We start from the raw sequence: 57671 nt of genomic DNA on the forward strand, positions 1-57671 counted from the left end.
GTCTTGATGGTCTCATACTCCACTCTGACCAAGGCTGGCAGTACCAGCACGCTGGCTATCGTAAACGATTGGAAGAGAGTCATATAATCCAAAGTATGTCACGAAAAGGAAATTGCCTTGACAACTCTATGATGGAGAACTTCTTTGGAATAATGAAATCTGAACTTCTGTATGCTGAGGAATTTGAGTCGCCGGAAGCCTTTATAAAGGCTTTAGATGAATATATTGATTATTACAACAATAAAAGAATTAAAGCCCGGTTAAAAGGAAAGAGCCCGGTACAATACCGAACTCTTTCTATTACTGGTTAATGTTTAACCCGTCCAACTTTTGGGGGGCACTTCAGCGGAGATAAAATCCTCTTTACTTTGACTATAAGTCGCCTCAACGTATGTCAACAAGCTGCAACCAAGTACGGACACAAAGACCTCCACCTGGCGGGGAGGTTCATTATACGGATAAATCCATAGTTTATCACCGCAATAATCGACGAACATCTTGTCGCCCGCCTTGTGTTCCATTCGCATTGAGGGATGGTTAATCTTGCGGTAACGCCGAATAGCTAAACGAAACTGGGTTAGACTGTAGCCGTCAGGATGGCTTGCCCGGTACTGCTCCCATTGACGGAAAGCTGTCATGCCCCTCTTGCTTAAAGCCTTGCAGATTTCAGGCATCAGACTATCCAACTCTTCCAAACGGGGATTGGACGTATCGAAACCTTCCCGCACACAGAACAGCTCATGAAGTTCCGAATCGCTCTTCTGTTGGAATATTTCATAGGACATTCCCAGGCTGTTCCAATTCTGGATATACTTTCTGACGGTGTTGCGGGAGGTGCGGGATAACGAAGCTATGGTCTTTAAACCGTGCTGTTCCTCGTACAAACGGATTATCGTTCTCAATTTGTTCATTTTAATGGGGTTATTGGACATGGTCTCCTGATTTAATTAGAAATTTGACACTAACTAAATCTTTTTATTCAAAACCCAGCGAACAAACAACTTTTTATGCTTCCACGAGGGGGGGGCAATTTGAAGCGTTTTTAGGTGGTCAACTTCGACCGTTTTTCTGTGGTCTGTTTGAACCGTTTTCCAAGGGGCACTTTCTTCCGTTTTTAAGGGGGCAAGTTTTCCGTTTTTTCCAGCTTGATTCCACAATTCGGCCGGAATGCTCCGCTTAATCATGATTTCCGCTTTCTGTTTATTTACCGTGAGGCGCATGCAGATGGGTGCCTCACCGTTTTTCAGCAGTTTCTGCCTCTTGATGTAGAACAAAACGCTGAATGTCGTACGTCTTTTTTCTTCTCCCATGTTTTCACTTTTTTTAATGGTACAAACTTAGCTCTGGATGCTCCGAAACTCGATACGCAAAACGTTGTAAAACAGAGAAAAAGGACGTAAATCGTTGGACTTTTTTTCGCCGGAGAAAGTCCAACGAATAAGCCTGTGGAAATTGCCCGATTGAGGGACTTTTTGCTTGGGTGAACAGTAAAAGAAAAAGTCCCAAGGTATTAAACCTCAGGACTTTTCTTGAATTTTCGTCTTTATTAAGCGGTGCGGACGGAAGTTGTTCCTAATCGTACCTAATATTTTAGACTACAATATTTTATCTTTTCAAAATTTCAACCTGTAACGAAATTGTAACGGAGTTTTGTCTCCTCATATCTCCCATTGACATCTCTATGTCTGCCATTTCTCGTTTACGAGGGTAAAAGTAGTTAATCCGCTTCAGAAAACCAAATAAAACGATGCTCCTTTAGAGTTTTGTACTCTGAAAAGTATTTTCTTATCAGCTCTTAGATTTGAAAAGATTTCCACCCACTTCTGTCAACTTGTATGTTTGTTTAGAACTTTTTGGTTTATCTGGATTTGTCATTGTAATGTATCCCAGTTGGATCAAAGGAGTAATAACTTTGCGTTTCAACTCATAAGTCGCTCTAAATCCGATAGCATCATTTAGGTTATTTGCAGATATAGTCTTACTTGCGAGAACACATAGTGTATCGATAGTGGCAGTAACCATTCTTACAATGTCTGCCGCTCCCTTTGACTTGTTCCACACTTGAACAAATATTTGTTCAAGTATATGTTCAAGTTCGCTCTTGTCTATTATAATGCTCTGATTAATAATATCTTTAACTTGTATGTATGTTTGTCCAAGTTCCTGTTCAAGTATCTTATCTTCCCCATTCGTAAATCCATTATGACAAGGTATGGTCATAAGGAAATAGGTCCTATCAGTATCTGTATCAATGACGGCAGGAGCAGAACCGTTCTGTTTCAGATGCTTTTGAATGGTAGGTATACCGGTGGCACGACCTTCGGATAAGTTTAACTCTTTCAAAAAATCACCCAATCTGCGATTACGATATTTTCTAGTCTTAAGTCTGCGTGCCTGCTTTATTGCTTCATCGCTAATTGAGCGATCCGGTCCTGCATGGCTGAGAATTTCAACTCTATTAGGCTCTATTGTGATTTCGACAGGTTCGTGTTCTTGATAATTACGATGATAGAACGCATTCACAACAGCCTCTTCAAATGCTTGATAGGGATAATTTATTATCTTGTCTGATTCAGCTTTCCCTGTTGGTTTGATTATCTTTTGTTGAATAACATTTGATTGCAAGTAGGATAGCGTTTCCTTGATGATAGATGGTATGGGACCAGTTATTTTTGGCTGTTCTATCATTAGGTCCGGATTTTCTTCACTACCTTCTGGGAATATTACAATCTCAGCTTGAGTAACAGGGAAAAACTTCTCGGGATGCTCGCAAAACATCATTGCGGCAACATTCTTAATCATTCTATCCTCACTTGGGCCAGTCAGGAGTTCCATCGCGTCAAGCGTGTCTAATAACCTTTTAGAATCAAACGACTCAGCCAGTTTACTCCCTATTTTCTTTAGGTGGTCATAAACAAGTACAGGTGATATGTCATCAATGGTTATATTCGCATTGCCTCGTTCATCGAACGGAGTATTATTGGCCATGTCAAACAGTTCTTGTAATATCTCGCCTTTCGCTTCAATGGTGGAAGATTTACTTCGTATATAATATTTAATGTTAGATACATGTTTGGCGACAACATTCTCTGTCACACTATATGGCCTATTGTTTCTTGCAGGTGCCCATATAGCGAGGATATGCTTGTCGTCAACTTCTGCGACTTCTACACGGGTAACATATGATGGTTTTATTTTTGCATCATAGCCAACCATCTCTTTTTGAATCTTATCTATTTCGTTTACAGATATTCCTTTTACAGGTCTTTTAGCAATGCCCTTTTCATCCTGTTCAACTCCCACTAATATATATCCACCTCCAATATTTTCAAAATCATTGGCAAAGGCACAGATAGTCCGATAAATATCTGAAGCATCCCACCCCCGTTTGAATTCGATTCTGTTGGACTCAACTTTTCTTTTGTTGAGCAGATCCTCAATATTTAATTGAAATGCCATAATTCTGAATAAACTGTTGATTTGCAAATATAGCAATTAATTACAATCTTTTTGTTTTTACTGCGTGTCCCTGTCCGGGAAGTTAACTTGAGCCGACTGGTGGGCTCCGTAACTTTCCGTCCTCCCACGAAATCATTGAAAAAGTCAGAATAACCCTCACGGGTTATTTCCGGCTTTTACAACAATTTCAACCTCCGCATTTTTACATACCAACCAACAACCAATTGTTGGTTGGTTACAACGTTGGGCCGGATATTGCAAGTATTCATACGTCATACATATATTGGACGGGATAGCTATCTGTTGGTACGTACCAACTTTAGTCCATTGCAACCAACCGTTCTTTGTTGGTGTGTATGGCAATAAAGGGGGGAAGGTTAGTTGTATCAATACCTTGAACAACTGGCAGTATCTGGCACGAGGTGGTAGCGGTTGGCACAGCTAAAAGGCGGATTCCGCATAGATTAAGTCACCTAATTTTGTCTCCAAGCGACAGAGCTGTCCAAGGAGTTCTTTGTTTCCGGTTGTCAGTCTGTTTTCAATCCGTTGCAAAGCGGATTTTTATTAGCATTTGCTAATAGCAAGGTATGTTTTCAGTTACTCAAACGGTTTTGAGTTACTCTGAAAACGCCTTGCTCTTTGCAGAGGGTAGGCTTCCTCTCCGGAGTCGGGAAATCTGATGAAAAATAGGAGTTTAAATTTTAGAAAAATGGTAGAAGTGTGTGACTTCTATATATTTAGATTGTATAGCTTCGATTGAGACGTTTGTATAAGAAACGAAATTTATCTATATTTGCCAAGTTCCGTGCGAATAAATTCGCATAGACAGACATATTTTTATATAAAAGCGTTTTTTGCTTTATCCCTACACTGAAATCTGGACAATTTCATACCAAAGGGAGAAGCGATACAGACGCTCATGCTTGCCGTATAGGAACCTTTCTATATCTGGTTTGGCGTGGGGTATCGTTTTGTTTTTGGTAAGGGAGTCCAGACCCTCAGTGTAGATAAAACGGAAAAATTCCCACGCTTTTTGCATTTTAACAAACTTGCCTTTTAGGGAATTAGAGGTGAAAAAAATCACATTTATGAAAACAGTAGTATTGTTGCTTGTAACTTTCGTGTTTTCCCAAATTTCTTTTGCGGAAAAGAACGAAGACAAAGGAAGCGATTATCGGCGGAGCTCCCTTTGTTTAATTATGCTTGACGAATCCAAGATGCCACACAGGGAAGTCATCAAGGAAGCCTTCCTGAGTTTGCCGATGCCAGACAAGTACAACGACCACAATACCTCCGTTCGGATGTTTTGCAAGGATACGATGCAGTTGACGACAGAAGACAATAAAGCTTTCAAGGAAGCGGAACGTGCTGGCGTGTTGGGCGAAAACCGAGCAAAACAAAAAAATTCGGGAGAAGACTCAGATAAGAATGCTGGAAAGAAGAAAGGTGGTTTCGGCAAAATGGTAGGCGGTTTGGGAAGATCTGCCGTAAGTGGTGCGACTGGCGGTTTAGTAAATGAGACTGCCAATTCCGAATATGCTGCTTCTGCCTATAAGTTTTTGCAACAACAAAATATGGCAAAACAACTCTTCAACCGGTGGTTTAGAACCCAAGACAGTAGTTTTTCCATGAATTTGGTGCAGGAGCGCGGTATGTATGATGCCTCTGCCATTGACATTGAGAATGCAAAAAGTTCCGCTCGTGGAATGGCTTTGCTTGCGGATGCCGGAGAAGAGTTGATTAATAATACTTTCGTGGTGGTGACCCGCTTCCACTATTTGAGCAAAGACGAACTCGTTGCCCAAATAGATGCGACAGCCCAAGCGGTAGCCAACCAATTGGGAAGTTATGCTGCTTTGGGAGCAAAAGCTGGAACTTTAGCTTTGAAAGCCTCTTTGGGTGCCGGTTATTACGTACAAAGCACCTCTTACCTGTTTCAGTTGAATTGGAACGACTCCATTGCGGGGATATTTTATAATCAATTGTGGGATAATCCGGAAGCCTACGAGCAATCCGACATTTTCAGCCTCAAATACATTGGATCAGAAAAAGCCTGGGCAAATGTGAAGGCAGGCATTTTTACCGATAAATCAGAAAGTGAACTGATTCGCATAGCTACCATTAATGCAACGGATGCAGCATTGGCCAAACTGGAAAAGAAATACGAAGTATTCAAAACGAAAACCCCTATGATTGTTTCCGGAGACGAGAAAGCCCCGGTCATCACGGCTAAAATCGGTATGAAGGAAGGCCTGGAAGCGGGAGACAAATTCGAGGTATTGGAGAAAATCTTTGACCCGGAAACTCAACGTACCAGCTACAAGAGGAAAGGCGTGGTAAAGGTATCGAAAGACCAAATTTGGGACAACCGTTTTATGGCGGGCGAAGAAAGGGCGCTTGAAGGCAAGACTCAGGATTTTGAAGAAACTCGATTCGAGGGGAAAGGCAACTATTACACTGGTATGTTATTGCGTCAGATTAAATAATCAACAAATGAAAACATTTTTATCACTTATACTGATATTACTCATTCCCGCATTCTGCTTTTCGCAAAAGCAGAAAATCAAGAAAGCCAATCAGGATACGGAAACTTGGCGTTATGAACTGGAAACCTTGGAAACGGGAGCTTCCGGAACCTGCCTGGTTAAAGTGTGGAGCTACTCCAAGAAACCGGTAGTGGCAGTTTCCCAGGCTCGCAAGAATGCCGTGCACGGTGCCATATTCAAAGGGCTTCCGTCTCAGGGCAGAATTCCCGGCAAACGACCTTTAGTGGCAAATGCTTCGATAGAAAACGAACATGCCGATTTCTTTCAGAAATTTTTTGCCGACGGGGGGGATTTCATGCGCTACGTAGTGCTTTCTAATCATGGAGCAATACAGGCGGGAGATGTAGTGAAAATAGGCAAAGAATACAAAGTGGGCATGAACGTGACGATTAATTACAACGATTTACGCAAAGCCTTGGAAGAAGCGGGAATTGTAAAAAAATTAGGTGCTGGATTTTAATCTAAAACGAAAGACATGAAGAAGACATTTATTTTATTGTTATTGATCTGTGTTGTGACTTCGGTTTTTTCTCAAGCTAAAAAACCAACCTTAATGATTGTACCAAGCGATGTGTGGTGTAACCAAAACGGTTACACCACACAGTACGATAATATGGGAACACCGATGACGGTGCCCGATTATAAAAAAGCTCTCCAGACCAACCCGGACCTGTTGTTGGCAATTAGCAAAATAGGAGAAATGATGCAGGAACGGGGTTTTCCGCTGAAAGATTTGGGTAGCAGTCTGAAAAACCTGGAAACAGAAGCCGCCGAAGAAAGCGTGACGGCAATGGACCAGGGAGGTATCGCAGAATCACCAGTGGATAAACTGCGAAAAGTGGCAAAAGCTGACATCTGGTTGCAATTGACGTGGAACGTAAACTCCATAGGCCCCAAAAAGTCTCTGACCTTTAATTTGCAGGGACTGGATGCCTATACCGACAAACAGATTGCAGCCTCCTCTGGCACGGGCAATCCCTCTTTTAGTGCGGAACTGGCTGTTCTTCTAGAAGAAGCAATCTTGTCGCATATCGACCAGTTTAATAACCAGTTGCAGACCTATTTTGACGACCTATTTGCCAACGGACGCGAAGTGTCGCTGGAATGCAAGCGTACGAATGACTCAGACGTGAATTTTGAATCGGAATTCGATGACAATGAACTCAGTTATATCATTGAAGATTGGGTAAGTGCCAATACCCAGGAAGGACGTTTTAACACCTCAGACGTTTCAGAAAACCGGGTAAGATTTGAGCAGGTTCGTATCCCGCTGTTTTTGGCAAATGGTCGTGCTTTGGATACCCGCACGTGGGCGCGCGGCTTGCAAAAAGAATTGCGAAGTAAATACAATATCAAAGCTAAAGTTTCCACTAAAGGACTGGGACAGGCCTATATCATCATTGAAGGCACGGTGCTCTAATCTTGAATGACTATGAAAAAGATTCTTTTGGTAATTTGGATATTTTGCAGTTTGCCGTGGAACGGCATCGGGCAAAAAGTGTTGTCCTCCAAAGATATGGTTGCTATTACGCCGGCGGTTACATCTGAATTGGCATTGCCCGAATACGCTCGGAAAGCCTTGTATCAGAAATTAATTCAGGTTGTTACGCAGAATGGCTTCGGAAGTACTTCCGGAGAATTGTTCCTGACCGCCAATGTAATTGTCACCGACAAGCAGGTAACTGCCACGGTTCCTGCACAATTCGTGATAAACCTTGAAGTGTCGTTTTATCTATTGAATTTGCAAGAAAAAGTCATTCTTGCAGAAATGGCGTTGCCGCTCAAAGGTATCGACAAGACCGAAAACAGGGCCATATCACAGGCTATCAATAATCTGAATCCCCGCAATCCGACAGTCCGCAACTTTATGAATCAGTGTCGCACCAAGGTAATAGATTACTATACCACTCGTATTCCGGCACTTTTAGCAAAAGCCCGTTCGTTGGCTGACCGGACAGATTATGCGGAAGCCTTGGCGGTTCTTGCTGCTGTGCCTGAAAGTGTGGACGAATATTCTGCCGTTGCCGACCTGATGGTCAGCATCTATGTTCAGGAAATAGATAAGAAAGCTGCGATAGCCATTCAGGAAGCTAATGCCCAATTGGCTGCCCAGGATTGCATTGCCGCCTTGAATGCCTTATTGACCGTCGATGCATCAAGTACCCATTTCGACAAAGCGACCAAGATGATAGCATCTATAAAACAACAATTGGATGCGAAAGCCAAGGCGGAGGCAGAAGCGGAACTGGCAAAATACGAAGCGGAATTGGCAGCTCGGCAGAAAGCGCACGATGATGAAGTCATGCTTGAGAAGATGAGGATAGAAGCCGCTAAAGAGGAAGCCGTTGCCCGCAGTCAATCCTCTGCGAACAGCGAAATGGTGGATAAACTTTTGGCGGCATGGTTTTTAGAACAATTCAAATAATTCATACACGAATATGATGAAACATTGGATGAAATTCTTAATCTTGTTCTTTATTCTTTCCATGCCTTGCATGGCAAAGATTAAAGTCACACAGAAAAGCGCCAAGAAACCGCCTGTATGGGTGAATACAACCCAGCCGGACTATATCATCACTTCTGCTATTGAAGGGGATATTGAAAGGGCGAAAAACGTCTGCATTGACCAGGTGCGCAAATACATCATTGATGCTGTGGCGCAGAACGTGAAGTCGACCAGTGAGAACGATATCACTCAAGAAACTGTCAACAATGAAATCACCCGTTTTCTGGACAAATACCATTATTCGTCCCAGACCCAGTCTGCTAACCTGCCCTATCTGACAGGCATATCCGCTTCCAAGGTCGAAGATAGCTATTGGGAGAAAAGAGAAGATTCCGATACAAAGGAAGTGTCATTCCTTTACTGCATCAAATACCCTTTCCCTCGATTGGAATTAAAAAAGCTGGTACATGAATTTACGAAGAAAGATGCTGAAATGAATAACAGGCTCGCTTCTTTGGAGAAAGCCTACCAGCATATTCATTCTGTCGAACAAATTGGAGAGGCGGTATCCGCTTTGACAGGACTTGCCGACTACTTTTTTGATGATATCCGCAAAAAAAGTGCCCAGCGATTGCAACAGAACTATCGAAAACTATATAAGCAAATTGGTATCCGTGAAATAGCCAATGAACTCGGAGATTACACCTTTGCGCTTGTGTTGAGAGGCAAGCCTATCACAGCTTCACCGCTTCCAGTTCTGAAATCGGAAACGCTGACCCAGTTAAGAGCCGAACAGCAAGACAGCATCTGGCGAGTGCGATACAACTATGAAACCTGCTCTGCTTCAGAAGAAAATTCGGGGATAATAGGCTTCCGGTTTGGTGGATATCCTTTAAATCATCGGTTTTATGTGGATGTAGAGCAAAAGAGCATCCATTTAGCTCCTATGAAAGAGGTCTACTTGACCGCTACCCGGCGGGATTCGCTGCTTTCCGGAATAACAGTGCGAATGAACTTGAATGTTGGAAAGGCACAGCAGCTGAAAATATATGCAATAACCTTGGATGTGCCTGGCTTAGACAAGCCATTGTTTATCGATAACCTAGGATTGAGCGTTACAGGCAGTGGCATGCAGACTTTACAGACCACTTTTGGAGGAACTGCTCTCTTGCTCAAAGCCCAGAACTATCGGAGCAACCTTTTGAAAGGACACCTTGAGGTATTGGACGAGAAGAACAATATACACCGAGTGGACTTCTCGCTTCCGTTTAAAGCTAATTGGTAAACAATAACTTTATAAAAATAAATAATATGAAAACAATGAATCGAGTATTAATCAGCGTAGTATTAGTAGTATTGGCATTTACGGCTTCTAATGCGCAGTCAAGTGCCAAGGCTTTGAAAAAAGACCTGAAAGCCAAAGTGGAAAAAGATTGCCGTAAAACCGCCAAGCAATTGGAAAAAGAGGGCTGGAAAGTGATGCCCGGCAAATTGCCTTTGGAACGGCAAATTCAGGACAGTCGCTATGCAGAACTGGATACGGACAACAATGGCGAAAAACTTTACCTAACCGCTACCCACAAATCTGTTGGCGGAAACTACTCGGCGGCCAAGAAGATTGCCGATGACCGTGCGGCATCAGAATTGGCGGAACACATCAGCAAAACAATTTCAGAAATGATAAAAGGGAAGTTGTCCAGCACGGACTACGGAGACGGTGACATCGAAACCATCGATGAATTCATTTCAGCCAATAAGAACCTAGTTTCCGTTTCTTTGGAAAGCGTATTCCCCGTTTTGGAAATCTACCGTGAAAAAGACAACAAGGTGGAAGTGCAGGTTATGGTTAAAACCAATGCAGCCAAAGCCTTGAAAGTAGCCAAAAAAGCTTACAAGGATAAACTTTACCAGCAGTCTGCCGAACTGGCAAAGGATTTGGACGAGTTGTTGCCCTATTGAATCAAGAAACATAAACGGAGAAATCGAAAATCCGAAAAAGAGTTGAATAATTTTAATTTACTAATATGAAAAAACTAATTTATCTGTTTGTTGCTGTGGTGTTTGCTACTCAGGCATTCGCTCAAAACTTTGATGCAATCAAGAAATCAAAAGAAAGAATGGAAAAACTATTTAGTTTGGAAGTTCCAAAACCCTGTGGTTTATCAAAAGTTGATGATTTAACCAATGAGTCAGAAAAAATTGTACAATCGTTAAAAACCAATTCATTACTTTTATATAAGTATTATTATAGTGTAGCCGGGAAAACAGAATTGGGAGAAGATTATACAGAGGGTATTATTCCGACTCCAGCCGAATTAACGACTCTTTCTCAAGCAATAAAAGAAGAACCTGCAGCAATAAAAAAAGTAAGTAGCTTACTTCCAGAGGCGACTAAAGAAATGAAAACAATAAAGAATCCTATGAAATTAAAGGCTGTTAATAAATCCTTGAAATATTCACAGGAAGTGATTACTTTGGCAACGGAGGAACACACTGCACAATTTGAGTTAATTATCGAATTAGTAGGGAAAGTAACGAAATAAGTTGAAGATAAAGCATGGTTGTTTATACAAACAACCATGCTTTTTATCATTATTTGAAAGTGAATATTAATATGAAAAGATTGCTTTATCTCTTGTTCTTGTTGTTAACCATAAGTTGTAGCAGAAATGATGATGTGAGTGATAGGGATACTTCTACAAATATTTGTTTGGAACTTTCTCAAACAGAATTAACCTTTGAGGCAGAGGGTGGAGTACAAAGTTTTTGGATTTCTGCATATACTGCCGATAAACATGAAAATGTAGAATGGACAATTGTGAATGAATGCACATGGTGTGGAACGGATATAACACTTGGTTATGGGGAACGGACGGTATCTGTTACTGTAAATGCTTACTCTGAAACAGAAGATCGAAATGCCAATCTACTCATTAAGGCAGGAGGAGAGACGAAAGTCGTGACGATTAATCAAAAACATGTCAATGCGATTATTTTGAGTAAAGATAAATTTGAAGTTCCTCAAGAAGGTGGTAATATAGAAGTTGAAGTAAAAAGCAATATAGACTACGAAGTAATTATACCTGTTCAATTTCAGAAATGGATAAAAGAAACTCCAAAGTCAAAAGCAATGACAACCCGAAACTTCAATTTTGAAGTTCTGGAAAACACGACATATGAAACACGGGAAGGATATGTTGTATTCCAAGGAAATACATTAAAGGATACTGTCCATATTCATCAACTGGCAGGAACAAATACCTTGATTTTGAGCCAATCTATTTATGATATATCATCAGAAGGGGCTACTATTGAAGTTGAATTAAAATCCAATATTGATTACAATATTATTATTCCCAAAGCTGCTTTGGAGTGGATTAGCAACATCCCCACAAGAACGGAACGGACAGATAAAATATGTTTGAAAATAGAAAAAAACACCACTTATGACGACCGTGCTGCTGAAATTATTATAGAAGACCGAAATTCCACTTTAAGCGAAGTTTTGCGCATAAACCAATATGCTGAAAATACGATTCTTTTATCTTGCAAAAGTTACAGAATACCAGCCAAAGGGAATCAAATCTCCGTGGAGGTAAAAAGCAATATGGAATATGATGTTCTTGTTGGAGAGGACGCATCTGCTTGGATTCAAGAGATTCCGCCATCCAGAGGTTTGTCAACGAATGTATTGACTCTCAATATTTCAGAAAATACAACTGCAAATACCCGCTCTGCTGAAATTCTGATAAAATCAAAAAGTAACGAATTGTCTGATACGCTTCGAGTAAGTCAATTAGCACAGGGTGAAATTGCAATATACGTTGGTGATATTATTTTTAGGACAGAACAGGATTTAATAGATTTCAGCAGTGCTGGATATACAAAAGTACAAGGAAATGTTTGGGTGCAAGGATTAGCCATACATTCATTAAAGAAGCTGGATAACCTGCTGACTGAAATTGACGGTTCGTTAAATCTTGGAGGTGGAGGTTTTGTTACATTAGATGGATTACGAAATTTAGAAAAAGTTTCTGGTGATTTAATTGTTGGGGCTTCATTCCTTAAATCTTTAGAAGGATTGGAAAAACTGAATCTCGTAGGAGGAGTGTTGGATATTGCAGTTAGTAATAGTGGCTTGGAATCTTTCGAAGGGTTAGAGAGTTTGCAAAGAGTTGGAAGTCTTAACATTTATATTACAGAAGCATACATTTCATTCTTGACATCTTTTAAAGGATTTTCTAAATTGCAACGTATAGAAGAAAACTTTGAATTGACTATTCAAGGGATGCCGACGACTACTGTTGGGGCGACTTATTATTTAGCATTAAAATCTTTTGAAGGATTGGAGAATCTTCAAACGATAGGTGGTAATTTTAAAATTACTGCAAATTATGTTTCATTGTCTTCGCTAACTTCCTTTAAAGGACTTGATGGCTTGAAAACTATTGGTGGCAGCTTTGAGTTAAATGTTTATTCTATCTCTACGTTCAATGTTTCTTCTCTAACTGGATTGGAGTCTTTTAAAGGTTTGGAAAATCTTGAAAGCATAGGTGGCAATTTTAAAATTACAGCTAGTGGTTCTTCGCTCAATTCTTTGGATTCTTTTAAAGGATTAAGTGGTTTGCAAAGTATTGGTGGTAATTTTGAATTAGCTTCTTTAGCGTCGAAAGGAGAGGTTGCTTTGGCTTCTTTAAAATCTTTCAAGGGGTTAGAGAATCTCCAAACTATAAGTGGCAATCTTAAAATCTCAGGTTATTCGCTTTTTTCTGATGAATCTTCTAATTTGACATCTTTCACTTCTTTTAGTGGTTTGGAAAATCTCGAAAATATTGGTGAAAAAAAATTAGAGATTAGTTATTTGGATGCCTTAAATAATATTGATGCTCTTCATAACATTAAAGCATTGAATGATATTTCAATAACAGGGTGTAGTAATTTATACGATTTTTGCGCACTTAAAAACGCGATACAAAATATGAATAGTGAGGGTAAATGTAAGATCACTTTTAACGGTTATAATCCTACAAAAGAGCAACTTTTAAACGGAGAATGCTCTAAACCGATAGAACAAGGATATGAAGAATAAAATCATTTGGATATGAAAAGATACACTTTAAACAAAAAAGAAATATTGTCTGTCATTCAGAAATCGGATGACAGTCTGTTAGGAAAAAAGGAGTTGGAAGCAAAAGAAATAGAATTGACGATACATACAGGGAACTATAATCGTCGGGTAAAATACAATGAAAAAGATTTTGATGTTCTTGTCGTTAGTCTTGACGATAATGGTCATACAAGATACTTTGCTATTCCTGCATCGGCATTACCCGACAATGATTCCATACATTTGATATATGCCCCTGTATCGAAAGAAGTTGGCTGGTCTCCCCGATCACTTCAAAATGTAGTTGAAATAACTTCCATAAAATGACTTAGTTAAGAAAAACTTCTTGGATTATCCTAAAGAATCGGGGACTTTCTATAACGGGAGTAATGATTTACAAATCATTACTCCTGTCTTTACTCTTTTATAAAGATTATTATACCGAAAGAAATAAGAATTTATACCGCATTCTCCAACGCCGTCTCCACCAACTTCATTTCCTCCTTCACCTTGGAATTTAGGATGCGGGCATAAATCTGGGTAGTGGTGATTTTTGTATGCCCCAGCATTTTGCTCACGCTTTCCATGCTCACGCCTTTGCTCAAAGTAATGGTCGTTGCGAAGGTGTGCCGGGCAAGGTGGTAGCTCAAGTTCTTCTGAATCCCGCACAGGTCGGCTATCTCTTTGAGGTAGGCATTTACTTTCTGGTTGCTTGAAATCGGGATGAGGGCATCGTCAGGGAGAACATATCCCTTGTATTTTTCAATGATGCTTTCCGGAATTTTCAACAAGGGCACCTCCACCAGCGTATCGGTTTTCTGCCGTCGTGTCCGTATCCATTTTTCCCCGTTGATTGTGACGATGTTCGCTTTCTTTAAATGGCACACGTCCACGTATGCCAATCCGGTATAACAGGCAAAGATGAAGGCATCCCTTGCTTTCTCCAGTCGTGCAACCTTCAATTCCTTGTTCCAGATTGCATCCACTTCCGCCTGCGTCAGATAACCCCTGTCCACCTTTTGGCTTCCGATGACGAAATGCTCAAAAGGGTCGGTCTTTATCCAGTTGTTCCTCCTGGCAATCAGGATAACCGAATGAAAACGCTGCAGGAACTTGGCTCTTGTGTTCTTTCCGTAGTCGTGCGTTTGTATGAGATAATTCTCAAAGTCCACAACGAATATGTTCTTGATATCCCGAAGGGGAATGTCCGACAGGTTATATCTGCTTTTCATAAATTCCTTTAATCTCCGATAGGTAATATCGTATTTGTCGTAGGTAGCCTGTGCCATTCCTTTCCCGACGATATTCTTGAGATTGTCCAGGTGTCTTCCGAAGAGTTGCATCAACGTGTTTCCCTTGTCCGTGACACCGAGAAATGAATCCCGGACTTTCTCCGGTGTAGGTGCTTCTTCACAGGCGATTTCATGGAAATGATGCTGAAGGGTGTATTTGATGTTCTCCAACAGGGTATTGAACATCTTTACCTGCTTACCACTGCCATCCGCCCTCTGTTTCTTGGAATTCCAGCATTGTGGCTCAATGTCCAGTTTCGAGTTGAACTGCACCATTCTACCGTCGATAGTCACCCGAATCATAATGGGAGCCTTCTTGTCCCTGTTGAGATAGTTTCTTCTGATGTAGAAAAGAATCTTAAACGTACTGCTCATAATTTGTTCTTTTAATATCCTTTGGTAAACGAGGGGGCAAAGGAAGGATTAATATTCAAAATCGGGGCAGACATTTGAGAGACAAACGATGACAAATCAGAGACTTAATCAGAAAATCGTTACAATTTTCTCCTTTGATTTTTCTGTAACGAATCGGTAACGAAATTTTGTCTTTCAGTGGCTTTTTTGTGACCTTTGGGTGTCACCTCCGGAAAAGAAAAAAGCACGTAATTCTTTGAATATTACGTGCTTTGTCCGCTTTTGTCAACGTATTGTCTTGACTCTCAGCGGTGCGGACGGAACTTGAATACACTTCATAATCCTTTCGTCACCAATATTTTAATCAAACAAGATTTTTAAAGTCCAACGTTTAATCCGTGTGTAGATTTCGCTGTTTTACTCGGCTTTGGAAATAAGTCTAAGAACACACTTCAAAGATACTTATTCCCTTTATAAGAAGCAAATATTGTCGGAAAATTAAATAAGATACATAAATACCAAAATAAAGCAGTATGAATGTAAACAAATTTGTTTGCATTTCGTATATTTGCAACGTATGACTATGAAACAGAGAATAGAAATATTGAAAGGTATTCATCCGGGTAAGATTATCGCTCGTGAGTTACAAAAACGCGGCATAAGTCAGCGTACTTTTGCTACATCCATCGGTGAGCATAGTCAGACGCTTAATGCCGTAATAACGGGACGTCGCCATCTGACAACCGAAATGGCTGTAAAAATTGAGCAATCGTTGGGGTATGAGGAATGCTTTCTGTTGATATTGCAGGCTTATTATGAAACTGCCGAGTGTAAAAAGCGTCTTGCGGCACAGTTGATAATTGGCGTGCCGAATGTTCGCCGATCTCTGTTTTGGGATACGGACTTCGATACTATTGACTGGACATTGTATAAAGAAGCTGCCATACAACGTATTTGCGAATACGGAAACGATATGGAAAAAGCGGAGATTGCGCAATACTACCATATTCCGATGTCTGAACTTAACAGATACAGACCAAAGAATTCATACCGAATAAAGAAATAATATGACAACCAATAGCCTGCATTACGAGACTGTTTCACCGATGCTGAAGGATATCCTTTGCGAACTGATGGAGAATGAATTGTTTTCTCCGTTTCGATTGGTTGGAGGAACAAATTTAAGTTTGCGATATGGACATCGCAAGTCTGTCGATATAGATTTATTTACAGATGCAGAGTATGGCAGTCTTGATTTCGTGGTCTTTGAAAATTGGTTGAAGTTGCGGTTTCCCTATTACGATAGTCCAAACAAAACATCAATAGTAGGGTTTGGTCGCAGTTATTATATTGGAGCATCTGCTAATGATTGTATAAAATTGGACCTGATGTATACCGATCCGTTTTTAGAGACTATAGAGATGATTGACGGGATTCGCCTTGCGGATGTCAGGGATATTATCGCAATGAAAATGAATGTGGTGTTACGTGGTGGTCGCAAAAAGGATTTTTGGGATTTGCATTTGCTTCTTGACAAATATACATTGCCAGAGATGTTTGCCATTCATGCTGCGCGACATAAATGGGAACATGATGATGCCGAATTATTAAATCAGTGGACGAATTTCAATATGGCAGACAAAGATTTTGATCCGATATGTCTGCTCAGCAAGAATTGGGATGATATAAAACTTGATATCATAGATGCTGCAGAAGGGATCAACACCTAACAAAGTTGTTGAACAAATTTGCGCTGTTTTGCTGAATAAAATTGAGGGACTTTGCTGAATTAATTTGGGGTGTTTTGCAGAAACAATTGTACCGGCTCGAAAAAGTATATACGGAAAAAATTTTTAGTTAAACATTTTTCTAGAGTAGACAATCGCGATATTTTTGTCTGATTTCATTTTTCCAAAGTAGACTTATTTTATATTATTGTTGTGCTGCCAATGCTTCATTGTTTGACTTTATGATGGGTTTAATAATGGTTTGAATCCATGCGGGGGCAAGCAGGATGTCTTCACAGAATGTATGGCTGTCGTTTGCCTTTGTTATACATGCGGACAAAGCCGATTTCGTTTGTTCGGTGATATTTGCTTCACCCAATTCTTTCAAAGCTTGTACAATTAATGGGATTGTTTTTCCTTTATAGGCAAAATTTCTTGGTACAGCATGCTTAAACTTGGTGGCTCTTTTCCCGATTTTAATGGTTCGTGATGAACCGGTAGTGAGAAAGGAAACCACCATAGGCACCTGTGTTGATAATCCCAATATGTTAGCAGCAGTACTTCTTGTTGGCATAATTTCCACATGATTCCTTTCTGCAATTTCTTTGGCGATGGCTTCCATTGGGGGAGGCACCTCTCCGAATCGGGAATGCATGGGTTTTAAGTATACTCCATGAGAAAGATGTGGTACCAGTCCTTGCATACGAGCTTGTAGTAAAATCTTTCTTATCGTTTCCACAGAACCATATTCTGTAAAATCGCCAAGGAAGGAGATTGAGTGTTCAGAACTCTCCTGCAAATATTTAAATATGGCCTGTTTTATATTACGTCTCTGGTTTTTAATATATGTTAACACCGAATTATTTCAAAAATTCCGGTATTTAGGGTTTTCGTTGGTACAATCACCTGCAAAAACATATCAATAATTTTGCTAAATGTTGTGTATAAATAGAGTTTAATTCTCTAACATAATTTTATTTTGTGTTTCTGGGGCGTAATAATTTGTACTATCTTAAAAAAAGTAATTAGCAAACTAAGAGCAGTAATCTCTTTGCTGGAGATACATATAACTTTTTCTTTTTGTTTTCCAAGTGTAATATCGTACAATAAATACTAAATAATCTATTAATTAGCAAGTGGAATAGCATGAGTATAATCATAACTAACAGGATATGAACTATACGTTTTACTCAATTAAAGTTCCCCATTTACGATTTTGATTAAGATACCTTTCTTTTAAGTTAGATTTAAATTTACACCCATTTGTTTTTTCATCAATTAAGACAGAGTGAGGGACAAAATCATTCAAGGAAATAGTAAAATGTTCTTTGGCTGATATTATTCCATATTCAAAAGCCTTGTCAAAGAATGTTGCTATACTATTATTAATTTCCGATATACTGCTTTCTTCTTCAGAAAATGTTCTTGATATAAATGGAATATCGTTGGCAAGATCCAATAGTGTTGCATTTTCCAAGTCAGATAGAGTCGAGTTGTTGTGAAACGCAATTATAGAGCAGATTTTAATTAAACTTTTTGAGAATTTACTGTTGAAATTCAAATATTTATCTGAGAAAAATATTTTATCTTGATATGGAACAGGAAATTCTACTACTTTTGGGAAGTCATAAAATCTTTGTTTAAGAGCATTTCTCAGGCAACTTATAATGTTATCTAAGTTATAATTATAAATATCTGTGTTATTGGTCTTATTATCTGTTGCTGATTTTATGTGTAAAACTTCAGAAACCAAGGGGAAGTTTTTTAACACATTTACAGGGCAAATTTATACAAAAACATATACATTATATACAGTTTTATAGTGAATGATATTTTTCCCTTGTTTCTTCAGCCAATTTATTTTATTACTTTCGTATTGTTTGAACTTGTTGACATATTTCATTAGCTTCATAACCTTAGACGATAGAGAGAACGATAATCTGGATTTTGATAATGCCTTAATTTATTAGAATTGTATAATATTGCATGATGATTTTGACTCTCGAAAGTGTCAATTTTGGGGGTAAGTCATATTATAGGTGAGGGGTAGATTTTGTAGAAAGAAATGTAGGATATTGATGGTTATAATTATAAATCAGGAATAAGAAATGGAATATTTGAAAAATGATATGATTAATAGAATATCGTATAGTGGAGTGTATCAGTGTATAAAAATATAAGTGTAGATTATAATGCAGGTTTGTTTTTTGTATATAAATACACAAGATATTTAAGTTTTTTCCTGATGGTAAAGTTATATAGATCGGATAGAAGGACAAAAAATGATGATGATAATTATAATGAAATCTATAATTTACTTGAAGATGGTGATACAAAAATTGAGGTTCAAAATGTAGAATGAAATAAAAACTTAATTCGTTTTACAATAGGAAGGATTGACTGTATATGTGGTCCTTCAATTCTTTCAGAATTAATAAATCCTAAAAATAATTATACACAAATCATTGTGAATTATACTAATAATCAAAAAGAGGAAACTGATATATATGTACATATCATGTGATTTTGAAAGACTTTATCCAAATCAAATTAAATAAAATATATGGAAAATGATTTAGAAAAATTAAGCAAAAATCTAAAGAATAATATAATTTTATTAGTCTCACTTATTACGAATGAATTAGGTTATAATCCTTATAAAGAGCTTGATAAATTATTAACGATTATAAATCAAAAAAATTATAAACATTTTTTTTCAATACATAAAAAAATGAAAGAATTATCCATCCTTTTATATGATAGGCGTTTATATAATAATGAAATTGAGGATGTTTTAAAGAATATAGAGATTCTTTTAAAGAATTTTCCGGAAAAGATTTAATAGAAATACTCTATATTTTGCAGAAGAATAATTTTTTCAGAAGGTGAACGGTGGGTACAGCGTTATATGCTTGAATAGCCAATGGAATTTAATAGACGTATGTCGCTTTTGAGCGGCGGATTAATTAAACAATATCATGTCTAATTGAATGAGATGTATATTTTTTCTATGTCTTGGAATTCTATTCTCTTGTTGTGCTTTCCCGCAGGAAAATAGACAGAATTATAATTTTTTAATGTTGGCATGACCTTTCTTTCTGTATAATAATCCTTAAAAAAATAAAGACGGGAATAATGATTTGTGAATTATTACTCCCGTCCTGTCATTTAATTATCGGTCAGTGCGGCAAGAAAGTTTCCTATTCTTTGGGATAATCTAAGAAGGTCTTCTTGACAAATGCGAAAAGCAGAACCTTTGGGCGTGGATAAAGTGTAATCACTTTGGGGAGACAGAATATCATCCGTTATCCAAGTCCGTTTATTGATAAAAGGCGTGATTTCCTCTGAGTTGGTAAATGGTTCCCGAGGTGTGTAAGTTGTAATCCCGATTTCTTTCCGTTTCACTTTATTGGGTTTCCGGGTCGCTATTGTCCCTCTTTCCACAAATTGCTCCGACTGGAATAGAAATGACCGGAGTGTAAGATATAATCTTATAAGTTCTTCTCCTGATATTTCCGTAATTGAATCGTTACCGACAAACAGCGAGTAGTCAGTTTCAAATTTCCGGTCGAGAAAATCATAAAAGGTATCCTTATAAATGAGTATTTGTTTTTGTGAGAGCGAGTCAGATTCTCCCGATAAGGCAGCGTTGGGAATCTCTTTTTCTTTGGACAGGAACTCCTGTATAAAATGGTTTAATATTTCCAGTTCTTTCACGGAAATCCCATGGATATATTCCCGTCCGATTTGTATGGATTGTTTGTTCTCTTTCATAGTCTTTTAGTGATCTAATAGTTTTTTTCATTCAACAGTCTTATTGCTTTTTCATATACAGAGGTGTGAATATTCAAAAAATCAAGAAATATTCGTTGATAGGCGGGACTTTCTTTACTCCATTCCCTGTCGGCAATTTCTGGTAAATCTAAAATCATTTCCAGCTTTTCAATTTCTAACCATTGATTCAGTTGGGGATGGTTATAGTGTTTTATTTCTTCCATGAGAGATACCAGGTGGGCAAGTTTGCACTTATAACTACGGGAAGTTGCAACTTCTATTTCTTTGCTTTCTATATTACGGTTCTCCAGAATCGTAAATAATTCAGAACAAAATAATTGAGTCAGCCTGTGATAGATTTCTGCCTTTTCTTCTTTATCCTTAATGATAAAGCTATTTTCTGGTGAAGATTTATTTTTTTCATTGGATATAATTCGCTTCTTCTTTGGCGTCGGCTGATTAGTTTTCATTGTATTAGTTTTAAAAGTTTATACACGATAAATGAACTTATTTTATGATGTGCCATATCGCATATTTTAACATATCATGTCATATATGATATAAAACAAACCATATGCTCTCTTTTCCTTTGTTACTATCATATATGACAGTAAATCATGGATGAAAGGATATTGTTTTTAAAAATTGGGAAAAAGATTAAAGAAATCAGAGAATCCCAAAATATGACTCAAGAGGAACTCGCCGCTGATACCAATATAGAAAACATCGGCAGACTTGAAACCGGAAATACGAATCCAACCATACGAACCCTTTATAAAATCAGCAAAGCACTAAAAGTAAGATTAAAGGATTTGGTTGACGTGGACTGATATTTCATTGTTTAAAATATTAAAACATACAAAAGGCGTAAAATATTTCCTCTATTCCGTAACGTTGAGGGCATCGCCAAACGCCTTACTACCTACTAAATAGAATCCATAGTTCACGCCTATACAGGAGTGAAACTATTTTGTCTATCTCTCGGTAGTAAAATTTTGGCGATTTTTCAACGTGAGACTACAGACAAAAAGCTTTCACTTTTTATATTTTCCCCGTTCCTACTTTAGGAACGTTTTATATTATTATACGTAATAATTTCTGTTTCTTTGTTTGTGTCATTAGTTATTTGTGAGCAAATATATAAAATTTATTGATTAAAAAATAAGAGGAATCCCCTTGATTATACCCTTAAAAGAGTAGCTTCCTCAACAGAATACTCACATAATTACGGTAATAAACCCCATTTAAAATAAGTATTTACAAACTTGTTCGTACTTACAACCTCCATCCTCTTTTCTTCTTCCTCTTGCGCCTTTGTTCTTCTATCCACAGCGGTTCCGCATAGTCGGGAACGGAATTAGACGGAGGATTCAACAAACCACCTGAAATACCCATTTTATGCTCCTGCCGACTTTCAATACTTTCCGTGTTCCGGCTGCCACCATACACTTGTCTATAATTCCAATCCCTGTTTTCATAAGGTAGGCTCTGTTTCTCGGTGCTTTGATTTCCTGCAAATCTTTCCTGAAACATGTTGGCGGAAAATTCCTTTCCCAGCCTCGAACCGTTCAGCACCGTCCGTTTTTTGTGGTCAATGAACGTCACCCCGTAAATCCTTCCGTTCTCATTCTGTCGGAAAAATACTCCTATACCTTTTTCTTTCAACCGTCGTGTAAAATCCTCCCTGTCCGTAATTTGTGGCATCACCTGTTTCAATACAAGGTACAGCTTCTCCCGAATCCGTTCTTCTTTAATCGCCTGCGCCGATTCTTTGAATTTCTCCTCCAACGCCTCACATCCTACCGACTTCCCGAACAGGGAAGACTTGAAGGGCGTTCCTATCCGCTTCCCGTGGTCATCCGTAGCTACATAGAGCAAGCCGTGGTAAGGCTTGTCATAGATGCTTCCCTTTACTTCTTCCACCGTCACATTGAACAACTCCAACAAGGTGCGGAACTCCCCGAACGACTGAAACCGATAATTCTCAAACAGGTATTTCACAATGTTGCCGACCTGATGTTTCACGTCTCCCCGCGGATAGTCCAGTTTCTTCAATTCGGGCGTGTCCGTCCGTTCTTCCTTGCCTGCCACATGCAGTCCGTATTCCCGTTCCAGTTTTCTGCATATCTCCATGGAACGCCTGTTTTCAAAGTCGCTCTTTATCTTTCTTCCGCTTTCGTCTACCCGGACACTTACGATATGGAGGTGCTGGCGGTCTATATCGGCATGCTTGAAGACAATGTACGGCTGGTTGCCGTATCCCATTCCCTGCATGTATCTCTCCGCCATTTCAGACAGTTCCCTGTCCGTTACCCGGTCTTTCGGGGCGGGATTGAGGGAAATATGGATGACGGGTTTCTCCGTACGTCTGTTGGCAATGAGACAGGGGGCAAAGGAACGCATGCACAGACCCATATCGAACCGATTGTCGGGAGAAGCAAGCATGTTGTTCTGCAGGAGGACTTCCGCTTTTCCGTCATCCGTTTTCAATCCGTTGTATCTTAAAACCCCGTATATGGATTTACCGCCTGTAATCTTCGCAATCATACTTGAGAAGTTGCTGGATTTGTTGTTTCACTTCATGATTGGCTTTCACCAACTCGATGATTGCCTTTTCAAGGGGATACAGCAGCCGTCGGGCCTTTTTTTCATCCAGATGCTTGAAGAGGAATTTGATGACCTGGTCATAATTGTTGCCTATCGCCTTGACCTGTGCAGGAAAGGAACTAAGTTTGACGATAAAGTCATGGAGAGTTTTATCATATTGGATTATCTTCATAGGGGTATTCAGTACCTTGTCTGCGAGAAATTCCGAATGGGATTTCTTTTCGGAGCGTTCAAACAATGTGAGGAAATGAATGTTTTCTTCCTCAGTGAACCGGACTGCTACCCGGTGGATTTTCTTGTTTGCTTTGCGTGGGCGTCCGGCTTTTCTTTTCTCCGTGGAAGTCTTTTTTAACACGGTTGTCTGTTTTAAATCGGTCATGGTTTTGGCTCAATTTTTATTGTTATAAATAGGGGATACGACTTGGGAGTACCCCTTTCCCGAACATGAAATGTGAGGGCGAGTTTCGAGGCACTCGAAAGATTTTGAGGCACTCAAAATACAACTCGCTATTAGCTGACGCTAATAACAATCCGTCGAAAGAGGGATTGTTTTTTCCAAAGCATGGCTTAACGGATATAGAGGGTATGGTTGGATAACTGTTTATACCCTGTATATCCGTCAAACCGTATACAGTTATAGTTTACGCCATTGTTCGAGGTCGTCCCGATAGATTTCCAGATGATGTGTTGCAAGATTCTCCAGCAGTCCCGATACGCTCATCCGCCTTGTTCCGAGGGTGCGGACAATCCTGTCCAGTTTGTCACGGACGCTTCCGCTGATGAACACGGGCTTGCGGTCCTCGATTCGGGGGACTTGCAGGAAGACGGTGCGGTATTCCTCCAGGGAAAGCCGTCGTTGCCTGCTGCTGATACGTTTGGTAGGTGATTCGATGATAGGCGAAACATCCCGTTCTGTTTTCTCGGAGGATATGGGCACTTCTGCCGGACGTTCTGCCTCTTCGGAATCTTCCATTTTTCGGTAATTCTCTGTCGGGAAATAGCTTTCCGGATGAAAGTCCCGATATTCGTCTTCGCTTCCTGCCGATGTTTTTCTTTTCTCTGTCATAATGAATCGTGTTTTAATGGTTTATAGGATTTATTAAATGGTCTCGGTATATACTTTCGACCCGTTATCGGGAGCAAAAGAAAGGAAGCCTCCGTCATCAGCCAAACGATTGGAGCCAATGCGTCAATTTTGTCGGCTATTGCTACAAGGGACAAGGATGCTACCGTGCATACCTCACCGATTTGCCTGACAGTAGTCTTTACAGACAGGGAGTACATCCGGTACAGTGATTACAGGAAAAATACTTATAATGGTAAATACAATTATCCGGTCAATTACTACATTATCGGCGCTAAATGCTGCCACTTGCCTTAATCTGTGCGATGCTATGGGTAAAACTGTTTTATTTCGCAAATGATATGAAACCAGTATTCACACTAAAACCACTAAAACGTATGAAAGTAATCACGATTGAAAAGAAAACATTTGATGAAATGAGTGAGAAATTTGAGCGGTTTGTAAACCGGGTGGAGGAAATTTGCCAGCGATGCGGAGACAAGGGCATGGGAGAATGGCTGGACAATCAGGACGTCTGCCGGATGCTCAATATCAGTCCCCGGACGTTGCAGACGCTTCGGGATAACGGCACGCTGGCGTACAGCCGGATTAACTACAAAATCTATTACAAGCCCCAGGACGTGAGACGCATTCTCCCGGTTGTGGAGGAAAGACGGAAAGAAGCAGGATTCAAGAACAGGACGATTTGAAATAAAGCACCACTGAATCCGGAAATGAAGTAAAATGAACAACAAATTAAAACTGAAATTAAACCTAAAAACAAATGCCTATGAACAACGAACTGATAACGGAAAAGAACGAAAGGGTCAGCCGCTTTATGGAAAGCCTCGAGAGGATACTGAAAGGAATGGAACGTCTTGCCGCCGGTTGCCGTCCTGTCTTGAACGGGGAACGCTATCTGACGGACAAGGAACTTTCCGCCCGGTTGAAAGTGAGCCGACGGACATTGCAGGACTACCGGAACGAGGGAAGAATCCCGTATATCCTTTTGGGCGGAAAGATTCTTTACCGAGAGAGCGACATTGAAAGGATGCTGGAGGAAGGGTATCGGGAAGCGTTCCAATGGAAAGATTAGGAAGATTGTCTGATTTTCTTGAGGGAGCGCAGTTCTCCGGCTGTCCACACCAAAAAAGAAAACAGCTTGCCGGATAACACCGTATCGGTGTCCCGTGCAGGCTGTTTTTCTGTTTTCTTTCCGTCGCTTGTTCCCGTTGCCGGATGCTTCTTGGGGCGTGCCGTTGACAGATGCAAGGTTTTCGGATGGAATACGCTCCGTAGGAGGAAGATTGTATCCGAAACGGTCTTGCCGCCCCGACCTTGCACTTCTCAAAAGCTGCACGCCTATCTTTGCAACCGGATTACGGGAACAAGCGACGGAAAGAATGGACGTGTCTGTTTAATTGTATATACCTCCTTTATCCCGACCTTTTCGGTTAAAGACTTCCCCGTGTACGATAAAGTACACCGAAGGTACTATACACTCTTTATTTCCAGAATATAACCGTTTCATCACATATTGCCGGAAGATATGACATCCCTTGCCCTGTATCCTGAACGAGACGGCTATCACCATTTCAAGGCTGTAAACATCGTAACTGATGCCATTGGGCAACCTGACATACTTCGCCGTATCGAACTCGTCCAGTTCCTTGTTCTTGTAAATGGACTTGACAGCCTTGCATACATCGCACTCGAACACGCCGAGCAGGTCGGCTATTTCCGGCAGGGTCATCCATACGGGGACGTCCGGCATCGTGACAGCCCCCGTTTCGCTGATTGTAATGATTCCTCGGTTCATCATACACATTCCTTTAAAAAGCTTTTTTCCACCTTTCCCATATCCCGCATAATGGACTGGTCCAGCACCTTGGCATAATGCTGTGTCATTTTGATGTTGGCATGCCCGAGAATCTTCGCCACGTTTTCCATGCTCACTTCATTGGCTAAGAACACGCTCGTCGCTGCCGTATAACGGGCTACGTGCGTCGTCAACCGCTTCTGGATTCCGCACAAGTCGGCAATCTCCTTCAGGTAGGCGTTCATCCTCTGGTTGCTCAATACCGGGAACAGCACGTTTTTCGTCACGCATTCGGGACAATCCGCATACTTGTCAATCAGCCTTTGGGCAGGGGTGAGGACAGGAATATTGCACATCTGCTTCGTCTTCTGTCTCGCCTTCCGAATCCACAAGGCTCCGTTGTTGTCCCTGATCAGATGCTCCCGGCTAAGCTGATAGACATCCGAGAACGCCATGCCGGAAAAACAGCAGAAGGCGAAGACATCCCGCACCTGTTCCAGTCGTTTAATGGCGAACTCCTTGTTCATCAGCACCTCCAATTCCTCCTTGGTGAGGAACTCGATGTTCACTTCATCCATTTTGAAATGGATGCCGTAAAACGGGTCTTTCGTCATCCATTCGTTTGCCAAGGCAATCCGGATGACTTTCTTTAAATTCTTCAGATGCTTCAGGGCGGAATTGTTCTGGCATCCCATGGCGGTTTTCAACCAGTATTCAAAATCCCGGATGAACTGTCCGTTCACTTCATTCAGGAACAAGTCCTCCCGATGATATTGTGAACGGATAAACGCCCTTAAATGCCGAATGGAAGTCTCGAACTTCTCCACGGTGGCCGGAGAGTATTCCTTTCCCATTAATCCCCTGCACTTCTCGTTATGCTCCGCATACACTTCCAGCAGGGAACGCTGCACCTTGTCCCGTCCGTAGAACCTGTCGCGGACGACGGTAGCGGATATTTCCTTGCCGTCCATTTCCAATTCCCGGTGAATCTGCAGTATCTTGGCACGCACTGCGCCGATATAATAATTGAGTTCCCTGGCAATCCGGTCTTTCCCTTTGGAACACTCCTTGGCTTGATTCCATAACTCGATCGGAATGCTCCGCTTAATCATAATTTCCGCTTTCTGCTTGTTTACTGTGAGGCGCATGCAGACGGGCGCCTCTCTGTTTTTCAGCAGTTTCTGCTTCTTGATGTAGAACAAAACGCTGAATGTCGAACGTCTTTTTTCTTCTCCCATGTTTTCACTTTTTTTAATGGTACAAACTTAGCTCTGGATGCTCCGAAACTCGACACGCAAAACGTTGTGAAACAGAGAAAAAGGATGTAAATCGTTGGACTTTTTTTCGCCGGAGAAAGTCCAACGAATAAGCCCGTGAGAATTGCCCGGTTTGGGGACTTTTTGCTTGGGTGGACGGAAAAAGAAAAAGTCCCAAAGCATTAAACTTCAGGACTTTTCTTAAATTTTCGTCTTTGACAAGCGGTGCGGACGGGACTCGAACCCGCGACCCCAGGCGTGACAGGCCTGTATTCTAACCAGCTGAACTACCGCACCAGATTTTAAAGAACAACTATCATTCAATAGCGGTGCAAATGTAGAACGATTTTTTTTAACTTGCAAACATCTACTTCAAAAAAATAGTAATATTTTTTTCAAATAAAAAATTAGAAAACGTTTGTAAAAAGTAGAAACGCTACAAGAACTTATTAAAATTTTTGCTTAACTCTGGAAAATTCTTGTAACCACCTTAGTTATTGAAAGTTTGAAAGAAAAACTAAGATAGAGGTAACGAATTGGCAACCGTGTCTGTTTCTGTACCTTGCTGTGAGTTGCTGTATCTGTCACTCGTCTTAATACAAAAATAGTAATAAAATCCGAGATACGTAAAATCAGGTCAAGAAATTTTCCGAAATATCTTACATTCTCTAATCCCTGTCTTATTTACTTTCTATTGTATACAATTAAACAGATAAGTCCGTTCTTTCCGTCGCTTGTTTCCGCTATCCGGTGCAAAGATAGGCGTGTAGCTTTTGAGAAATGCAAGGTCGGGCGGCAAGACCGTTTCGGATACAATCTTCCTCCTACGGAGCGTATTCTATCCGAAAACCTTGCATCTGTCAATGGCACGTCCCAGAAGGCATCCGGCAATGGGAACAAGCGACGGAAAGAAAACAGAAAAACAGCCTGCATGGAGCACCGATACGGTGTTATCCGGCAAGCTGTTTTCTTTTTAGGTGTTGATAATGCATCAGAGGGGGCAGCCGGAGAACTGCGCTCTCTCAAGAAAATCAGACGGCATCCCTTTAATGTCGTTCTTCCTGTAAAGAATTTTCTCATTCGACAGGATATTATCCGTGTGTTTACCGTCATAAGTGTCTATTCTGTAATCACTATACCAAGTATACTCCCTGTCTGTAATGACTATATTCAGGCAAATTGGGAAAGTATGCAGACGAATTGGTGTGTCTGGACTGTTGGAGAACTTCATAATGCGTCTTCTGGGAATGTATCAGGACGACCTCGAACAATGCATAAATTGTAGTCATTAAGACGATAGCAGGTATGGAATTATTTCGAGCAACTCAAAATGGAGAGGTTTTAAATTTTGGGGTAGCAAGTTTGTGTTTCGGGTGCACCGAAACCGCCCGCTACCCACTTCTAGAGTCATGGGAAGTGGCATCCCGTTGGTCTATTGGGTTGAAGCCATTTCTTATTTCTGTGCAGCTTCATTCAATCGATATTTCTGTCTTGGGTGGTTGGGGTGAGGATATAAACGCTCTATCACGTCCGCTTCCAATGCTGGGGCGATATAGCTCTTGCAGAAATATTTTAAATCTTTGATACCGCATAATTCTGCTATCTCTTTTATGGTCATATAAGAATTGCCCATTTTCTGTATTGGCGATTCTACTTGAGGGGTGCTTAGGGGGTACTTGGGGGGATTATTACCCCCTAAGTTATTGTCAAGTTATATTTTCCCCACTGGCGGTGACAAAGACTGTTTATAAGAACAAATCCAAACAAAATTATAATGAATAAAGTTATATGACATCTATCAAATTAAAATTCAGGACGCATACGAACGACAACAAGAAGGGTGTGCTGTATTTTCAGATTATTCACAATCGAATCGTCAAGCAGGTTAAGACCGACTATTGTATTTATGTCAGTGAATGGCAGAATGGAGGTATTGCAAGTAGCTCGCCCGAATCGGAGAGTCGCAACCATGCACTTAAAGTTATTCGAGACAAGATTGCGTGGGAACAGAGTAAGTTGGAACAGGTTGTGAAGTCTTTTGAATCGGTCGGTAAGCCATATACGGCCGAAGATATTATTCGTCGCTACAAAAAATCTGCATCTGATATAACTACCGTCTTTGAGTATATGCGCTACCAGTCGGAGCGGTTGAAAAAACTTGGCAAACTGCGCACGAGTGAAACCTATCGGCAAACGCTGAACAGTTTTATGCGGTTTCGTAGCGGAGTCGATTTATATTTCGATATGCTCGATGCCGATATGGTCGAACATTACGAGAGTTATATGCGAGCAAATAGTCTTAGCCGTAACACAACTTCTTTTTATATGCGGATTTTGCGGTGTATCTACAATCGGGCGGTAGAGGACGGTTTGACTGTGCAGACGGGCCCGTTCAAAAGAGTTTATACGGGCGTGGATAAAACAGCCAAACGAGCGATAACGCTTAAAGAGATAAAGCGTATCAAAGAGTTGATTTTAACCGATGCTCCCGATTTGGATTATGCGAGAGATATATTTCTGTTCTCCTTTTATATGCGTGGTATGTCGTTTATCGATATTGCCTATCTGCGAAAGAAGGATTTGTCGCATGGATATGTTACCTACATCCGCAAAAAGACGGGACAACAACTTGCTATTCGTTGGGAAAGGGCGATGCAGGAAATTGTTGACAAGTACCCGGAGAATCCGACTCAGTATCTGTTGCCGATTATAATCCGTCAAGACGGTACGGAACGACAGCAGTATCTCAATAAGATTTTGTTTGTCAATCGAAAGTTGAAGCAAATCGCACAACTTGCAAGAATCGCAATGCCATTGAGCATGTATGTCAGTCGCCACAGTTGGGCAAGCATTGCCAAGGCGAGAAACGTACCGTTAAGTGTTATCAGCGAGGGTATGGGACACGACAATGAAGAAACTACACGCATATATCTCGCTACCATACAGACCAATCAAATAGATGAAGCCAACAACAGGATTTTAAGAGAGTTGTAAGGGAATGTTTGTATGGGATGTATGCTAACTCTTTGATAGAGATAGTCTGACGGTGCGAAAATACATTTTTTTTCATATTCTGACAACTTTCAATGAATTTTTACTGCCAAGTCTTTTATCATTTTTGATTGTTTTGTTTGGATTTTACAAATAAAAACGCTCTTGTTTTCAATGACATAGCATCTTGGATTATCTCTATCAAAGAGATGGTCTGAAAGTAAAGAAAAAACGTAAAACACAAAAAGATGAAAAAGGTATCATTGTTTATCTTGTTGGTTGTGGGTGTGTCAATATTTGCACAAGCACAAGTTAGAGAAAAGGTCGCTGTTTATGTATCGGGCGAAGTCAGTAACAATTACAAGAAAATCATCAGTTCCAAGGCTGTTTCACGAATTTCGCGCAGTGAAAATTATGCGGCAGTGGAACGTACGGATGCTTTCCTTGATGTGCTTACCAAGGAACAGAACTATCAATTGTCTGGCGAAGTCCGTGATGACCAGATTGCAGAATTGGGACGTCGTTTGGGTGTTCGTTATGTAGCCGTTTTCGAGGTAACGGAATCCGATGATACCGGTTTCATTTCTGCACGCATGATTGATGTGGAAGGAGGTCTTATTATTAAATCAGCAGACGCAAGCAAAAAAATAAAATCTACGGATGATTGGATAGCTCTTGCCAATAATGTGGCATTCCGGCTTGTTTCTGCAAAATCAAAATAAACCTAAAACAAAATAAATCATGAAAAGATTTTCTTTAATTGTAGCCATGCTATGTTTGTTTGGCGTTGCTATGGCACAACAGGCCGTTAAACAGAAAGTGGCGGTATATGTAACAGGTGATGCTGAAAATGGATATAAAAAAGTTATCGGTTCGAAATTGGTAACGGGAATAACCCGTAGCGAGAACTATGCAGCCGTAGAACGTACCGCTGACTTCTTGGGTGAATTGACCAAAGAGCAAGATTACCAGATGTCGGGAGCAGTCAGCGACAATCAAATTGCACGATTGGGACAGCAGTTCGGAGTTCGTTATGTATTGGTTGCCGATGTTTCCGAGCTTTTCGAGTCAATGTTTATCTCTGCCCGTATGATTGACGTTCAAACGGCACAGATTGTAAACTCGGCAGAAACGAGTGGGAGCGTAAGTGGCATAGAAAGCCTTACCAAATTAGCAGAAAATATTATTTTAGAAATAATAACACCTACATTAATAATAGGAGGAACATCTACGTCCATAGAAGAGGCAGTTAAACAATTACCTAATATGTATAACTTTAGAGAACTTGTTGAATATGGCTACTACCGTATCTCGGTTCCGGAAGGGTATCATATAGCGACAAAAGATGAAATAGTAGATATTATTAAAAAATATCAAATAATTGGGAAAAAACTTTCATTTCCAATATATACAAATATTTCAAAATCATCTAACTTTAAAAACCAGAGATTTGTCGTTAACTATTATAATAGGTATGATAAATTTATAAAATCAGAAACAAAGTATAAAGTGTATCGGGAATATAAACTGACTTGTGTGTGTATTAAAAACGAGCAAGAAAGTATCATATTAAACTTGTCATGTATTGATGATAGTGAGCATGCGTATCATTATAGTAATAACAATAAACCTTTCCGTGCAGGATATTATAAACTAGTTACTGAAGGACTTACAGATCTACAGACTCCTATACCACAAATGAGTTCTGGATATATTTATGTTGTTAAAGATAAAAAATAACCAAACAAGATAGAATATGGCAAGACCTACGAAGCCGTTAGAGTAGGACTAAAATGGTTAATATATGTTCATACCCAAAGTTAATGATTATCGACAGATTCAAGGGAAGGTTGTCGATTATATGGAAGTACATATGGCGGTTTGTGGTGGCGGTTGCAGTTGTCCGTGCAAACAATCCACATCAATTAGCACACAAAAAATGTATGCAGGTAATTGTACATGTGGTTGCAATTGCAATGCGCCAATAATGAGAGAGACTTTTAATACACGGGCAACTATTCGATTGTGAAACGTTGTGTTGGATAAATCCGAAGCATATATTCGGATTTATCCTATGATTAATTAAGCGAATAGAATCCTGATTGATTTTATTGCTAACTGTAAACTTGATATGCAATACTCAAAATATGTCCATACCTTCCCTGTTGAGGACAATGTTGTGGCATTATATCATGCGCTATTGATTCGTACTGTATTCGTTACTAATCAAGAATCCCAACAAATAAATCTGTTTTTCGAGAAAGGCACAACGAATGACCATGTAACAGTTGAAATGATTAATTATCTATATACAAATTATTTTGTTGTTAATAACGATGAAGAGGATAGCGCGTTGTATTCAAAGTGTATGGATATGATTGCTGAACCGGCAATATCCAATGCCTACATAGTTGTAACCGAAAATTGTAATTTCAATTGCAAGTATTGCTTTATATCGAATGCCGTTCAAAATGTATATCCCGTAAAAGTGATGACAAAAGAGGTCGCTACGAACGCTGTGATGCTATTGCAACGAACTTACGAGAAACAACAGCATTCATACGATAAGACCATAACATTCTATGGGGGAGAGCCATTATTAAATTTCGATATCATAAAGTTTTTCATGGATGAGGTCAATAGAATAAAACAAGAACACTATTGGCCGGATGATGTTAAATATGCATTGATTACCAATGGTTCTTTATTGACAAAGGATATATTGCAATCCATTAAAGAGTATGGTATTGCATTGAGTATTTCTTATGATGTAGACAAGGAATCACATTCTCAGAGAATAGATAAGACAGGAAACGACAGCTATGATGTGGTCAAACAAAAAATCGCCTTGTGCAATGAGATGAATGTGCCGTTTAGTCTTTCTATTACGATTACGGATACTTTACTTAGACACAGGAATACAGTCCTGCCGGAAATTCTGAAGTTGTCTCCATTGACAATAGCGTTTAATCTTTTGATACCCAACAAGGAAACATTACAAAACGATAATTATTACGAGGAGGCAACGGACTTTATGTTGGAAACATTCGGTCAGTTACGAACGATTGGAATGTATGAAGACAGAATAATGCGAAAAGTACATTCCTTTAAAGAGAATAAAATGCACTTGTATGATTGTTGTGCCAGTGGTGGCAATCAATATGTTATAGCTCCGGACGGAACAATCGGTATTTGTCATGGATATTTGAATAACCGAAAATATTTTTCAGCCAAGGTTTCGGATTCAGAATTTGATTTTAGAGAACATCCTGATTATAAATATTGGAAGAAAAGAACCCCGCTTTTAATGCCTCAATGCCAGGATTGCGAATGTCTGAGTATTTGTGGAGGTGGTTGTCCGTATGCGGCAGATTATATGTATGGTTCAATATATGAGTTGGATACCCGTTTTTGTATTCATGCCAAAAAGGTATTGACTTGGTTAATTAAAGATTTGTATCACCATATAACTCGAAAAGAACAATGAAACCGATATCATGTTTTGTCGCAATGCCTTTCTCAAAGGATTTTGATGTAGTTTATAAAAAACACATTAAACCATTGATTGAAGAAGAATTTGAGGATATAGAGTGTATAAGGATGGACGAACAACCAAAGTTAGGCTATATTCTAAATAATATACAAAATGAAATAGATCGCTGTACATTTGTCATTGCTGATATATCGGTTGAAAATCCGAATGTTTTCTTTGAAATAGGATATGCCTATGGCCAGAACAAAATTATTATTTTTATCAAACATGGAGATTTAGACGATGTGCCCGTCGACATCAATAATCTTATCGTAATTGGTTATGACAGAGAAAAAGGATATGAGGGGCTTCAGGCTTCACTAAAAAAAACAATAGATGCTAATATAAGAAAGACAAAACAGCCTCAGCCTATAATTATGGGAGATTGCGATGATATATGTGGATATTGGGTTGGAGTGTATCAAATAAAGAGACAGAAATATAAAGCACAACTTTCTATTAACAAAGAAAGTACAGGAAATTCGGTTACCTATAATTGTGAGAGTGTCATATCCATTGATAATAAATATTTAATATTCCAAACATTGAAGTATAATGGAGTATTAAATCAAAAGTCCCTCTCTCCAGAAGAATGGAAGAATGGACAATGGATAGAGTTTGTTGGTACTTCTTGGACAAATCTTCCTAACAGCATATTATCAAATTATCTATTAAATGCTTATGCTATAAATAGAAAGGTGGAGGGAAATCGGTTGCATGTAAAGATTTGGGATAATGTAAACTATAAAAAGAAGGATGTATTTTTTAATAGAATAAATGCCCAATAGAGCCTATATACAGCGAATTGAGTTTCTTCTTTCTTGTAATTCGTTAACTAATAGTTAATAAATTACAATAATCGACACTGTTCCAAATATTGTATAAATGGAAACAGGATAAAAGGAGGTCATAAAAGAGAAACGTAGTCGGGAACTGACTTCAATCGAAAAACATATCATAGGCTCTGCCAATGGAAAATTGTCTGTTGTTTTTCGTGCTTGGGAAAGGAAAACATTATGGCATTGTCCACAGCGAGGTCGTAATGGATGATCTTTTTAACTCTTGAAAAAACATATTCTCGTAGGAAGAGCGTTTCGCTGATAAATTAAATTGTGACCATCAGGAGCGACCTCCTCCGGCTTTTCTGAGGAGCAAGTAGTCGGCGAATGTAATACGCCGACATAAACTTGCTACCTCCAAAATTTGAGGGGATACATTTCGAGCAACTCTCTTTTTCCCGTTGAAAATTCTTTTCTTCATACAATGATTTTACGATATGAAACCTGCTGAACTTTTCCCCATATTCAACAAAAGGATGATGCCTGTTTTCTCTTTTCGCCCGTGCATCATCCTCTTCAGTAGAAAGTTGTGCACTTGTTTTGTCCCATATGAATCGATGCGGAAAGCGAGCGCCACAAGCATAGACAGGGAAAAGACATCGCAGGACAAACCGTTGTCCAGCCGGATATATCGTTCCGCTTCGTATGCTTTCAATGCTCCGCTTTTGTAGACGGCTTCGATGCCTGCACGGATTGTCGGGACAATCACCCCGAACAGTTCCGCCAGTTCCGTTTCGTTCATCCATATTTCTGTCGTATGGTTCGATACGGTTACTTTTCCATTCTCGTCCATTGTTATTATGCTTCGTTTCATGGTATTGTCTGATTATATGGTTATATTTCCGAATGACGCATTCAGCTTGTTCCCGAACATCGTCAGGTCGTTGTCGAGTTTCTGTGTGGTTATTTTCGCATAAATTTGGGTGGTGACGATGTTCGTATGTCCCAGGACGCGGCTCACGCTCTCAATGGGTATGCCTTTACTGAGAGCCAGCGTTCCGAAAGTATGCCGGGCGCAGTGATACGAGATTTGTTTCTCTATGCCGCATGCCTTGACAACTCTTTTCAACTGCTTGCACATCACCCAATAATTGATTTCCCCGAACACGGACTTGTCATCGGAACGGTTTTTGTAACGCTCGATTATCTGTAAGGGGATGTCCAGCAACTTCACCTGAAACGGGACGTTCGTCTTATGGCGTTTGGAGATTATCCATTTCTCTCCGTTCACCTCTACGATATTGTCATTCGTCAGTTCCTTCACGTCTACGAAAGACAAAGCGGTAAAGCAGGCGAAGACGAACAGATCGCGCACCAGTGCAAGGGTTGGGGTGTCAAACTTATGCAACATGATTCTTTTGATTTCGTCTTCCGTCAAATACTCGCGCTCCTTCACGTTTGGGCTGATGTGGAAATGTGCAAATGGGTTGCAGGGTATCTGCCCGTTATAATGGGCTCGCATCACGACACCTTTCAACCACATGCATCTGAGCCAGACGGTTGCATTCTTCAGTCCCCTTTCGGTCATCAGGTAGGCGGCAAACTCCTTGATAAAGTCGGGAGTAAGTTCCAGCATAGACATATCAGCACGTTTATAGAACGTCTTGATAAAGGCCGCCACGTCGTTTCGCGCCAGAACCATTATCTTGTATGTGCCGATACTGCGGTCTTTGCCCGTTCGTTTCAAAAAGCTGGCGCAATCCTTGTCGAAAGCTCCGAGAAGCGTTTCATATTCGCTGCCTATTCCCTGATAGGCGTTACGCACCATTTCAGCCGTAACGTATGCTTCACGGTCAGAAATGCGTTGATAGTGCTTGATGATTTGCGCCTTGATATTGTCAAGAGCGTTGTTGATGTCTCGGGCTTCCATACTCTTGCCTTTGGCACGATTGCCCTTCACGTCCCAAAGAATTTTCGGGATGTCCCGTTTGCGGCTGAACTGCGCCACGGTCCCGTTGATTGTCACTCGTCCCATGATGGGGACAATGCCGTTTTTCTCCTTGCTGCCGTTCACATAGAACAGCACTTTGAATGTACTTCTTGCCATACTCGTCTTTTTTGATTGTAAAACTAACTATCAACGAGTTAGACCTTGTAAGCCAAACACAGCCATAAGGAGACAATGTCAGCGCCAAATGTTAAAAGTTCCTTTTTAGCAGGTAACGATTTGGAAACTTAAAAGCTTCATAAATCCGCGTACTTTTGCATTACCTTGTTTTTCCTATTGTCTTCGTTTGTCTTCATAAACACCTTATTAACAAGCAATTTGAAGACTTTTACCCCTTTTTGTTCGATATTTCCGGAGATTTTGCTTAACTTTGACCTATCTTTGAGAGAAGGATTAAGTTTTTATCCGTATAAAATTAATAATAATTGAAGAGAGGCGACGCGCCTCCGTTTACAAACTAAAATGATAAAATCATGAATGTACCTGCAGAATTAAAGTACACCAGTGAGCACGAATGGATTCGTGTTGAAGGTGATGAGGCCTTTGTTGGCATTACCGACTATGCTCAAAGTCAATTGGGAGATATTGTATTCGTAGAATGTGAAACAGTCGGTGATACGTTGGAGGCCGGTAATACATTCGGTACAATAGAAGCCGTAAAAACTGTTTCTGAACTGTATTTGCCTGTATCCGGAGAAGTGTTGGAGTTCAACGAGGCTTTGGAAGACGAACCGGAATTGGTAAACAAAGATCCTTATGGCAAGGGATGGATTGTAAAAATCTCTGTAGCTGACAAATCACAAATGGATAATTTGCTGGATGCAGAAGCATACAAAGCTATTATCTGATAACATGACCTTTTGAAACTGTATTGCGAGGAATCTATCCGCAATACAGTTTTTTTATAAAAACAAGAATCAAATGACATTAATAAAATCTATTTCCGGTATACGCGGGACTGTAGGTGGTCGCCCCGGTGACAACCTGACACCGCTTGATATTGTAAAATTTGTTTCGGCTTATGCTACATGGCTGAAAACAGGAGCCGGGAAAAAGAAAGCCCGAATTGTATTGGGCCGGGATGCCCGGATTTCGGGAGACATGTATGCTAAATTGGTTTCCGCCACTTTGTCCGGACTGGGGCATGATGTAATCAATATCGGTCTGGCAACCACTCCAACCACGGAAATCGCTGTTACTGCGGAAAAAGCAGACGGGGGTATCATTCTTACCGCCAGCCATAATCCGAAACAATGGAATGCTCTTAAACTGCTGAATAACCAAGGGGAATTCCTGTCGGCTGCTGACGGAGCACAGGTATTGGAATTGGCTGCCAAAGAAGATTTTGAATACGCAGAGGTGGATGAATTGGGTGAAATTACAGAGAAAGACTATACCCAGTATCATATCGACCAGGTATTGAACTTAAAATTGGTGAATCGGGAAGCTATCAGCAAAGCAAATCTGAAAGTAGTCGTGGATGCGGTAAACTCTATCGGAGGCGTTGTTATACCACGCTTATTAAGAGCTTTGGGCGTGAAAGAGGTCATCGAACTGAATTGCGAGCCGACAGGGAAATTCGCCCATAATCCGGAACCTATTCCGGAAAACCTGACGCAGATTGCAGAAAAGATGAAAGAGTGTCATGCCGACCTGGGTATTGTAGTAGACCCGGATGTAGACCGGCTGGCATTAATCAGCGAAACGGGAGAAATGTTCGGTGAAGAATATACTTTGGTTGCAGTGGCTGATTATGTTTTGAAGCACACACCGGGCAATACGGTATCCAATCTGTCTTCATCACGTGCTTTGAAAGACGTTACGCTCGCAGCAGGACAGGAATATAACGCTGCTGCTGTCGGAGAGGTTAATGTAGTGGCTAAAATGAAAGCTACGCATGCCGTGATAGGAGGAGAAGGAAACGGAGGCGTGATTTATCCGGAAAGCCACTATGGACGGGATGCTTTGGTCGGAGTCGGCTTGTTCCTTTCTCATTATGTTGCCAAGGGCAAGAAAATGACGGAATTGAAGAAGGATTATCCCCCCTATTTCATTTCAAAAAACAAAATTACCCTTTCACCGGAAATGAACGTAGACAAAATATTGGCAGGGTTAAAAGAAAAATATGCCAATGAAAAAGTAACGGACATCGACGGAGTAAAGATAGATTTTGAAAAAGGCTGGGTACATCTGCGCAAATCAAATACGGAACCGATTATCCGTATTTACTCCGAAGCAAAAGACGAGGCTGCCGCCAACGCTCTGGCAGAGGAAGTAATCCGAGTTGCCCAGGCTATCCGTTAAGGTAACATACACATCAATTAAAAAGCTATCGGAATATCTTCCGATAGCTTTTTACTTTTCTAAAGGGGAATCGTTCTTATTCCACGTAAAGCACCAATCCTTTGAGATACTCTCCTTCGGGATGATAGATATTAATCGGATGATCCGCCGGCTGCGTCAGCTGGTGAAGAATCCGTACTTTCCTGCCCGTGTTGGCTGCCGCTGTAAATACTGTCTGGCGAAACAAGTCTTTCGTCATGACCTGTGAACACGAAAATGTAAAAATAATACCTCCGGGCTTAATTACCTCTATCCCCTTGCGGTTAAGTTTTTTATACCCTTGTATGGCATTATTGAGCACATTCTGATGCTTGGCAAAAGCGGGCGGGTCCAAGATTATCAAGTCATATTTACCCTCGGAATGCTCAAGAAAATGAAAGGCTTCTTCGGCAAAAGCTTCGTGGCGCGTATCTCCCGGGAAGTTCAACTCCACATTTTCTTTTGTAAGCTCAATTGCCCGTGCCGATACATCCACCGAATGCACGGAGGCTGCCCCTCCCCTCATCGCGTAGAAAGAAAAACCACCGGTATAACAAAACATATTCAGCACGTTCTTTCCCTGCGCATATTTCTCCAACAGACTGCGGTTTTCGCGTTGGTCAATAAAGAACCCCGTCTTTTGTCCTTCCAGCCAATCCACATTGAATTTCAAACCGTTTTCAAGTGCGACAAAGTTCTCGGCTTTTCCGTATAAATACCCGTTATGAGGCTCTATCGCTGCTTTGTAAGGGAGTGTACCCTCCGATTTGTCATAAATGGCGGTCAGCTGCTTTCCCATCACGTCCAACAATGCCTTTGCGATGTTTTCCCGTTCCAGATACATGCCGACGGAATGAAACTGGACTACCGCTACTCCGGCGTAGTAGTCAATAACTAAGCCCGGCAAGTCATCCCCTTCCCCATGCACCAAACGGTATACATTATTCGTTGCGGAGGTTGTCAGTCCCAGGCTGCAACGCATTTTATAGGCTTGTTCTATCCGGTTTTTCCAAAAGCCGTAATTGATTTCAATATCTTCAAAACTTAATATACGGACCGCTATAGAACCGATTTGATAGTGTCCGGTGGCAAGATACCGGTTTTCAGAATTATAGACTTTCACAAGCTCTCCTTCTTGAATTTTCCCGTCCATTTTTGCAATGGCTCCGGAAAATATCCACGGATGATACCTGAAAACCGATTTATCTTTACCAGCTTTTAGAGTTATGCGATTCATGTATTTTATTCCGCAAGCAATTCTTTTGCTTTATCTAAGATAGTTGTATCGTCAATCTGTACTATTCCGCCTTCGGGCCCTTTTTCAAAATGGATGCCGACGGCTTTTCCCTGATTATAGTCATCTCCTCCGAAATAATTCCGGACTGTCTCAACATCAATGCCTAATTCGTCTGCAATTCTCTGCATGCTGCCTGAGGGTAATTCGTCTTTAATTTTCCTCAATTCGTTGAATGTCATCTTTGTTGTCATAGCTCAAAAGTTTTATGGTTAATCGCTGGACTAAATGTAGGGCTTTATTTTGAAATAAACAAATAAATCGTTTGCATAATTTTTTTTAATTTTTACGACCGTTTTCTTTTTCCTATCTTTGTCCCGTCCGGAAGCTGATGACGGGATTATCCGGTTTTGAATATACAGTGAATCATGGTTTTTAAAGATTTAAACATAAGCAAACAGATTCTGTCTGCATTGGAGGATGCGGGTTTCGAGAATCCGACACCGGTACAGGAGAAGGTTTTTCCGGTCATCCGTTCGGGAAAAGACATGGTGGGCATTGCCCAGACCGGTACGGGAAAGACGTTGGCGTATCTGATTCCCATTCTCATGAAGTTGCATTATGCACAGGGTAATTATCCCCGGGCGCTGGTTATCGTCCCGACCCGGGAGTTGGTGGTACAGGTCTGTGAAAGCGTAGAGCTCCTGACCGAGTATATGGATATCCGGTGCGTGGGCATTTTCGGAGGGACGAATATCCGTACGCAACAGGAGAGAGTGTATGAGGGGGTCGATTTGCTGGTCGCAACTCCGGGACGTTTTATGGATATTTACATGAATGGTATTATCCGCACCCGGGAGATTAAAACGGTGGTCATTGACGAGGCGGACAGGCTGATGGACTTAGGATTTATTCCGCAATTGCGGAGTATCCTGGAGGTGATACCGGAAAAGCATCAGACGTTGTTGTTTTCCGCTACTTTTTCGGCAACGGTATCCCGTTTGTCGGAGGAGTTTATGCTCGCCCCCGAACGTGTGGAGGTGGCACCCCAGGCTACGCCGGTGGATTCGGTAGTACAAGTCCGGTACGAAGTGCCCAATATCATGACCAAAATCAATCTGTTGAAATTGTTGCTGGCCGATAAAGAGGTTTTCCGGAAAGTCATGGTTTTTACGGAAACGAAGAAGAATGCCGACCGCATTGTTGATAAGCTGGCGGATTTCTGGAAAGACGAGTTAAGCGTCATTCATTCCAATAAGGCCCAGAATACGCGTCTGAATGCTCTGAAAGCGTTTAAAGAAGGAAAAGCGCGCATCATGGTGGCTTCCGATGTGGCGGCACGGGGTATTGATGTGCAGGATGTATCGCATGTGATTAATTTCGATATTCCTTCCCTGCCGGAAGAGTATGTGCATCGTATCGGACGTACTGCCCGCGCTGGCAAGGAGGGGACTGCCATTAGCTTTGTTTCCGAAAAAGAGGAGGAATATTTCAGCGCTATTGAACAATTGATTCAGCAGGAGATTGAAGTCATCGATTTGCCGAAGGGGCTGGAGATTTCCGATATTTTACTGGATGAAGAAAAAATACAGACCAACAATATTGTATACCAGCGGGGAGGTCCCAAAGGCGGAGGCGCTTTCCACGCCAAATCTCCCAAGAATAATAAGAAGAAAAGCAGGCGATAACCTGCTTTTTTTCATGCTATATCGCTTTTTACCGCTTGCAGTATCTGGTCTACCTTTATATCGGAAGCGATGTATTTTTCCAGGATTTTTTTAGCCAGATTACTTGCCGGCTCCGTTGGTACACAGTCGTTCGCGGACGTATTGATAAGGGTTGTTATGTTATTCTTGAAATTGGAAACAATCGTCCAGGCACTTTCGCTCAAATAGAGTTGCTGGGAAAGGTTGTATTCAAATTCTTTCCGGATTTCGCTTAACAACAGCTGATGATATTCCTGATTGGTATAACCGGTTGTCATGGTCCGGGGTATCAGGGAGTCGGGTTTCATCCTTTCGATAAAGAGAACGATTCTCTCGTAAGCCAATAGTTTCAGATTAAGGAGTGTCTGCGTAGCGGAAACTGCCGGTTGCCCCGACTTTGAAGTGCCGGAGTGCACATATTGTTTCACAACAATCTCCAATAAAGAAAGTATTTTCCGGAAAAGCGGATATAACAAAAGGACGAATACAATTAATGCGATAAGTAGAAAATCCGTGATAGTCATAGCTCTATTTTATTTACAAATATAATAATTAAAACCGAAAAAGCAGGTAAATCGGAACAATTATTAATACCTTTGCCTCCATGATTAAAAGATTATCCTTCAAATTATTTCCGTTACTATTCCTTATCGTTTCGATTACTGTCCACGCGCAAAGTACAACCGGTGTAAACATCAGTCAGGGGGGATACGGCATGGTTAAGACGAACATAAGTACATCCTATGACCACAGATGGAGGAGTATTGAAGATGGATTTGCGGCAAGAATTTCGTATGAACTATTCAGACAAAAATACGTTACGATTACCGCCAATGCCCGATACGCCTCATCTGAAACCCGCTTCAACTCTTCAGAGCTTTCAGAACCTTATAATCCTGACGCTATCAATTTCAACGGTACGCATATTATGGGACAAGTCGGCTTTACCTCTACATTCAGGTCCAGGTTATTTGGAAAACCTTTTATGGGTATGGCCATGTTCAACAGCGAATGGGGCGAAAATGGATTTGCTCGCGTTTCAGGCATTGCCATGGGGTTAATCATGCTACGGGCAAATCGAAATACCCAATTCGGCATCGGGCCGCTTGTCATGGTTAATTCTTGTTCTAAAATACCAGCCTTTCTTGTGTTCATGTACCGCCACCGTTTTAATGACAAATGGTTAATAAATTTATACGGAGGCATGTTTGGAGTAGAGTATACCCCCTCTCCCAATAACTTATTCTGTATAGGAGCCGATATTGATGTCAAGGCGTTTTATTTCAAACCCAAGCACAATGATTTGCCTTCTCATTGCAGATTTACCTCAACCTCTTTCCGTCCCATGATTAAGTATCGTCGAAAGTTGGCTCAAAATCTATTCTTTGACCTACAGGGAGGGGGTGCACTAAAAATGTCGTGCCGGGTAAATGGTGTCACGGGGTCAAAAGAATATTTTGACTGTCATCAAAAACCTACTGCATTTATACAAACAGGGGTTTCTTATTCTTTATAGCTTTTTTCCCCGGGGAATTCTTCCCTATTTCTTCGTCCTTGCTCCGAGGTTGCTCCGTCCCTACGCTATACCTACGCTATACTTGCGCAATACCTACGCTATGGTTCGATAGCGTAGGTATTGCATGGCTATTGCGGAACCATTGCGTAGGGGTAGTTCAAGTATAAACCACCACCAGCCCTACCTTCTGCATAATATCTTTATTGGAACTTGATAATCAACAAATCTTTCGTAGATTTGCAAAGTTGCCTCATTATTGATGGGGATATATTGATTTATTGATGAAAGTGTAGCTTTTATCCTACGTGGAAAGTCTGGTAAACTTTAAGAAATACGAGGATAGCAATCACGCTCATCACTTGTTTGTATATACTTATCCAAGTCATATACATTACAGGTGTGGGGATATTGTCTATTTGTATTTCGGGCATTACCAGACGCCTCTCACGAGATAGATGATATTGGAAAAAACGGTAAAACGGCCCCCTTAAAAACGGAGGAAAGTGCCCCTTGGAAAACGGTCGAAGTTGATCAGCTGAAAACGCTTCAAATTGCCCCCTCGTGGGAGCATAAAAAAATCTATGAAACAAACTAGCAATTTTTATAAAAAACAGATAAAATAAAAGTTTAACTCGGGCTTTAATCTTCTATTTTAGACCCCATTCCCGATGAACAACTTTACACTTTTTTGAAGGAGGAACTTTAGGTGGTCACTTCCCTCCGTTTTTAAGGGGTCAAGTTTTCCGTTTTTTCCAGTTTATAAAGGCTTTAGATGAATATATTGATTATTACAATAATAAAAGAATTAAAGCCCGGTTAAAAGGAAAGAGTCCGGTACAATACCGAACTCTTTCTATTACTGGTTAATGTTTAATCTGTCCAACTTTTGGGGGCACTTCACATAGCGAGACAATCCCTACTGTTTGACCTAAAAATAATGAGAATTTATTTATCCCAAATAAGTTTTTAACAATTTACTTCTTGACGAATGCCGCAAACGACGAATCGCTTTTTCTTTTATCTGACGTACACGCTCTCTTGTCAAACCGAACTTTTCTCCGATTTCTTCCAAGGTCATTTCCTGTGTATTGATTCCAAAAAACAATTTAATAATGTCACGCTCTCTTTCTGTCAAAGTAGACAATGCTCTTTCAACTTCCGTAGACAGCGATTCACTAATTAATGTTTTATCTGCAATAGGCGAATCATCATTCACCAATACATCCAGCAAGCTATTGTCTTCCCCTTCAACAAAAGGTGCATCCACCGAAATATGTCTTCCAGATACTCTCAATGTATCCGCTACTTTTTCTGCCGGCAAATCCAACGTATCCGCTAATTCTTCCGGAGAAGGACGCCGTTCGTTCTCTTGCTCAAAACGTGAAAAAGCCTTGTTGATTTTATTCAACGAACCTACCTGATTCAATGGCAAGCGCACGATACGCGACTGTTCCGCCAATGCTTGCAATATGGATTGACGAATCCACCAAACGGCATAAGAAATAAACTTGAATCCACGCGTTTCATCAAACTTTTCCGCTGCTTTAATCAAACCAAGATTTCCTTCGTTTATCAAATCCGGAAGACTCAAGCCTTGATTCTGATACTGTTTGGCAACAGAAACAACAAAGCGCAAATTAGCTCTCGTTAATTTCTCCAACGCACGCTGATCTCCTTTCCGGATTCGCTGCGCCAACTCTACTTCCTCTTCGACTGTAATTAAATCTTCCTTGCCGATTTCCTGCAAGTACTTATCAAGAGAAGCACTCTCCCTATTTGTAATTGATTTGGTTATCTTAAGCTGTCTCATATCTTATTCCCATACACCAAAAATCTTCTGCAAAAGTAAGATTTTTAATTCATATTTCCACACCTACTTCTTTACAGAATTTAATATTAACATTTTTTAATCCAACATTGAAAAGGCAAAATATTCCACTCTTCCCCTCGGGCTAACGGCTGTAACAAAGACACCTTCATCTCCCAGTGAATTAATAATTCGTTTTAAATCGGCCTCATCATTAATCACCTGGTCATTTATTTTTATGATAATATACCCTTTCTGCAATCCTGCCGATTTAAACTTGCCGCTATTTACCTCCTTAATCTTCACTCCTTTATTCAAGCGGTAACGGACACGGTCTTCTTTGGTCAATGGAGCAACTTTCACTCCCAGTATTCCAGATTCGTCTTTCGGTTCCACGGCTACTTCCCCATAAGAATTCTGCAACGTTACATCCATCTGTTTTTCATTACCGTTTCTTTTTACTTTCAAACGAATCACAGACCCCGGATGATATTTACCCAATTGTTCATAAAATTCCGGTGTGGTTTTTACTTCCACGCCGTTCACCCCCTGTATAATATCTCCTTCTTTCATTCCGGCCTTTTGAGCAGCCCCTCCGGCTATAACATCACCGACATAAATACCCGAATTTTCCTGTATACCCAATTCTTCTGCCAAAGCAGGAGTCAATTCTCCCATTCGGATTCCCAAAACGCCCCTTTGCACTTTTCCGTAATCTTTCAAATCATTAACCACTTTCCGAACGATATTGACAGGTATGGCAAAAGCATACCCGGAATAAGCACCCGTTGGAGATTGAATCAAAGTATTGATACCTATTAATTCTCCTTTGGCATTAACCAAAGCTCCACCACTGTTTCCCGGATTAATGGCCGCATCCGTCTGTAAAAAAGATTCCAGACTCATCTGACCACGATTCATTCCCAAATCACGCGCTTTCGCACTAATGATTCCCGCTGTTACAGTTGAAGTCAAATTATATGGATTTCCAACAGCCAAGACCCATTCCCCCAATGCCACTTCATCCGAATTGCCATACTCGATATACGGTAATTCTTCACTTTCTATTTTTAATAAAGCAAGGTCCGTATTTAAATCCTGGCCTATCAATTTCGCTTCATACTCTTTCTTATCGTTCGCCACAATCATTACTTTGTCCGCGTCTTTGATTACATGGTTGTTCGTTATGATATAACCATCTTCGGAAATAATCACCCCCGAACCGTAGCCCGTTGTCATAGGAACCTGCCTTCCCTGCATTGTTCCACCGAAAAAATAATTTAAAAAAGGATTAGCGACATGTTCCCGCCCCATTTGTATGGTCTTCACATGCACCACTCCCGGTACAGCCCTTTGGGCTGCATACCTCAAATCAATACGCCCTTCGTTGTTCCCATTTTCAGGCATATTCTGCGTATAAGCCACCTGCTTTATTCCCGGACCGACTAATTCATGCCGAACCATCGGTCGCAACTGTTCCGTTCCGGTAAATTTTCCCATAACCAGAAATGCACCGAAACCACCTATGATTCCAAATAATAAACTGATAATAGATCTCCTCATATTCATCTCTTGCATTATTTAATTAGTTTGTTCAGTTAATCTGACAGACTAAATTAGCAATTTCTTTGCCAAGAATATATTAAGAATATCTTAATTAGCAAAGCTTAACGTTACGCACAACTTATTAAATATTCAAGACATGACAGGCGGAGCAGATAGCCTTATTCTTCGCCAGTTTTCTCTTTAAAGACAGCAAGAACTTTTCCTTTCCGCAAGAAAGTGAGTTCTTTCCCTTTTATCTGAAAAGTAGTTGTATTTTCAAGCATCTTGAAAAAAAGACGTTCCATCTCGATATCCGGACAGGTCATACGCGTCACTCCCATTTGGTAAAATTTCAATTTACGCCCGTCCTGCTCATAACCTCCGAAAAAATTATTGCATCCCGCCATACCAGCCACCTTGTTTTCCGTTACATCAAATTGCATGGTCACCTTATTGTCAGGTATTTTCATTTCTACCTTTTGTCCCTCAATAGAATCCAAAACCCACGTTTTATCTCCTAAATTCACATTATCTTTTTGAGAGTGACACATCGCCATCAACCCAGCCATACAAATCCACAATATTATTTTCATAACCAATATGTTTATTTTTTATCAATACATGCCATTTCTTACAAAATACATGCCAAGATGACTGTTTTCCCTTCACTTTGTAGAAAACAATTTTCATTTATTAAAATCCTTTCTCCACAACCTGATAACCGACAAAACGATAAGCCCCTAAATTATAATCATACACATAACAACGAATGTTATACTCATTATGTGTTTGATAAAAATTTCCCTGCAACGTAACTAAATTGGGAATTGTATCTCCTTTGGGAACAACGGCATACATATAATCATAATAACCTTGTTTTACCTTTGCTTCTCCCACATAGGCCTTGTTTTGGGCATCATAAGTCATTCGCTGCTGCGGCAAAATCCGCCATCCCGCAAATTTTCCATAGATATATACTTCAGCCTCCGGTATTTCATGAGGATAATATATAGCAAAATGAGCGATTATATAATCCGCTTCCAATTCAGAATTATTGACATTTTCCGCCTGAATGACAAAATTCCCGTCACGATTAGGTAAAGGCGAATACATCGTATAGACAGACCCCGGCACCAATACGAAATTATACAAGCCATCCGGCCCTTTCAACACATCCTTTACATACTGGGTATAATACACCAAACTGGAACAATCAAAATTACGAAACGGCGCTAATCCATTAAAAACATTATTCACACCATTACCATATACCAGTTGATTCTGACGGACAAAATCCGGAGTAAAATTCCGACGACTATTGGGATCCTGATTCTGCGTAACATACACTTTCACATCCTTTATCGGATTGTAAACGGGCAAATTGTCATAGGACACCGTAAAATTCAACTGCTGGGAAGTATTCAGATATTGAGGAAGTGTTGATGTTGTCACCGACGCTTGTATCAATACCCGGTTTTCTACGACGGAAAATCGCTGGGAAATAACAACACTGTCGAGATTATCATCATTGTAAATTTGAAGAAGATAATTGCCCGATAGTTTCACACTAGCATCTTCGTTAGGAAACATCAAAGTGAAATGCGTATAAGATACCTGGGTATTGAAAGAATTATTGTAGTTATTCAACGGATTGCTGTAAAAACCGTTCAAATAGGAAAATGAACTCAAATTGGAAGGATTCCAGTCCGGATCACAATGGACAATTTGATAAGAATAGGAATTTATCTCGGAACTCAAATCGTCAAAAGCAAAAACCAATCTTTGATTGCCGCCCAACGCGATAACCGGCTCTGAAAAAGGGTTCCCCTCCGGATAGCATTGGATTGTTTTTATATAAGACGGTTGTGTCCATCCCTCTTGCAAACAACACAATAAAACTAAAATCAAAAAAAATCTCATTCTCCTTAAATTAAAATTCGATTAACGACAAAATTACGTAATAGGTTTGTATATTTGTGGTTTGTTTGGAAAATTTAAATTTGTATTTTATAATTCTAACTAATTTAATAAATATAGCATGTCCAAGGTAATTACATTGAAAAAAGGCCTTGATATCAAGCTGAACGGGGAAGCCGAAAAAACGGTGAATACCGGCGTAAACAGTATGTATTATGCCGTGAAGCCAACTGATTTTTTCACACTGACGCCCCGATTGGCAGTTAAGGCTGGCGACGTAGTAAAAGCGGGCGATGTTTTATTCACCGATAAAGCAAACCCTGAAATCAAATTTACGTCTCCCGTCAGCGGCACGGTGGAAGCCGTTAACCGCGGAGAACGCCGTAAATTGCTTGAAGTAGTCGTGAAAGCAGACGAGCAAATTGCTTATACAGATTTCGGCAAGGCAGACGTAAACCAGTTAAATCGGGAAGAAATCATTGCCAAGCTGCTTGACAGCGGCGTATGGCCGTTAATCATACAACGTCCTTACGGTATTTTGGCTAATCCCGCCATTCAGCCCCAAGCAGTTTTCGTTTCTGCATTCGATTCCTCTCCTTTGGCTCCCAATTACGAATTTGCGCTGAAAGATGAAGAAAAAAACCTGCAAACAGGTTTCGACTGCCTAAAAAAACTCTGTAATGCAGATGTTCATTTAGGTTTAAAAGCCGGTACGGGAGAAAATTCCGTATTCAGCCGTCTGAAAAATGTGGACATAACCTATTTCGCAGGTCCTCATCCGGCTGGTAACACAGGTATCCAGATTAATCACGTCCGTCCGATTAACAAGGGCGAACACATCTGGACCGTCAATATTCAGGATGTTGCCATCATCGGCCGCTTGTTCAACGAAGGACACTACGATGCACGCAAAATCATCGCCCTGACCGGTTCGGAAGTAACAGCACCCGCTTATTACTCAACCATTCTCGGTGCACAGGTATCCAGTCTGACGGAAGGGAAACTGAAAAACCAGACCCACCAGCGTATCATTTCCGGTAACGTACTAACGGGTACCAAAGTGAGCGAATCGGATTTCTTAGGTTATTTCGCCAACCAGATTACCGTCATACCCGAAGGCGACGAATACGAATTTTTGGGCTGGGCCACCCCCGGTTTCAACAAATTCTCCGCCAGCAAACTGTTTCCCTCTTTCCTTTGTCCGAACAGACACTACACGCTAAATGCCAACCTTCACGGCGAACGGCGTGCCTTTGTAGTAAGCGGACAATACGAAAAAGTACTACCAATGGATATTTTCCCGGTATATTTGCTCAAAGCCGTACTGGCCGAAGACATTGACAAGATGGAACAACTCGGTATTTATGAGGTGCTGCCGGAAGACATGGCGCTGTGCGAATTCGTTTGTACCTCCAAGACCCCGGTTCAGAAAATCCTGCGGGGCGGTCTGGAATTAATGATGAAAGAAACCAACTAATTGAGATGTAAGATGAATTTTTTAAGGAATTTTTTAGATAAGCAAAAACCCAAATTTGAAAAAGGAGGAAAACTGGAAAAATTACACTCCGTTTTCACCGGTTTTGAGTCTTTTCTTTTCGTGCCGAACCGCACGACCTGTTCCGGCTCACACATCCGTGACGCCGTGGATTTGAAAAGAACCATGATTGTAGTAGTCATGGCATTGATACCGGCACTTCTTTTCGGTATTTACAATGTAGGATTTCAGCATTTCAAAGCATTAGGCACACTAGCTGAAACCGGTTTTTGCCAACTGTTTTTCTACGGTCTGTGGAAAGTGCTGCCGATGATTGTCGTATCCTATGTAGTGGGATTGGGTATCGAATTCGCCGTTGCCCAAATCCGGGGACATGAAATCAATGAGGGATTCCTGGTATCCGGATTGTTGATCCCGATGATTATGCCGGTGGAAGCTCCCCTGTGGATGATTGCCGTTGCTACAGCTTTTGCCGTGATTATCGGAAAAGAAATTTTCGGAGGTACGGGAATGAACATCTGGAATCCGGCCTTATTGGCCCGGGCATTCTTTTTCTTCTCTTATCCGGCCAAAATTTCCGGTGATGCCGTATGGATTGCAGAAAAAGCAGACGGATTTTCAGGCGCTACGCCGTTGGCGGAAGCCGCTTTAGGCAACCCACTGCCCGATTTCGCCACCATGTTCTGGGGATTTATTCCCGGTTCCGTTGGTGAAACCTCCACATTCTGCATCCTTATCGGAGCTTTAATTCTACTGCTGACAAATGTGGCAAGCTGGAGAATTATGCTGTCTGTTTTTGCTGGCGGTCTGCTGATGGGCTGGTTACTGAACGCAACGCTACCAGAAACCAATGTATATGCCCACATCCCCGCCTGGGAACATTTAATCATGGGCGGTTTCGCTTTCGGTGCCGTATTTATGGCAACGGATCCGGTAACCTCCGCACAGACCAACAAAGGCAAATGGATATACGGCTTCCTGGTCGGCGTAATGGCCATCATTATCCGTACTTTGAACCCCGGTTATCCGGAAGGCATGATGCTCGCCATCCTGTTGATGAACACCTTTGCTCCGCTGATCGACTGGTTTGTGGTACAGGGAAACATCAAACGCAGATTAAAAAGAGCCAAACTCATTGCAGACTGAAAGTTGTAAACCGGGATTTACAATCTAAAATTCAAAAATTATGAATAGACAAGGAAATACTTATACGTTTGTGTATTCGATTGTACTGGTAGTCGTAGTGGCCGCACTGCTGTCCATTATCGCACTCAGCCTGCAACCTGCACAAAACGAAAACATAAAAAACGAAAAACGCCAGAATATCCTGCGTTCCGTCAATATATCATCGACGGCAGCCGAATCGGGAACGCTGTTTAACAAATATATCACCGAACAGTTCATCGTCAATTCCAAAGGTGAACGTATAGAAGGAAATGCTTTCAACGTCGATGTCGCCAAAGAAGCTAAAAAAGCATGTGACCAACGGCAGTTACCCGTATTCGTTGCCCAAACGGAAAACGGGACGAAATACATCCTGCCTTTATACGGAGCCGGGCTTTGGGGGCCGATCTGGGGCTACGTCTCACTGAATGATGACAAAAACACCGTCTACGGAACTGTTTTCGACCACCAGGGCGAAACTCCGGGATTGGGAGCAGAAATCACGAGTCCGCATTTCCAAACCCAATTCCAGGGCAAACTGATTTTCGATGACGACCAGCTGGTTTCCATACTTGTCAAAAAAGGCGGCAATGCCACCGGTTCTCACGAAGTAGATGCCATTTCGGGCGGAACCATCACCTCCCGTGGTGTGGAAGCCATGATTAAAAGTTATTTAACCTGTTACGAATCTTTCTTAAAACAAAAATAGTAATGAGCGAAAAAGAATCATTATTTTCAGCAAAGAACCGGCAGTTACTCCTGGGACCTTTGAGCAAGAATAACCCGGTAATCGTCCAGATTCTGGGTATTTGCTCCGCTTTGGCAGTAACAGCAAAATTAGAACCGGCCATCGTTATGGGAATTGCAGTAACGGCTGTAACCGCTTTTTCCAATGTCATACTCTCCCTGTTACGCAATACGATTCCGAACCGTGTCCGTATCATCGTTCAGTTGGTCGTAGTGGCAGCCCTGGTAATTATAGTAGACCAGCTTCTGAAAGCCTACGCTTATGAAATAAGCAAACAGCTGTCTGTTTTTGTAGGTCTGATTATCACCAACTGTATCATCATGGGACGCATCGAAGCCTTCGCCTTAGGAAACCGCCCCTGGCCCGCCCTGTTAGACGGAATCGGCAGCGGTCTGGGATACGGCCTGATACTTGTTGTCGTAGCTTTCTTTCGTGAATTGCTGGGCTCCGGCACGCTATTCGGCATACAGGTCATTCCGCAGGTATGCTACGACTGGGGCTACCGTAACAACGGACTGATGATCCTGGCCCCGATGGCACTGATACTCGTCGGTATCATTATTTGGGTACACCGTTCCAAAAACAAGGAATTAATTGAAAAATAAAGAAAAGAGAAGAAGATATGGAAAATTTATTAAACATATTTGTCCGTTCTATATTCATCGACAACATGATATTTGCATACTTCCTGGGTATGTGCTCCTATCTTGCCGTGTCGAAAACCGTTAAAACTTCTTTCGGTCTGGGTATAGCCGTGATTTTCGTACTGTTTATCACAGTACCTGTAAACTATCTGCTCGACAATTATGTACTCAAAGCCGGAGCCCTGACCTGGCTTCTCGGAGAAGAGGCTGCCAACATAGATTTGAGCTTTCTGAGTTTCATCATGTTCATCGCCATCATTGCTGCAATGGTGCAATTGGTAGAGATGATTGTCGAAAAATTCGCACCTGCGTTATACAACCAGTTGGGAATCTTCCTTCCCCTGATTGCCGTGAACTGCGCTATCATGGGAGCTTCCCTGTTCATGCAGCAAAGAGATTACGCCAACGTGGGAGAAGTAACGGCTTTCGGACTGGGTTCCGGAATCGGATGGATGCTGGCCATTGTCGGTATTGCCGCCATTCGGGAGAAACTGAAATATTCCAATATTCCGGCTCCTCTGAGAGGCATCGGCATCACTTTCATCGTAACGGGACTGATGGCCATTTCTTTCATGAGCTTTTTGGGTATCAATCTCTAAATGCAGATTCATTCGGTCTAAAATCTTAAAATTAAAAATAACATGATAGCATTAGCAATAAATACAACAATTGTTTCTGCCGGCATTGTAGTATTTCTTATTGTCACTCTGGTGCTCGTCGGAATACTTTTGTTTGCAAAAGCCAAACTGACCCCCAAAGGTGACGTACAAATCGACATCAATGACGGAGACAGAGTATTAACCACCCAACCGGGAGGTTCTCTACTGGCAGCTTTGGGAAATCAGAAAATCTTCCTCCCTTCTGCCTGCGGAGGAAAAGGTTCCTGCGGTATGTGTAAATGTCAGGTATTGTCCGGTGCAGGAAGCATTCTCCCGACGGAAACCGGCTTTTTCTCTTACAAACAGCAACACGACAACTGGCGTCTGGCTTGTCAGGTAAAAGTGAAAGAGAATATCAAAATGAAAATCCCGGAATCCATCCTGGGAATCAAGAAATGGGAATGTACCGTAGTGTCCAACCGCAACATCTCCACTTTCCTGAAAGAATTCGTGGTAAAATTACCGGAAGGAGAAAATCTGAAATTCAAATCAGGCGGATACATCCAGATTGATGTTCCGGCCATCGACGTTGATTTCAAAAATATTGAAGTCGATGAAAAATACAAAGCCGACTGGGAAAAAATGAAAATGTTCGACCTGAAGATGCACAATCCGGATGCTACCTACCGTGCCTACTCTATGGCCAACTCTCCGGCAGAAGGCAACATCATCATGCTGAACATCCGTATCGCTACACCTCCGTTCGACCGGGCAACAGGTTCGTTCATGCCGGTGAATCCGGGTGTCTGTTCGTCTTTTATTTTCTCTCGCAAACCGGGTGACAAAGTGACGATTTCCGGACCTTACGGAGAATTCTTCCTGCGTGAAACAAATAACGAAATGATGTTCATCGGCGGTGGTGCCGGTATGGCTCCGATGCGTTCACACATCTTCAACCTATTCCACACCATGCACACCGACCGGAAAGTCAGCTTCTGGTACGGCGCCCGCGCCCTTCAGGAAGCTCCTTACGTGGATGAATTCAACAAAATACAGGAAGAAAATCCAAACTTCCACTGGACACTAGCCTTAGACCGTCCCGACCCTGTCGCCGACGCTGCCGGTGTAGCCTATAAACCGGGATTCGTTCACCAGGTAATTTTTGAAAACTACCTGAAAAATCACGAAAATCCCGAAGATATTGAATACTACCTCTGCGGACCTCCTATGATGATTGCAGCAGTCACCAAAATGCTGTACGACCTGGGAGTTCCCGACGAAAACATCATGTACGACAACTTCGGTGGTTAAATATTCAAAAAACCTGTCTGCAAAGGCAGGTTTTTTTATTACTTTTGAAGCACATCAAAATTATACATTCATGAAATCTCTTTTATTTATCCTTTTATGTATTCCCTCATTATTATGGGCCCAAGATGAAGAAAAATACCTTAAAGGAGCCGTACCCGAAGTGAACGGAAAGGTTACCTTTACCAAAACCATTGAAGTCCCCGGACTTTCTCAAGAACAACTCTTTCATCTTGTTCAAAATTGGGCTCAACAATATTTTACGGAAAAAGATGAATTTCACAGCCGGATATTATACTCCGATGCTTCTACCGGCAAATTAGCAAGTTTAGGTGAAGAGTACCTCGTATTCACTGACAAAGCATTGTCTTTAGACAGGAGTAAGATCAGCTATCAAATGTTTTTCGATATTACAAATGGAAAATGCGAAGCCAAAATTACGGCAATCCGCTATTTGTATGAAGAACAAAACTCTTCAGCAGAATCCACCATTACAGATGAAGTTGCTTTATATAAAAATAAGAACAAACTTATCCGGCAACCGGGGAAATTCAGAATACATACAATTGATTTAGTCGATAGGCTGTTCTCCGATCTCCAAAAGGCTATCACCCCGCAAGCCCATATACCAGCCACCTCCACTATTAGCACACATCCGGCAAATTCCAATATACTAGCGACAATTCCAACGTCCTCTACGGCACCTTCTACTTTGCAAGGGTTTAAACAAATTTCTCCAGAACAAATTCCCGGCAATATTATTCGTCTACTCTCTCAGGACTGGATGCTGATCACCGCCGGTAATACAGAGGATTTTAATACGATGACCGCCAGTTGGGGCGGATTGGGACACCTTTACAATAAACCCGTCACATTCTGTTTCATCAATCCGACACGCTACACCTACCAATTTATGGAGAAAGAAGGGACTTATACCCTCTCTTTCTATACGGAAGCCTACCGCGATGCCCTAAAATACTGTGGTAGCCATTCAGGTAAAGATACAGATAAGATTAAAGAAAGCGGACTCTCCCCGATTATTACCCCCAACGGCACCCCGGCATTTTCGGAAGCATGGTTAATTATCGAATGCCGCAAACTAGTTTCACAGTCTTTCATCCCGGAAGCCCTTCATGACAAAATATTGCGCAACCAATGGACCGGAAAATCCATGCACAAAATGTATATCGGCGAAATACTCAACGTATGGGTAAAATAAAAAGAGTATGTTTTTGATGCAAAAAGAGACTCTTTTTGTACTAAAAAGAGACTCTTTTTTTTCAAACGGAGTATCCATTTTCAATTAACGCCTGTAACAAATCAATAAATATCTGATATTAAAGGTATTACCAGTTTTTCATATAATTAAATTCAGATACATCCGGCTTAATGACCAATCCCGTTTTTCTAAACCTATCGTTTTGCTACCGAAAACCTATCATTTTTACCTCAAAAACCTATCGTTTTTGATTCGGAACCGATTGGTCTGAATTTTCACACTTTTAAGAATACTATCAATTTTATCTTTTAGTGGAAAATAAATATGCCATAATCACAGGTGATTTATTTCTTCTTTAATTCTGGATTTCTTATTGAATTTGGTTTTTCCGGTATTAAAATTGTATTGCAAACTCGCCATGAATTGGTATCGGGTATCTCCATTCTACCAAAAGTCAATCATTTTATAACTGTATTTCAAGTATTGGATGGTCTATTTTACTCGGAAATCATATCACCCAATGACACTTTTTTTCGATTAGGTTTTAGTCGGTAAAGAAAAAACGTTTATTTTTGTAATTGAAAACGTTGTCTCTCAATGACATAAATTCCGATTTATAATGAAGAAATATGTTATAAATTGTAAGCATGAAGAAGAATATATATACTTACTAAAATAAATTTCAGATGCTAATATCTAATCTTATACTTAGGTATATCCTTCATTGCTTTGAGCATTATTGTTCTTGTTTTTCCTAATACGATTGCAGGCTACAATACTCTTACAAAGGAAGAAAAGGGGAAAATTAAGAAAAAAGAACTTGCTAGATTCTTATTTATAATTCTTTTTTCTGTAGGGATAATAATTATTATCGGAGCTTATATTTTTGTTTGGTTACAAGTGCCATATTTAAATTATATTCTTCATCCTATCTCGTATATCTTGATGATAATTATTCTTTTTAGTAATAGAAAAAGTTTTATCGACAAGACTAAACGTGTTTGAGAAGATATTTGCAATGGTGTTGTAAGGAATTGTTAATAATTGAGTTATGTGCAGACATTTTTAGGCAACGAGCAACATATCAGTGACTTATCTCAAAAATCGTTACTAAAATCATCATCCTGTTTTTAGTAATGGTTTAGTAACGAAATTTTGTCTTTTCGATGTCTTCGATGAGCAATAAAAATCCCGTAAAATCAATGTTTTACGGGATTTGTCCCCTTTCTGTCTTTTCGGGGATGCGGAGAGAACGAGATTCGAACTCGTGGTACCCTAATCGGATACGACAGTTTAGCAAACTGTTGGTTTCAGCCACTCACCCATCTCTCCAGTGTCTGAATTTCATTATATTTATACGGTCACAAAAGTAGTACTTTTAATGAAACCTGCAAAATTTTACCAGATTTTTTATTGTCTCCTCAAAGCCCCCCACTCATTGTTTACAATTATCAGAATCCTTGCACATTTTCTGAAGTAATTGTTTATGGAATTTATATTCTATTCTATCAAGACGAGCCACTTTCCGTGCAGGAATTACATTCAACAGTTTTTGATAATATTCCTTCTTTATATTCAATCTTTTCTGTTCATTCTCCAACATGGCCATTACCCGTTGTTTTTCCTGGTCTTCTGTTAGTTTTTCTGCCTTAGACGTTTCTCTGCACATTCCCCAAATTTTCGTTTC

At 40.7% G+C, this 57671-nt stretch carries 59 protein-coding genes, 2 tRNA genes and 3 pseudogenes (1 of these 64 running past the window's edge); 36 read left to right on the forward strand and 28 right to left on the reverse strand.

Features of this window, described 5'->3' with window-relative positions:
* Window positions 1–311 (forward strand): IS3 family transposase (locus tag NFR61_RS05855; RefSeq protein ID WP_251621634.1); only part of this gene is annotated, 311 nt, incomplete at its 5' end.
* 3 nt (window positions 312–314) lie between these two features.
* Here the strand turns inward: NFR61_RS05855 and NFR61_RS05860 are convergent.
* The 3 genes and pseudogenes from NFR61_RS05860 to NFR61_RS05870 all read right to left on the reverse strand — a co-directional run bounded on the left by NFR61_RS05860 (window position 315) and on the right by NFR61_RS05870 (window position 3459).
* The gene (locus NFR61_RS05860) at window positions 315–911 is read right to left on the reverse strand and encodes a hypothetical protein (RefSeq protein WP_251621635.1); all 597 of its coding nucleotides are present in this window, start codon (window positions 909–911) and stop codon (window positions 315–317) included.
* Between the two features lie 234 nt (window positions 912–1145).
* A pseudogene (locus tag NFR61_RS11185) lies at window positions 1146–1310 on the reverse strand (Arm DNA-binding domain-containing protein); the annotation flags it as partial.
* Window positions 1311–1788: 478 nt separating this feature from the next.
* Entirely contained in the window at window positions 1789–3459 is a 1671-nt protein-coding gene (locus tag NFR61_RS05870; RefSeq protein ID WP_251621636.1) for an RNA-binding domain-containing protein, read from the reverse strand.
* A gap of 1088 nt (window positions 3460–4547) precedes the next feature.
* Here NFR61_RS05870 and NFR61_RS05875 point away from each other — a divergent pair.
* From NFR61_RS05875 to NFR61_RS05915, 9 genes are all read left to right on the forward strand, one after another.
* Window positions 4548–5945: a hypothetical protein gene (locus NFR61_RS05875; RefSeq protein WP_251621637.1), complete on the forward strand. Its 1398-nt coding sequence runs from the start codon at window positions 4548–4550 to the stop codon at window positions 5943–5945.
* A gap of 7 nt (window positions 5946–5952) precedes the next feature.
* The gene (locus tag NFR61_RS05880; RefSeq protein ID WP_251621638.1) at window positions 5953–6465 is read left to right on the forward strand and encodes a hypothetical protein; all 513 of its coding nucleotides are present in this window, start codon (window positions 5953–5955) and stop codon (window positions 6463–6465) included.
* A 15-nt stretch (window positions 6466–6480) separates the two neighbouring features.
* On the forward strand, window positions 6481–7425 hold the full coding sequence (locus NFR61_RS05885) for a DUF6175 family protein (protein WP_277613060.1): 945 nt from the start codon (window positions 6481–6483) through the stop codon (window positions 7423–7425).
* A 12-nt stretch (window positions 7426–7437) separates the two neighbouring features.
* Window positions 7438–8430, forward strand: a complete 993-nt coding sequence (locus NFR61_RS05890) for a hypothetical protein (protein ID WP_251621647.1) — start codon at window positions 7438–7440, stop codon at window positions 8428–8430.
* Between the two features lie 13 nt (window positions 8431–8443).
* Window positions 8444–9736 carry a hypothetical protein gene (locus NFR61_RS05895; RefSeq protein WP_251621649.1) on the forward strand — a complete coding sequence of 431 codons (1293 nt, stop codon included), beginning with the start codon at window positions 8444–8446 and terminating at the stop codon, window positions 9734–9736.
* 26 nt (window positions 9737–9762) lie between these two features.
* Window positions 9763–10410 carry a hypothetical protein gene (locus NFR61_RS05900; protein ID WP_251621651.1) on the forward strand — a complete coding sequence of 216 codons (648 nt, stop codon included), beginning with the start codon at window positions 9763–9765 and terminating at the stop codon, window positions 10408–10410.
* 65 nt (window positions 10411–10475) lie between these two features.
* On the forward strand, window positions 10476–10994 hold the full coding sequence (locus NFR61_RS05905; RefSeq protein ID WP_251621653.1) for a hypothetical protein: 519 nt from the start codon (window positions 10476–10478) through the stop codon (window positions 10992–10994).
* A 71-nt stretch (window positions 10995–11065) separates the two neighbouring features.
* Window positions 11066–13540, forward strand: a complete 2475-nt coding sequence (locus NFR61_RS05910) for a BACON domain-containing protein (protein ID WP_251621655.1) — start codon at window positions 11066–11068, stop codon at window positions 13538–13540.
* Between the two features lie 12 nt (window positions 13541–13552).
* Window positions 13553–13885: a hypothetical protein gene (locus NFR61_RS05915; RefSeq protein ID WP_251621657.1), complete on the forward strand. Its 333-nt coding sequence runs from the start codon at window positions 13553–13555 to the stop codon at window positions 13883–13885.
* 131 nt (window positions 13886–14016) lie between these two features.
* Here the strand turns inward: NFR61_RS05915 and NFR61_RS05920 are convergent, their stop codons facing one another.
* Entirely contained in the window at window positions 14017–15225 is a 1209-nt protein-coding gene (locus NFR61_RS05920; protein ID WP_251621659.1) for a site-specific integrase, read from the reverse strand.
* A gap of 562 nt (window positions 15226–15787) precedes the next feature.
* Here NFR61_RS05920 and NFR61_RS05925 point away from each other — a divergent pair.
* Complete coding sequence (locus NFR61_RS05925) at window positions 15788–16270, forward strand: HigA family addiction module antitoxin (protein ID WP_251621660.1); 483 nt, start codon at window positions 15788–15790, stop codon at window positions 16268–16270.
* A 1-nt stretch (window position 16271) separates the two neighbouring features.
* The gene (locus NFR61_RS05930) at window positions 16272–16934 is read left to right on the forward strand and encodes a nucleotidyl transferase AbiEii/AbiGii toxin family protein (RefSeq protein WP_251621661.1); all 663 of its coding nucleotides are present in this window, start codon (window positions 16272–16274) and stop codon (window positions 16932–16934) included.
* Between the two features lie 202 nt (window positions 16935–17136).
* On the opposite strand, the gene NFR61_RS05935 is transcribed toward NFR61_RS05930, so the two are convergent.
* Window positions 17137–17787, reverse strand: coding sequence for a DUF6088 family protein (locus tag NFR61_RS05935; RefSeq protein WP_251621662.1), 651 nt, complete (start codon window positions 17785–17787; stop codon window positions 17137–17139).
* Window positions 17788–18117: 330 nt separating this feature from the next.
* On the reverse strand, window positions 18118–18684 hold the full coding sequence (locus NFR61_RS05940; protein WP_251621663.1) for a hypothetical protein: 567 nt from the start codon (window positions 18682–18684) through the stop codon (window positions 18118–18120).
* Window positions 18685–19494: 810 nt separating this feature from the next.
* Between NFR61_RS05940 and NFR61_RS05945 the strand changes: the two genes are divergently transcribed.
* Window positions 19495–19773, forward strand: a complete 279-nt coding sequence (locus NFR61_RS05945; RefSeq protein WP_251621664.1) for a hypothetical protein — start codon at window positions 19495–19497, stop codon at window positions 19771–19773.
* 326 nt (window positions 19774–20099) lie between these two features.
* Here NFR61_RS05945 and NFR61_RS05950 read toward each other — a convergent pair whose 3' ends face one another.
* Window positions 20100–20705 (reverse strand): hypothetical protein, encoded by a 606-nt coding sequence (locus NFR61_RS05950; RefSeq protein ID WP_251621666.1) that lies wholly within the window; start codon window positions 20703–20705, stop codon window positions 20100–20102.
* A 14-nt stretch (window positions 20706–20719) separates the two neighbouring features.
* Window positions 20720–21175 carry a hypothetical protein gene (locus tag NFR61_RS05955; protein ID WP_251621668.1) on the reverse strand — a complete coding sequence of 152 codons (456 nt, stop codon included), beginning with the start codon at window positions 21173–21175 and terminating at the stop codon, window positions 20720–20722.
* 147 nt (window positions 21176–21322) lie between these two features.
* On the opposite strand from NFR61_RS05955, the gene NFR61_RS05960 reads away from it, so the two are divergent.
* On the forward strand, window positions 21323–21535 hold the full coding sequence (locus NFR61_RS05960) for a helix-turn-helix domain-containing protein (RefSeq protein ID WP_251621670.1): 213 nt from the start codon (window positions 21323–21325) through the stop codon (window positions 21533–21535).
* 445 nt (window positions 21536–21980) lie between these two features.
* On the opposite strand, the gene mobB is transcribed toward NFR61_RS05960, so the two are convergent.
* From mobB to NFR61_RS05975, 3 genes are all read right to left on the reverse strand, one after another.
* Window positions 21981–23252, reverse strand: a complete 1272-nt coding sequence (gene mobB / locus NFR61_RS05965) for a conjugal transfer protein MobB (protein WP_251621671.1) — start codon at window positions 23250–23252, stop codon at window positions 21981–21983.
* Window positions 23227–23691, reverse strand: a complete 465-nt coding sequence (locus NFR61_RS05970) for a plasmid mobilization protein (protein ID WP_251621673.1) — start codon at window positions 23689–23691, stop codon at window positions 23227–23229. The genes mobB and NFR61_RS05970 overlap by 26 nt, the downstream gene beginning before the upstream one ends.
* 255 nt (window positions 23692–23946) lie before the next feature.
* The gene (locus NFR61_RS05975) at window positions 23947–24378 is read right to left on the reverse strand and encodes a DUF3408 domain-containing protein (protein WP_251621675.1); all 432 of its coding nucleotides are present in this window, start codon (window positions 24376–24378) and stop codon (window positions 23947–23949) included.
* 129 nt (window positions 24379–24507) lie between these two features.
* On the opposite strand from NFR61_RS05975, the gene NFR61_RS05980 reads away from it, so the two are divergent.
* From NFR61_RS05980 to NFR61_RS05990, 3 genes are all read left to right on the forward strand, one after another.
* Window positions 24508–24693 carry a hypothetical protein gene (locus NFR61_RS05980; protein ID WP_251621677.1) on the forward strand — a complete coding sequence of 62 codons (186 nt, stop codon included), beginning with the start codon at window positions 24508–24510 and terminating at the stop codon, window positions 24691–24693.
* Between the two features lie 80 nt (window positions 24694–24773).
* Window positions 24774–25085 carry a helix-turn-helix domain-containing protein gene (locus tag NFR61_RS05985; protein ID WP_251621679.1) on the forward strand — a complete coding sequence of 104 codons (312 nt, stop codon included), beginning with the start codon at window positions 24774–24776 and terminating at the stop codon, window positions 25083–25085.
* Between the two features lie 80 nt (window positions 25086–25165).
* Entirely contained in the window at window positions 25166–25471 is a 306-nt protein-coding gene (locus NFR61_RS05990) for a helix-turn-helix domain-containing protein (protein WP_251621681.1), read from the forward strand.
* Here the strand turns inward: NFR61_RS05990 and NFR61_RS05995 are convergent.
* The 4 genes from NFR61_RS05995 to NFR61_RS06010 form a co-directional block, all read right to left on the reverse strand.
* Window positions 25468–25719, reverse strand: a complete 252-nt coding sequence (locus NFR61_RS05995) for a hypothetical protein (RefSeq protein ID WP_251621683.1) — start codon at window positions 25717–25719, stop codon at window positions 25468–25470. The two genes, NFR61_RS05990 and NFR61_RS05995, sit on opposite strands and share 4 nt — an antisense overlap.
* 73 nt (window positions 25720–25792) lie before the next feature.
* Window positions 25793–26194 (reverse strand): virulence RhuM family protein, encoded by a 402-nt coding sequence (locus tag NFR61_RS06000; RefSeq protein WP_251621786.1) that lies wholly within the window; start codon window positions 26192–26194, stop codon window positions 25793–25795.
* Complete coding sequence (locus NFR61_RS06005) at window positions 26194–27432, reverse strand: site-specific integrase (protein ID WP_251621685.1); 1239 nt, start codon at window positions 27430–27432, stop codon at window positions 26194–26196. Before NFR61_RS06005 ends, NFR61_RS06000 begins: the two co-directional genes overlap by 1 nt.
* 241 nt (window positions 27433–27673) lie before the next feature.
* Window positions 27674–27747 (reverse strand) — tRNA-Asp (locus NFR61_RS06010).
* Window positions 27748–28144: 397 nt separating this feature from the next.
* Here NFR61_RS06010 and NFR61_RS06015 point away from each other — a divergent pair.
* Window positions 28145–28735, forward strand: coding sequence for a hypothetical protein (locus NFR61_RS06015; RefSeq protein ID WP_251621687.1), 591 nt, complete (start codon window positions 28145–28147; stop codon window positions 28733–28735).
* A gap of 168 nt (window positions 28736–28903) precedes the next feature.
* Here the strand turns inward: NFR61_RS06015 and NFR61_RS06020 are convergent.
* Window positions 28904–29098: pseudogene (locus NFR61_RS06020) on the reverse strand (Fic family protein); the annotation flags it as partial.
* 140 nt (window positions 29099–29238) lie between these two features.
* On the opposite strand from NFR61_RS06020, the gene NFR61_RS06025 reads away from it, so the two are divergent.
* From NFR61_RS06025 to NFR61_RS06045, 5 genes are all read left to right on the forward strand, one after another.
* Complete coding sequence (locus NFR61_RS06025; RefSeq protein ID WP_251621693.1) at window positions 29239–30444, forward strand: tyrosine-type recombinase/integrase; 1206 nt, start codon at window positions 29239–29241, stop codon at window positions 30442–30444.
* A 245-nt stretch (window positions 30445–30689) separates the two neighbouring features.
* Window positions 30690–31163 (forward strand): hypothetical protein, encoded by a 474-nt coding sequence (locus NFR61_RS06030; protein ID WP_251621694.1) that lies wholly within the window; start codon window positions 30690–30692, stop codon window positions 31161–31163.
* A gap of 19 nt (window positions 31164–31182) precedes the next feature.
* Entirely contained in the window at window positions 31183–32181 is a 999-nt protein-coding gene (locus tag NFR61_RS06035; RefSeq protein ID WP_251621696.1) for a CsgG/HfaB family protein, read from the forward strand.
* A gap of 391 nt (window positions 32182–32572) precedes the next feature.
* Window positions 32573–33928: a radical SAM/SPASM domain-containing protein gene (locus tag NFR61_RS06040; RefSeq protein WP_251621698.1), complete on the forward strand. Its 1356-nt coding sequence runs from the start codon at window positions 32573–32575 to the stop codon at window positions 33926–33928.
* Window positions 33925–34761, forward strand: coding sequence for a nucleotide-binding protein (locus tag NFR61_RS06045; RefSeq protein WP_251621700.1), 837 nt, complete (start codon window positions 33925–33927; stop codon window positions 34759–34761). Before NFR61_RS06040 ends, NFR61_RS06045 begins: the two co-directional genes overlap by 4 nt.
* A 331-nt stretch (window positions 34762–35092) precedes the next feature.
* On the opposite strand, the gene NFR61_RS06050 is transcribed toward NFR61_RS06045, so the two are convergent.
* The 3 genes from NFR61_RS06050 to NFR61_RS06060 are packed head-to-tail and all read right to left on the reverse strand — an operon-like array spanning window position 35093 to window position 36859.
* The gene (locus NFR61_RS06050) at window positions 35093–35233 is read right to left on the reverse strand and encodes a hypothetical protein (protein WP_251621702.1); all 141 of its coding nucleotides are present in this window, start codon (window positions 35231–35233) and stop codon (window positions 35093–35095) included.
* A 9-nt stretch (window positions 35234–35242) separates the two neighbouring features.
* Window positions 35243–35626 carry a virulence RhuM family protein gene (locus tag NFR61_RS06055; protein WP_251621708.1) on the reverse strand — a complete coding sequence of 128 codons (384 nt, stop codon included), beginning with the start codon at window positions 35624–35626 and terminating at the stop codon, window positions 35243–35245.
* Window positions 35627–35638: 12 nt separating this feature from the next.
* On the reverse strand, window positions 35639–36859 hold the full coding sequence (locus tag NFR61_RS06060) for a site-specific integrase (RefSeq protein ID WP_251621710.1): 1221 nt from the start codon (window positions 36857–36859) through the stop codon (window positions 35639–35641).
* 374 nt (window positions 36860–37233) lie between these two features.
* Between NFR61_RS06060 and gcvH the strand changes: the two genes are divergently transcribed.
* Window positions 37234–37608 (forward strand): glycine cleavage system protein GcvH, encoded by a 375-nt coding sequence (gene gcvH / locus NFR61_RS06065; RefSeq protein ID WP_251621712.1) that lies wholly within the window; start codon window positions 37234–37236, stop codon window positions 37606–37608.
* Window positions 37609–37681: 73 nt separating this feature from the next.
* Window positions 37682–39064: a phosphoglucosamine mutase gene (gene glmM / locus NFR61_RS06070; protein ID WP_251621720.1), complete on the forward strand. Its 1383-nt coding sequence runs from the start codon at window positions 37682–37684 to the stop codon at window positions 39062–39064.
* Between the two features lie 76 nt (window positions 39065–39140).
* Here the strand turns inward: glmM and NFR61_RS06075 are convergent, their stop codons facing one another.
* Complete coding sequence (locus NFR61_RS06075; RefSeq protein WP_251621722.1) at window positions 39141–40319, reverse strand: class I SAM-dependent rRNA methyltransferase; 1179 nt, start codon at window positions 40317–40319, stop codon at window positions 39141–39143.
* Window positions 40320–40324: 5 nt separating this feature from the next.
* Entirely contained in the window at window positions 40325–40570 is a 246-nt protein-coding gene (locus tag NFR61_RS06080) for a DNA-binding protein (RefSeq protein WP_251621723.1), read from the reverse strand.
* A 174-nt stretch (window positions 40571–40744) separates the two neighbouring features.
* Between NFR61_RS06080 and NFR61_RS06085 the strand changes: the two genes are divergently transcribed.
* Window positions 40745–42004, forward strand: coding sequence for a DEAD/DEAH box helicase (locus NFR61_RS06085; protein WP_251621724.1), 1260 nt, complete (start codon window positions 40745–40747; stop codon window positions 42002–42004).
* 11 nt (window positions 42005–42015) lie between these two features.
* Here NFR61_RS06085 and NFR61_RS06090 read toward each other — a convergent pair whose 3' ends face one another.
* Window positions 42016–42546, reverse strand: coding sequence for a DUF7935 family protein (locus NFR61_RS06090; protein WP_251621725.1), 531 nt, complete (start codon window positions 42544–42546; stop codon window positions 42016–42018).
* A gap of 80 nt (window positions 42547–42626) precedes the next feature.
* On the opposite strand from NFR61_RS06090, the gene NFR61_RS06095 reads away from it, so the two are divergent.
* Both NFR61_RS06095 and NFR61_RS06100 read left to right on the forward strand, forming a co-directional pair.
* Window positions 42627–43538, forward strand: a complete 912-nt coding sequence (locus NFR61_RS06095) for a hypothetical protein (RefSeq protein ID WP_251621727.1) — start codon at window positions 42627–42629, stop codon at window positions 43536–43538.
* A 762-nt stretch (window positions 43539–44300) separates the two neighbouring features.
* Window positions 44301–44405, forward strand: a pseudogene (locus NFR61_RS06100) (IS3 family transposase); the annotation flags it as partial.
* A gap of 82 nt (window positions 44406–44487) precedes the next feature.
* Here NFR61_RS06100 and NFR61_RS06105 read toward each other — a convergent pair.
* From NFR61_RS06105 to NFR61_RS06120, 4 genes are all read right to left on the reverse strand, one after another.
* On the reverse strand, window positions 44488–45348 hold the full coding sequence (locus tag NFR61_RS06105; RefSeq protein WP_251621730.1) for a sigma-70 family RNA polymerase sigma factor: 861 nt from the start codon (window positions 45346–45348) through the stop codon (window positions 44488–44490).
* Between the two features lie 96 nt (window positions 45349–45444).
* Window positions 45445–46914, reverse strand: coding sequence for a Do family serine endopeptidase (locus NFR61_RS06110; RefSeq protein WP_251621732.1), 1470 nt, complete (start codon window positions 46912–46914; stop codon window positions 45445–45447).
* Window positions 46915–47069: 155 nt separating this feature from the next.
* Entirely contained in the window at window positions 47070–47483 is a 414-nt protein-coding gene (locus NFR61_RS06115) for an META domain-containing protein (RefSeq protein WP_251621734.1), read from the reverse strand.
* A 100-nt stretch (window positions 47484–47583) separates the two neighbouring features.
* Entirely contained in the window at window positions 47584–48810 is a 1227-nt protein-coding gene (locus NFR61_RS06120) for a type IX secretion system plug protein (protein WP_251621736.1), read from the reverse strand.
* A 118-nt stretch (window positions 48811–48928) separates the two neighbouring features.
* On the opposite strand from NFR61_RS06120, the gene NFR61_RS06125 reads away from it, so the two are divergent.
* The 8 genes from NFR61_RS06125 (at window position 48929) to NFR61_RS11245 (ending at window position 56989) form a co-directional block, all read left to right on the forward strand.
* The gene (locus NFR61_RS06125; protein ID WP_251621738.1) at window positions 48929–50284 is read left to right on the forward strand and encodes a Na(+)-translocating NADH-quinone reductase subunit A; all 1356 of its coding nucleotides are present in this window, start codon (window positions 48929–48931) and stop codon (window positions 50282–50284) included.
* Window positions 50285–50296: 12 nt separating this feature from the next.
* The gene (locus NFR61_RS06130) at window positions 50297–51448 is read left to right on the forward strand and encodes an NADH:ubiquinone reductase (Na(+)-transporting) subunit B (RefSeq protein WP_251621740.1); all 1152 of its coding nucleotides are present in this window, start codon (window positions 50297–50299) and stop codon (window positions 51446–51448) included.
* A gap of 40 nt (window positions 51449–51488) precedes the next feature.
* Entirely contained in the window at window positions 51489–52175 is a 687-nt protein-coding gene (gene nqrC, locus NFR61_RS06135; RefSeq protein WP_251621742.1) for an NADH:ubiquinone reductase (Na(+)-transporting) subunit C, read from the forward strand.
* A gap of 2 nt (window positions 52176–52177) precedes the next feature.
* Window positions 52178–52819, forward strand: coding sequence for an NADH:ubiquinone reductase (Na(+)-transporting) subunit D (locus NFR61_RS06140; protein ID WP_251621744.1), 642 nt, complete (start codon window positions 52178–52180; stop codon window positions 52817–52819).
* A 17-nt stretch (window positions 52820–52836) separates the two neighbouring features.
* On the forward strand, window positions 52837–53457 hold the full coding sequence (gene nqrE, locus NFR61_RS06145; protein ID WP_251621746.1) for an NADH:ubiquinone reductase (Na(+)-transporting) subunit E: 621 nt from the start codon (window positions 52837–52839) through the stop codon (window positions 53455–53457).
* A gap of 42 nt (window positions 53458–53499) precedes the next feature.
* Window positions 53500–54768, forward strand: a complete 1269-nt coding sequence (gene nqrF / locus NFR61_RS06150; RefSeq protein WP_251621748.1) for an NADH:ubiquinone reductase (Na(+)-transporting) subunit F — start codon at window positions 53500–53502, stop codon at window positions 54766–54768.
* Between the two features lie 70 nt (window positions 54769–54838).
* Window positions 54839–55984, forward strand: a complete 1146-nt coding sequence (locus NFR61_RS06155) for a DUF4468 domain-containing protein (protein ID WP_251621750.1) — start codon at window positions 54839–54841, stop codon at window positions 55982–55984.
* A 714-nt stretch (window positions 55985–56698) separates the two neighbouring features.
* Window positions 56699–56989, forward strand: a complete 291-nt coding sequence (locus tag NFR61_RS11245) for a DUF3784 domain-containing protein (RefSeq protein WP_420910108.1) — start codon at window positions 56699–56701, stop codon at window positions 56987–56989.
* A 239-nt stretch (window positions 56990–57228) separates the two neighbouring features.
* On the opposite strand, the gene NFR61_RS06160 is transcribed toward NFR61_RS11245, so the two are convergent.
* Both NFR61_RS06160 and NFR61_RS06165 read right to left on the reverse strand, forming a co-directional pair.
* Window positions 57229–57316: transfer RNA gene (locus tag NFR61_RS06160), tRNA-Ser, on the reverse strand.
* A gap of 103 nt (window positions 57317–57419) precedes the next feature.
* On the reverse strand, window positions 57420–57671 hold the 3' portion of the coding sequence (locus NFR61_RS06165; RefSeq protein WP_251621752.1) for a hypothetical protein. The gene runs 207 nt beyond the window's last position; only the last 252 of its 459 coding nucleotides appear in the window; its start codon lies beyond the right edge, outside the window — the gene reads right to left on this strand; the stop codon is at window positions 57420–57422.

Origin of the sequence: Odoribacter lunatus (genome assembly GCF_943193135.1) — a bacterium.
Classification (GTDB): Bacteria; Bacteroidota; Bacteroidia; order Bacteroidales; family Marinifilaceae; genus Culturomica; species Culturomica lunata.

Excerpts from the sequence above, each read along its gene's own strand:
- NFR61_RS05960 (WP_251621670.1), top strand. The coding sequence starts at position 21,323 with ATGGATGAAAGGATATTGTTTTTAAAAATTGGGAAAAAGATTAAAGAA.
- NFR61_RS06030 (WP_251621694.1), top strand. The coding sequence starts at position 30,690 with ATGAAAAAGGTATCATTGTTTATCTTGTTGGTTGTGGGTGTGTCAATA.
- NFR61_RS05885 (WP_277613060.1), top strand. The coding sequence starts at position 6,481 with ATGAAGAAGACATTTATTTTATTGTTATTGATCTGTGTTGTGACTTCG.
- NFR61_RS06140 (WP_251621744.1), top strand. The coding sequence starts at position 52,178 with ATGAGCGAAAAAGAATCATTATTTTCAGCAAAGAACCGGCAGTTACTC.
- NFR61_RS05950 (WP_251621666.1), bottom strand. The coding sequence starts at position 20,705 with ATGAAAGAGAACAAACAATCCATACAAATCGGACGGGAATATATCCAT.
- NFR61_RS05895 (WP_251621649.1), top strand. The coding sequence starts at position 8,444 with ATGATGAAACATTGGATGAAATTCTTAATCTTGTTCTTTATTCTTTCC.
- NFR61_RS05900 (WP_251621651.1), top strand. The coding sequence starts at position 9,763 with ATGAAAACAATGAATCGAGTATTAATCAGCGTAGTATTAGTAGTATTG.
- NFR61_RS06095 (WP_251621727.1), top strand. The coding sequence starts at position 42,627 with ATGATTAAAAGATTATCCTTCAAATTATTTCCGTTACTATTCCTTATC.
- NFR61_RS06110 (WP_251621732.1), bottom strand. The coding sequence starts at position 46,914 with ATGAATATGAGGAGATCTATTATCAGTTTATTATTTGGAATCATAGGT.
- NFR61_RS05930 (WP_251621661.1), top strand. The coding sequence starts at position 16,272 with ATGACAACCAATAGCCTGCATTACGAGACTGTTTCACCGATGCTGAAG.
- NFR61_RS06050 (WP_251621702.1), bottom strand. The coding sequence starts at position 35,233 with ATGAAGAAAAGAATTTTCAACGGGAAAAAGAGAGTTGCTCGAAATGTA.
- NFR61_RS06075 (WP_251621722.1), bottom strand. The coding sequence starts at position 40,319 with ATGAATCGCATAACTCTAAAAGCTGGTAAAGATAAATCGGTTTTCAGG.
- nqrE (WP_251621746.1), top strand. The coding sequence starts at position 52,837 with ATGGAAAATTTATTAAACATATTTGTCCGTTCTATATTCATCGACAAC.
- NFR61_RS06060 (WP_251621710.1), bottom strand. The coding sequence starts at position 36,859 with ATGGCAAGAAGTACATTCAAAGTGCTGTTCTATGTGAACGGCAGCAAG.
- NFR61_RS05955 (WP_251621668.1), bottom strand. The coding sequence starts at position 21,175 with ATGAAAACTAATCAGCCGACGCCAAAGAAGAAGCGAATTATATCCAAT.
- NFR61_RS06090 (WP_251621725.1), bottom strand. The coding sequence starts at position 42,546 with ATGACTATCACGGATTTTCTACTTATCGCATTAATTGTATTCGTCCTT.
- NFR61_RS06105 (WP_251621730.1), bottom strand. The coding sequence starts at position 45,348 with ATGAGACAGCTTAAGATAACCAAATCAATTACAAATAGGGAGAGTGCT.
- nqrC (WP_251621742.1), top strand. The coding sequence starts at position 51,489 with ATGAATAGACAAGGAAATACTTATACGTTTGTGTATTCGATTGTACTG.
- NFR61_RS05910 (WP_251621655.1), top strand. The coding sequence starts at position 11,066 with ATGAAAAGATTGCTTTATCTCTTGTTCTTGTTGTTAACCATAAGTTGT.
- NFR61_RS05880 (WP_251621638.1), top strand. The coding sequence starts at position 5,953 with ATGAAAACATTTTTATCACTTATACTGATATTACTCATTCCCGCATTC.
- NFR61_RS06080 (WP_251621723.1), bottom strand. The coding sequence starts at position 40,570 with ATGACAACAAAGATGACATTCAACGAATTGAGGAAAATTAAAGACGAA.
- NFR61_RS06035 (WP_251621696.1), top strand. The coding sequence starts at position 31,183 with ATGAAAAGATTTTCTTTAATTGTAGCCATGCTATGTTTGTTTGGCGTT.
- NFR61_RS06025 (WP_251621693.1), top strand. The coding sequence starts at position 29,239 with ATGACATCTATCAAATTAAAATTCAGGACGCATACGAACGACAACAAG.
- NFR61_RS06055 (WP_251621708.1), bottom strand. The coding sequence starts at position 35,626 with ATGAAACGAAGCATAATAACAATGGACGAGAATGGAAAAGTAACCGTA.
- NFR61_RS06155 (WP_251621750.1), top strand. The coding sequence starts at position 54,839 with ATGAAATCTCTTTTATTTATCCTTTTATGTATTCCCTCATTATTATGG.
- gcvH (WP_251621712.1), top strand. The coding sequence starts at position 37,234 with ATGAATGTACCTGCAGAATTAAAGTACACCAGTGAGCACGAATGGATT.
- nqrF (WP_251621748.1), top strand. The coding sequence starts at position 53,500 with ATGATAGCATTAGCAATAAATACAACAATTGTTTCTGCCGGCATTGTA.
- NFR61_RS05920 (WP_251621659.1), bottom strand. The coding sequence starts at position 15,225 with ATGAGCAGTACGTTTAAGATTCTTTTCTACATCAGAAGAAACTATCTC.
- NFR61_RS05875 (WP_251621637.1), top strand. The coding sequence starts at position 4,548 with ATGAAAACAGTAGTATTGTTGCTTGTAACTTTCGTGTTTTCCCAAATT.
- mobB (WP_251621671.1), bottom strand. The coding sequence starts at position 23,252 with ATGATTGCGAAGATTACAGGCGGTAAATCCATATACGGGGTTTTAAGA.
- NFR61_RS05945 (WP_251621664.1), top strand. The coding sequence starts at position 19,495 with ATGGAAAATGATTTAGAAAAATTAAGCAAAAATCTAAAGAATAATATA.
- NFR61_RS06125 (WP_251621738.1), top strand. The coding sequence starts at position 48,929 with ATGTCCAAGGTAATTACATTGAAAAAAGGCCTTGATATCAAGCTGAAC.
- NFR61_RS05890 (WP_251621647.1), top strand. The coding sequence starts at position 7,438 with ATGAAAAAGATTCTTTTGGTAATTTGGATATTTTGCAGTTTGCCGTGG.
- NFR61_RS05990 (WP_251621681.1), top strand. The coding sequence starts at position 25,166 with ATGAACAACGAACTGATAACGGAAAAGAACGAAAGGGTCAGCCGCTTT.
- NFR61_RS05905 (WP_251621653.1), top strand. The coding sequence starts at position 10,476 with ATGAAAAAACTAATTTATCTGTTTGTTGCTGTGGTGTTTGCTACTCAG.
- NFR61_RS06115 (WP_251621734.1), bottom strand. The coding sequence starts at position 47,483 with ATGAAAATAATATTGTGGATTTGTATGGCTGGGTTGATGGCGATGTGT.
- NFR61_RS06130 (WP_251621740.1), top strand. The coding sequence starts at position 50,297 with ATGAATTTTTTAAGGAATTTTTTAGATAAGCAAAAACCCAAATTTGAA.
- NFR61_RS06005 (WP_251621685.1), bottom strand. The coding sequence starts at position 27,432 with ATGGGAGAAGAAAAAAGACGTTCGACATTCAGCGTTTTGTTCTACATC.
- NFR61_RS06000 (WP_251621786.1), bottom strand. The coding sequence starts at position 26,194 with ATGAACCGAGGAATCATTACAATCAGCGAAACGGGGGCTGTCACGATG.
- NFR61_RS05985 (WP_251621679.1), top strand. The coding sequence starts at position 24,774 with ATGAAAGTAATCACGATTGAAAAGAAAACATTTGATGAAATGAGTGAG.
- NFR61_RS06120 (WP_251621736.1), bottom strand. The coding sequence starts at position 48,810 with ATGAGATTTTTTTTGATTTTAGTTTTATTGTGTTGTTTGCAAGAGGGA.
- NFR61_RS06085 (WP_251621724.1), top strand. The coding sequence starts at position 40,745 with ATGGTTTTTAAAGATTTAAACATAAGCAAACAGATTCTGTCTGCATTG.
- NFR61_RS05975 (WP_251621675.1), bottom strand. The coding sequence starts at position 24,378 with ATGACAGAGAAAAGAAAAACATCGGCAGGAAGCGAAGACGAATATCGG.
- glmM (WP_251621720.1), top strand. The coding sequence starts at position 37,682 with ATGACATTAATAAAATCTATTTCCGGTATACGCGGGACTGTAGGTGGT.
- NFR61_RS06040 (WP_251621698.1), top strand. The coding sequence starts at position 32,573 with ATGCAATACTCAAAATATGTCCATACCTTCCCTGTTGAGGACAATGTT.
- NFR61_RS05970 (WP_251621673.1), bottom strand. The coding sequence starts at position 23,691 with ATGACCGATTTAAAACAGACAACCGTGTTAAAAAAGACTTCCACGGAG.
- NFR61_RS05860 (WP_251621635.1), bottom strand. The coding sequence starts at position 911 with ATGAACAAATTGAGAACGATAATCCGTTTGTACGAGGAACAGCACGGT.
- NFR61_RS05925 (WP_251621660.1), top strand. The coding sequence starts at position 15,788 with ATGAAACAGAGAATAGAAATATTGAAAGGTATTCATCCGGGTAAGATT.
- NFR61_RS05870 (WP_251621636.1), bottom strand. The coding sequence starts at position 3,459 with ATGGCATTTCAATTAAATATTGAGGATCTGCTCAACAAAAGAAAAGTT.
- NFR61_RS06045 (WP_251621700.1), top strand. The coding sequence starts at position 33,925 with ATGAAACCGATATCATGTTTTGTCGCAATGCCTTTCTCAAAGGATTTT.
- NFR61_RS05915 (WP_251621657.1), top strand. The coding sequence starts at position 13,553 with ATGAAAAGATACACTTTAAACAAAAAAGAAATATTGTCTGTCATTCAG.